Annotated in this window: 49 protein-coding genes and 2 pseudogenes (1 of these 51 running past the window's edge); 22 read left to right on the top strand and 29 right to left on the bottom strand. The window is 59.8% G+C overall.

The features are described from left to right. Positions 1-68: 68 nt before the first annotated feature. The 7 genes from AC0V6M_RS09210 to AC0V6M_RS09180 form a co-directional block, all read right to left on the bottom strand. Entirely contained in the window at positions 69-353 is a 285-nt protein-coding gene (locus AC0V6M_RS09210; RefSeq protein WP_486138519.1) for a hypothetical protein, read from the bottom strand. Next, the gene (locus AC0V6M_RS09205; RefSeq protein ID WP_486138518.1) at positions 346-828 is read right to left on the bottom strand and encodes a TspO/MBR family protein; all 483 of its coding nucleotides are present in this window, start codon (positions 826-828) and stop codon (positions 346-348) included. Before AC0V6M_RS09205 ends, AC0V6M_RS09210 begins: the two co-directional genes overlap by 8 nt. After that, positions 828-2,021: a geranylgeranyl diphosphate reductase gene (locus AC0V6M_RS09200; RefSeq protein WP_486138517.1), complete on the bottom strand. Its 1,194-nt coding sequence runs from the start codon at positions 2,019-2,021 to the stop codon at positions 828-830. The genes AC0V6M_RS09205 and AC0V6M_RS09200 overlap by 1 nt, the downstream gene beginning before the upstream one ends. After that, positions 2,018-3,361, bottom strand: a complete 1,344-nt coding sequence (locus AC0V6M_RS09195) for a BCD family MFS transporter (RefSeq protein WP_486138516.1) — start codon at positions 3,359-3,361, stop codon at positions 2,018-2,020. Before AC0V6M_RS09195 ends, AC0V6M_RS09200 begins: the two co-directional genes overlap by 4 nt. Then, on the bottom strand, positions 3,361-4,263 hold the full coding sequence (chlG, locus tag AC0V6M_RS09190) for a chlorophyll synthase ChlG (protein WP_486138515.1): 903 nt from the start codon (positions 4,261-4,263) through the stop codon (positions 3,361-3,363). The genes AC0V6M_RS09195 and chlG overlap by 1 nt, the downstream gene beginning before the upstream one ends. Before the next feature lie 80 nt (positions 4,264-4,343). Continuing rightward, a complete protein-coding gene (gene ppsR / locus AC0V6M_RS09185) occupies positions 4,344-5,768 on the bottom strand; it encodes a transcriptional regulator PpsR (RefSeq protein WP_486138514.1) in 1,425 nt (474 codons plus the stop codon). A 67-nt stretch (positions 5,769-5,835) separates the two neighbouring features. Beyond that, a complete protein-coding gene (locus AC0V6M_RS09180) occupies positions 5,836-6,678 on the bottom strand; it encodes a cobalamin B12-binding domain-containing protein (RefSeq protein WP_486138513.1) in 843 nt (280 codons plus the stop codon). Positions 6,679-6,893: 215 nt separating this feature from the next. On the opposite strand from AC0V6M_RS09180, the gene bchF reads away from it, so the two are divergent. The 14 genes and pseudogenes from bchF (at position 6,894) to hemA (ending at position 22,305) form a co-directional block, all read left to right on the top strand. Beyond that, on the top strand, positions 6,894-7,466 hold the full coding sequence (bchF, locus tag AC0V6M_RS09175; protein WP_486138511.1) for a 2-vinyl bacteriochlorophyllide hydratase: 573 nt from the start codon (positions 6,894-6,896) through the stop codon (positions 7,464-7,466). Continuing rightward, positions 7,463-8,758, top strand: coding sequence for a ferredoxin:protochlorophyllide reductase (ATP-dependent) subunit N (locus AC0V6M_RS09170; protein ID WP_486138510.1), 1,296 nt, complete (start codon positions 7,463-7,465; stop codon positions 8,756-8,758). Before bchF ends, AC0V6M_RS09170 begins: the two co-directional genes overlap by 4 nt. A 3-nt stretch (positions 8,759-8,761) precedes the next feature. Next, positions 8,762-10,342: a ferredoxin:protochlorophyllide reductase (ATP-dependent) subunit B gene (gene bchB / locus AC0V6M_RS09165; protein ID WP_486138509.1), complete on the top strand. Its 1,581-nt coding sequence runs from the start codon at positions 8,762-8,764 to the stop codon at positions 10,340-10,342. Beyond that, complete coding sequence (locus AC0V6M_RS09160; protein ID WP_486138508.1) at positions 10,332-13,946, top strand: magnesium chelatase subunit H; 3,615 nt, start codon at positions 10,332-10,334, stop codon at positions 13,944-13,946. The genes bchB and AC0V6M_RS09160 overlap by 11 nt, the downstream gene beginning before the upstream one ends. A 16-nt stretch (positions 13,947-13,962) precedes the next feature. Beyond that, positions 13,963-14,859, top strand: a complete 897-nt coding sequence (gene bchL / locus AC0V6M_RS09155) for a ferredoxin:protochlorophyllide reductase (ATP-dependent) iron-sulfur ATP-binding protein (protein ID WP_486139600.1) — start codon at positions 13,963-13,965, stop codon at positions 14,857-14,859. Further along, a complete protein-coding gene (gene bchM, locus AC0V6M_RS09150) occupies positions 14,859-15,560 on the top strand; it encodes a magnesium protoporphyrin IX methyltransferase (protein ID WP_486139599.1) in 702 nt (233 codons plus the stop codon). Before bchL ends, bchM begins: the two co-directional genes overlap by 1 nt. After that, entirely contained in the window at positions 15,560-16,987 is a 1,428-nt protein-coding gene (locus AC0V6M_RS09145; protein WP_486138507.1) for a BCD family MFS transporter, read from the top strand. Before bchM ends, AC0V6M_RS09145 begins: the two co-directional genes overlap by 1 nt. A gap of 22 nt (positions 16,988-17,009) precedes the next feature. Continuing rightward, positions 17,010-17,798, top strand: a complete 789-nt coding sequence (gene puhA, locus AC0V6M_RS09140) for a photosynthetic reaction center subunit H (RefSeq protein ID WP_486138506.1) — start codon at positions 17,010-17,012, stop codon at positions 17,796-17,798. After that, positions 17,795-18,439 (top strand): photosynthetic complex putative assembly protein PuhB, encoded by a 645-nt coding sequence (gene puhB / locus AC0V6M_RS09135; protein WP_486138505.1) that lies wholly within the window; start codon positions 17,795-17,797, stop codon positions 18,437-18,439. The genes puhA and puhB overlap by 4 nt, the downstream gene beginning before the upstream one ends. After that, on the top strand, positions 18,436-18,921 hold the full coding sequence (gene puhC, locus AC0V6M_RS09130; protein ID WP_486138504.1) for a photosynthetic complex assembly protein PuhC: 486 nt from the start codon (positions 18,436-18,438) through the stop codon (positions 18,919-18,921). The genes puhB and puhC overlap by 4 nt, the downstream gene beginning before the upstream one ends. Beyond that, positions 18,921-19,208: a hypothetical protein gene (locus AC0V6M_RS09125; protein WP_486138503.1), complete on the top strand. Its 288-nt coding sequence runs from the start codon at positions 18,921-18,923 to the stop codon at positions 19,206-19,208. The genes puhC and AC0V6M_RS09125 overlap by 1 nt, the downstream gene beginning before the upstream one ends. After that, positions 19,205-20,266 carry a magnesium-protoporphyrin IX monomethyl ester (oxidative) cyclase gene (acsF, locus tag AC0V6M_RS09120; protein WP_486138502.1) on the top strand — a complete coding sequence of 354 codons (1,062 nt, stop codon included), beginning with the start codon at positions 19,205-19,207 and terminating at the stop codon, positions 20,264-20,266. Before AC0V6M_RS09125 ends, acsF begins: the two co-directional genes overlap by 4 nt. Continuing rightward, positions 20,260-21,012 (top strand): annotated as a pseudogene (gene puhE, locus AC0V6M_RS09115) (putative photosynthetic complex assembly protein PuhE); the annotation flags it as partial. The gene acsF and the pseudogene puhE, both read left to right, overlap by 7 nt. A gap of 72 nt (positions 21,013-21,084) precedes the next feature. Beyond that, positions 21,085-22,305 (top strand): 5-aminolevulinate synthase, encoded by a 1,221-nt coding sequence (gene hemA, locus AC0V6M_RS09110; protein WP_486139598.1) that lies wholly within the window; start codon positions 21,085-21,087, stop codon positions 22,303-22,305. Positions 22,306-22,526: 221 nt separating this feature from the next. On the opposite strand, the gene AC0V6M_RS09105 is transcribed toward hemA, so the two are convergent. Further along, on the bottom strand, positions 22,527-23,021 hold the full coding sequence (locus AC0V6M_RS09105) for a c-type cytochrome (protein ID WP_486138501.1): 495 nt from the start codon (positions 23,019-23,021) through the stop codon (positions 22,527-22,529). A 303-nt stretch (positions 23,022-23,324) separates the two neighbouring features. Here AC0V6M_RS09105 and AC0V6M_RS09100 point away from each other — a divergent pair. The 6 genes and pseudogenes from AC0V6M_RS09100 (at position 23,325) to AC0V6M_RS09075 (ending at position 29,149) form a co-directional block, all read left to right on the top strand. After that, positions 23,325-24,515 (top strand): annotated as a pseudogene (locus AC0V6M_RS09100) (tryptophan halogenase family protein). Positions 24,516-24,642: 127 nt separating this feature from the next. After that, positions 24,643-25,140, top strand: coding sequence for a (2Fe-2S)-binding protein (locus AC0V6M_RS09095; protein WP_486138500.1), 498 nt, complete (start codon positions 24,643-24,645; stop codon positions 25,138-25,140). Then, positions 25,137-27,425, top strand: a complete 2,289-nt coding sequence (locus AC0V6M_RS09090) for a xanthine dehydrogenase family protein molybdopterin-binding subunit (RefSeq protein WP_486138499.1) — start codon at positions 25,137-25,139, stop codon at positions 27,423-27,425. Before AC0V6M_RS09095 ends, AC0V6M_RS09090 begins: the two co-directional genes overlap by 4 nt. 22 nt (positions 27,426-27,447) lie before the next feature. Further along, positions 27,448-27,624, top strand: a complete 177-nt coding sequence (locus tag AC0V6M_RS09085; RefSeq protein WP_486138498.1) for a hypothetical protein — start codon at positions 27,448-27,450, stop codon at positions 27,622-27,624. Positions 27,625-27,633: 9 nt separating this feature from the next. Further along, the gene (locus tag AC0V6M_RS09080; RefSeq protein WP_486138497.1) at positions 27,634-28,578 is read left to right on the top strand and encodes an XdhC family protein; all 945 of its coding nucleotides are present in this window, start codon (positions 27,634-27,636) and stop codon (positions 28,576-28,578) included. Further along, a complete protein-coding gene (locus tag AC0V6M_RS09075) occupies positions 28,568-29,149 on the top strand; it encodes a nucleotidyltransferase family protein (protein WP_486138496.1) in 582 nt (193 codons plus the stop codon). The genes AC0V6M_RS09080 and AC0V6M_RS09075 overlap by 11 nt, the downstream gene beginning before the upstream one ends. Before the next feature lie 7 nt (positions 29,150-29,156). Here the strand turns inward: AC0V6M_RS09075 and AC0V6M_RS09070 are convergent, their stop codons facing one another. The 4 genes from AC0V6M_RS09070 to AC0V6M_RS09055 all read right to left on the bottom strand — a co-directional run bounded on the left by AC0V6M_RS09070 (position 29,157) and on the right by AC0V6M_RS09055 (position 36,054). Then, positions 29,157-30,386, bottom strand: coding sequence for an Nramp family divalent metal transporter (locus AC0V6M_RS09070; RefSeq protein ID WP_486138495.1), 1,230 nt, complete (start codon positions 30,384-30,386; stop codon positions 29,157-29,159). Then, on the bottom strand, positions 30,383-34,021 hold the full coding sequence (locus AC0V6M_RS09065) for a hydantoinase B/oxoprolinase family protein (RefSeq protein WP_486138494.1): 3,639 nt from the start codon (positions 34,019-34,021) through the stop codon (positions 30,383-30,385). Before AC0V6M_RS09065 ends, AC0V6M_RS09070 begins: the two co-directional genes overlap by 4 nt. A gap of 70 nt (positions 34,022-34,091) precedes the next feature. Then, complete coding sequence (gene eda / locus AC0V6M_RS09060) at positions 34,092-34,724, bottom strand: bifunctional 4-hydroxy-2-oxoglutarate aldolase/2-dehydro-3-deoxy-phosphogluconate aldolase (protein WP_486138493.1); 633 nt, start codon at positions 34,722-34,724, stop codon at positions 34,092-34,094. A gap of 139 nt (positions 34,725-34,863) precedes the next feature. After that, positions 34,864-36,054, bottom strand: coding sequence for an FAD-dependent monooxygenase (locus tag AC0V6M_RS09055; RefSeq protein WP_486138492.1), 1,191 nt, complete (start codon positions 36,052-36,054; stop codon positions 34,864-34,866). A 145-nt stretch (positions 36,055-36,199) separates the two neighbouring features. Here AC0V6M_RS09055 and AC0V6M_RS09050 point away from each other — a divergent pair, with 145 nt between their 5' ends. Then, entirely contained in the window at positions 36,200-36,997 is a 798-nt protein-coding gene (locus AC0V6M_RS09050; RefSeq protein ID WP_486138491.1) for a DUF1499 domain-containing protein, read from the top strand. Here AC0V6M_RS09050 and AC0V6M_RS09045 read toward each other — a convergent pair. The 13 genes from AC0V6M_RS09045 to AC0V6M_RS08985 are packed head-to-tail and all read right to left on the bottom strand — an operon-like array spanning position 36,987 to position 50,277. Beyond that, on the bottom strand, positions 36,987-37,592 hold the full coding sequence (locus tag AC0V6M_RS09045) for a CDP-alcohol phosphatidyltransferase family protein (protein ID WP_486138490.1): 606 nt from the start codon (positions 37,590-37,592) through the stop codon (positions 36,987-36,989). The two genes, AC0V6M_RS09050 and AC0V6M_RS09045, sit on opposite strands and share 11 nt — an antisense overlap. Positions 37,593-37,604: 12 nt before the next feature. Beyond that, entirely contained in the window at positions 37,605-38,906 is a 1,302-nt protein-coding gene (locus AC0V6M_RS09040; RefSeq protein WP_486138489.1) for a NupC/NupG family nucleoside CNT transporter, read from the bottom strand. Then, the gene (locus AC0V6M_RS09035) at positions 38,903-41,044 is read right to left on the bottom strand and encodes an FAD-dependent oxidoreductase (RefSeq protein WP_486138488.1); all 2,142 of its coding nucleotides are present in this window, start codon (positions 41,042-41,044) and stop codon (positions 38,903-38,905) included. The genes AC0V6M_RS09040 and AC0V6M_RS09035 overlap by 4 nt, the downstream gene beginning before the upstream one ends. A 45-nt stretch (positions 41,045-41,089) precedes the next feature. Continuing rightward, positions 41,090-42,211, bottom strand: a complete 1,122-nt coding sequence (locus AC0V6M_RS09030) for an FAD-dependent oxidoreductase (protein WP_486138487.1) — start codon at positions 42,209-42,211, stop codon at positions 41,090-41,092. Positions 42,212-42,256: 45 nt separating this feature from the next. Then, the gene (locus tag AC0V6M_RS09025; protein WP_486138486.1) at positions 42,257-42,535 is read right to left on the bottom strand and encodes a hypothetical protein; all 279 of its coding nucleotides are present in this window, start codon (positions 42,533-42,535) and stop codon (positions 42,257-42,259) included. After that, a complete protein-coding gene (locus AC0V6M_RS09020; RefSeq protein WP_472642949.1) occupies positions 42,532-42,972 on the bottom strand; it encodes a chemotaxis protein CheW in 441 nt (146 codons plus the stop codon). Before AC0V6M_RS09020 ends, AC0V6M_RS09025 begins: the two co-directional genes overlap by 4 nt. A gap of 21 nt (positions 42,973-42,993) precedes the next feature. Further along, positions 42,994-43,365, bottom strand: a complete 372-nt coding sequence (locus AC0V6M_RS09015) for a response regulator (RefSeq protein ID WP_472642950.1) — start codon at positions 43,363-43,365, stop codon at positions 42,994-42,996. 21 nt (positions 43,366-43,386) lie between these two features. After that, positions 43,387-43,956, bottom strand: a complete 570-nt coding sequence (locus tag AC0V6M_RS09010; RefSeq protein WP_486138485.1) for a chemotaxis protein CheD — start codon at positions 43,954-43,956, stop codon at positions 43,387-43,389. Continuing rightward, entirely contained in the window at positions 43,953-44,990 is a 1,038-nt protein-coding gene (locus tag AC0V6M_RS09005) for a protein-glutamate methylesterase/protein-glutamine glutaminase (RefSeq protein ID WP_486138484.1), read from the bottom strand. Before AC0V6M_RS09005 ends, AC0V6M_RS09010 begins: the two co-directional genes overlap by 4 nt. Beyond that, on the bottom strand, positions 44,987-45,871 hold the full coding sequence (locus AC0V6M_RS09000; protein ID WP_486138483.1) for a CheR family methyltransferase: 885 nt from the start codon (positions 45,869-45,871) through the stop codon (positions 44,987-44,989). Before AC0V6M_RS09000 ends, AC0V6M_RS09005 begins: the two co-directional genes overlap by 4 nt. Next, complete coding sequence (locus AC0V6M_RS08995; RefSeq protein WP_486138482.1) at positions 45,868-48,126, bottom strand: chemotaxis protein CheA; 2,259 nt, start codon at positions 48,124-48,126, stop codon at positions 45,868-45,870. Before AC0V6M_RS08995 ends, AC0V6M_RS09000 begins: the two co-directional genes overlap by 4 nt. Beyond that, the gene (locus AC0V6M_RS08990; protein ID WP_486138481.1) at positions 48,123-48,398 is read right to left on the bottom strand and encodes an STAS domain-containing protein; all 276 of its coding nucleotides are present in this window, start codon (positions 48,396-48,398) and stop codon (positions 48,123-48,125) included. The genes AC0V6M_RS08995 and AC0V6M_RS08990 overlap by 4 nt, the downstream gene beginning before the upstream one ends. 28 nt (positions 48,399-48,426) lie before the next feature. Next, positions 48,427-50,277: a methyl-accepting chemotaxis protein gene (locus tag AC0V6M_RS08985; RefSeq protein WP_486138480.1), complete on the bottom strand. Its 1,851-nt coding sequence runs from the start codon at positions 50,275-50,277 to the stop codon at positions 48,427-48,429. 225 nt (positions 50,278-50,502) lie between these two features. Between AC0V6M_RS08985 and AC0V6M_RS08980 the strand changes: the two genes are divergently transcribed. Beyond that, positions 50,503-51,561 carry a response regulator gene (locus AC0V6M_RS08980; protein WP_486138479.1) on the top strand — a complete coding sequence of 353 codons (1,059 nt, stop codon included), beginning with the start codon at positions 50,503-50,505 and terminating at the stop codon, positions 51,559-51,561. A gap of 1 nt (position 51,562) precedes the next feature. On the opposite strand, the gene AC0V6M_RS08975 is transcribed toward AC0V6M_RS08980, so the two are convergent. The 4 genes in view from AC0V6M_RS08975 to AC0V6M_RS08960 are tightly spaced (at most 32 nt apart) and all read right to left on the bottom strand, a layout consistent with a single transcriptional unit that may run on beyond the window. Then, entirely contained in the window at positions 51,563-53,686 is a 2,124-nt protein-coding gene (locus AC0V6M_RS08975) for a site-2 protease family protein (RefSeq protein WP_486138478.1), read from the bottom strand. A 32-nt stretch (positions 53,687-53,718) separates the two neighbouring features. Continuing rightward, on the bottom strand, positions 53,719-55,110 hold the full coding sequence (locus AC0V6M_RS08970) for an efflux RND transporter periplasmic adaptor subunit (protein ID WP_486138477.1): 1,392 nt from the start codon (positions 55,108-55,110) through the stop codon (positions 53,719-53,721). Further along, positions 55,091-56,092: an efflux RND transporter periplasmic adaptor subunit gene (locus AC0V6M_RS08965; RefSeq protein ID WP_486138476.1), complete on the bottom strand. Its 1,002-nt coding sequence runs from the start codon at positions 56,090-56,092 to the stop codon at positions 55,091-55,093. The genes AC0V6M_RS08970 and AC0V6M_RS08965 overlap by 20 nt, the downstream gene beginning before the upstream one ends. Positions 56,093-56,095: 3 nt before the next feature. After that, positions 56,096-57,528 carry the 3' portion of a TolC family protein gene (locus tag AC0V6M_RS08960; RefSeq protein ID WP_486138475.1) on the bottom strand. It continues 64 nt past the right edge of the window, so only the last 1,433 of its 1,497 coding nucleotides appear in the window; the start codon falls outside the window, past its right edge; its stop codon occupies positions 56,096-56,098.

Genomic DNA, 57,528 nt, shown 5'->3' with positions numbered 1-57,528 from the left:
AGGGGCCGGGTTTTTCTTTGCCTACAAAGAACGTGAATTGCGGCGGATTCGCGCATTTGGGGGAGGTGCTAGTCTCGGCCAGAACGCGCGGCGAACCTCGCGCGCAAATCAATCAGATGCAGCGGCAGCGAAAGCGCCAGCGGCAGCGCCACCCAATACCACGCGGCTTCCACCAGAGCGGCCCTCACCCCAAGCACCAAAAACACCGCCGGTCCCAGTAGGGCGAGGAACTCGCCCCATGTCCAGCCGCGTGACTTTAGCCACAACGCCTCACATGCAAGCACCGCCAGCACCAAATCGGCAGCGTGCCCAGACTGGAAAAAGCCGCTCATCATGGATGGAAGGTCAGCCAAATGGCCCGTTGAGCTCAATCACTTGCCAATTGAGCGCCCCGGCAATCGTTACCCAGATCAGATAGGGCACCAGCAACAGGCTGGCTGCCTTCGAATATCGGTAAGAATACACAATGAGCGCGAGGATCGACAGCCACAGCAGCAACAGCTCGATGAAAGCCAAGTCTGGTCGCTGGATCCTGAAGAAGATCAGACTCCAGGTGATGTTGAGGAACGCATTGAGCGAGAACAAACAAATCAGCACGTCCGATACCCGGCGGGTCGGTGCGGCGAGCCAAGCAGAAACGGCCGAAGCGGTCACAAAGGCGAAGATGATCGTCCAGGCGATTGGGAACAGCTGATCGGGCGGGTTCCAGCTCGGCTTTTCAAGCGACTGATACCACGGGCCAAGATCGGTGATCGTCGCGCCCAGCATTGCCACCGCAATCGCAGCGATGCTGGCGATGACGACCGGTAGAACCCAGACTTTACCCATTAAGCGGCCGCCTTCAGCCCCAGCAGATGCGCGCAGTCTTTAAGGAATATTCGGACATGCGCCATCGGCTTGGAGCGAACCAGCCGCTTATTCATATAGGCCTGCCAAGTCAACTGCTGCACGTCTTTGTCGGCGCACATAGTCACAAATCGCTCACGCCGCTTGTCGCTAGAATACCAGAAATATTGCATAATCCCGAGGACCCAGAACACTTTGCCATGTTCTTTCATAAAGTGCTTACGCGCCTGGCGCAGGGCCTTGACCTCGCCGGTCGCCAGAAACGCATGCGCGGCCTCCGCCACATAGCGTCCGCCGATCATGGCATAATAAATGCCCTCACCCGATGCTGGGGCAACAATGCCTGCCGCATCGCCCGCGACGATGACATCGCGGCCATTGTCCCAGCGTTTGAGCGGTTTGAGCGGGATCGGCGCGCCCTCACGGCGAACTGTCTCGCACTTAGCCAGATCGAGCTCGTCGCGCATGGTTGTCACCGCGCCGCGCAGGGAAAAGCCCTTGTTTGCGCTGCCCACGCCAATGCTGGCAGTTTTACCATGCGGAAACACCCAGGCGTAGAAATCGGGCGAGAGTTTGCCTTGATAGAAAACGTCGCAGCGTGCCGGATCATAGGCGTCATTCGCATGCTCCGGGGATTGAATGATCTCGTGATAGGCGAACACGCAAGGGACCTTTTCAGCGCCCGGAATGCTCTGTTTGGCAACCGCGGAGCGGGCACCATCCGCGCCAATCACGAGCCGCGCACGCACTTGCTCTATCTTTCCGCCGCGTTCCCTACGAAAGCGCACGATTGTGCCTTCCTCCTCATCGCGCTCAATCCGCTCAAAGGTCGCTTGCAGCCGCTCTGCGCCGCTTTTAACCGCGCGCTCGCGCAGCCATTCGTCAAACTCTTCGCGGTCGACCATACCGACATAGCCAATCTCGCCAACTGGCATATCTACGGCGCGGTTCGAAGGCGCAATCATGCGCGCTGAGCGTGCGCGCGCAACCAGCAGACTTTGCGGAATTTCGAAATCTTCCATTAAGCGTGGCGGCACGGCACCGCCGCATGGCTTGATCCGCCCGCCCCGCTCCATCAGCAAGACAGAATGACCGGCCCGCGCCAGATCATCAGCCGCCGTCGCCCCTGATGGGCCGCCACCAACAATGACAGCATCATAGATCGTCTCAGTCATGCGAACACCTGTTTTTGCGAGGGATGAACACGGCGGGTGGCGCGCAGCGCCAGCCCAGCAGCGATGATGAAGAGCCCGGCTTCGAGCGCGAAAATCAATTGGAAGGCATCGCCGTCACCCTGATTGGCGCGGCGAGCGAAATCGACACCGAGCGCACCGAGGAGGCCGCCCAGACCAAAGGCGATCGCTTGGCTTGCACCCCACACGCCCATGCGCACACCTTCGCGGGTTTTCTCGCCCGATCCCGCGAGGCCCATCATTGCGCCGATAGCAGCAACCGCGAACACGCCGTTGCAAAACCCGAGCGCAAAGACATTGGCAGCGAGCGGCCATCCCGGACCGTAAACAGCGGCCATGGCGAGGCCAGAAAGAGCAATCGCCGATCCTACACAGCCGGTGACGATCCAGATTTTGAGGTCGACTGGCATGCGCCCAGCAAAGGCGCTGCCGCCAATTCCAGCGAGGATCATGCCGAGCAGAATACCACCATGCTGCATGCTGGAAAGCTGGGTCGAAGCGCCGGGTGACATATCAAACACGAGGCCAGCAAACGGCTCCAGGATCAGATCCTGCATGCTGTAGGCCAGCATTGAGACGAAGATGAAAACAGTGAAACGGCGCGCGGCGGGTTCCGCATAAATCTCCGCCAGTGCGGCGCGGAAATCCGGAGTCGGTTCGTCCTTGGCTGTCTCAGCGAAGATCTGCCGCGCAGGCTCCAGCCGGATGACTGCCAGCGCAGTGGCGATCACCGCTGCGATCGCGACACCGCTCGCGACACTGACCAAGCCATCAGGCGAAAACGGCTCATCAGGAAAAGCGGGCTTGAGCAATGTGCCAGCGGTGGCGGCGGAAATGACAATCCCGGCCACCATCATGATCCATGTGGTCGCCGCCGCAGCCGCTCGCCGTCCCGGAGCAACGCCGGAGGCCAGGAGCGCCAGCGCCGAGGTTCCGCTTGCGCCCACGCCTGCTCCAATCAGAGTAAAGCCCAGAATCGCGAGTCCAATCGCTAAGCTACGGTTGCTGTCCATCATAACAGTCGCATTGATCGCCAACATAGCCCCAGCAGCGAGCACTATGATGCCGCCCAAGATCCAAGGCGTGCGCTTGCGCCCCTTGTCCGATCCATGGCCAAACAATGGGCGCCCTAATTGCACAGCGTAGTGCCAAGCAACGAGCCCGGCGGGGATCGCCGCCGCGAGCGAATATTCTACCACCATCACGCGGTTGAGCAGCGAGGTCGCCAGCATCACAATCGCCCCAATGCTGGCTTGAACCACGCCGATCCGGGCAATCGCAAACCAGCCGAGGCCGCGTGCGGATGATGCGCCGCTCACCATCAGATATATCCCCCCAGCCCCAACGCGGCAGCCAACATGCCGAGCACATAGAGCAGCACCCCTATGGCGTTGTACCAAGGCGCGTATTTCGCAGGATTACTGAGTAGGCGCGGCATCGCCGCCAACTGCGCGAGCAGCAGGACAGAAACAGCAATGGCCGAAGCCGTCAGGCCCCAATACGCAAGCAGTGCGATAACAATCGCTTGCGCCGCCGCCATTACAACGCAGGCCAATCGCGCGGCGTTCTTAACCCCGAGAGTAACAGGCAGAGACTTGAGTCCCGTCTGGCGATCGCCCTCCACCGCTTTAAAGTCGTTGAGCGTCATAATGCCGTGCGCGCCCACGCTGTAGAGCGCCAGTACGATGAGCACCTGCGCGGACGGCAAGGCGCCGGTCATTACGCTCGCCCCGGTGAACCAGCCGAGCCCTTCATAGGTCAGGCCAACCACGGCAGGCCCAGCCCAGCCGCTGGATTTGAGACGGAATGGCGGCGCGCTGTATGCCCAGGCAAGGCCTAGGCCAACCAGTCCGGCAACCAAAACCCACGGGCCGAGCAGCCCTGCAACTATCGCCGATAAAACGGTGCCAGCTATCGCCACGTACAAACCCCAGCGGCCCGCAATGCGCCCCGATGGAATGGGCCGGTCTGGTTCGTTGATGGCATCAACATGGCGATCAAACCAATCGTTCACCGCCTGGCTGGTCCCGCACACCAATGGTCCTGCGAGGATGATACCAGCGGCCACGAACAGCCAGCGGTCGTCCATGCTCGCGCCGGAAGACACCGCACCGCACATGAAAGCCCACATCGGTGGAAACCAGGTAATCGGCTTTAGAAGCTGAACAACATCAGGAAGCGCCGGAATCGGTGCATGGTGAATCGAGGTCGCAGATCGCTGCATAAGCGCAGGCTATGCCTGACACTTCAATGCGTCAAATTATTTTGACACTTTTGCCAGTCGCTTGCAAACTTTGCAAAGAACTAGTCGTTTTCAGCCGCTAAATTGCCCAATCCATGCCGGTGCAGCTTGGAGTAGAGGCTTTGGCGCGAAAGGCCGAGGATCTCGGCGGCGGATGCGCGATTGTCCGAGGTGTAAGACAGCGCTGCCTCGATGCACAATCGCTCGATCAGATCGGTGCTTTCACGCACAATGTCTTTGAGCGGCATTCGGCCAACCAGATCAGTGAGTTGATCAACGGAACGCGGCAAATCTTCAGAGCCCGGTGGCAGATCGCGCAGTCGGCGACCAATCGGGCGGATTACGAAGCCAAAATGCGCTTCATCATCGCCGCTGACGACGGCCGATAGCTCCACCGGCTCGCCAGCATCTTCGCTGCTCGCGCGCAGAACGGTGCTGACATTGCGGGCCGATCCGTGCTGGTCGATCTGTCCCGTGATCAGCTCAAGATCGATACCTGGACGGCCAATCCATTCGGACAGATGCCGACCGCGCAGCCGATCAACGCTCGCCGCCTGCACCAGCTCAACAAAGGCGAGATTGGCGCTGACAAGTTGCATATCGCGGTCAGCCACGACGAACGCATCAGGCATTTGGTCGACAATGTTCTGTACTGGCGAGGCCTCAGCAGCCACCTCATCTTGCGCGACTGGATTCAGGCGCAGCAGCAGATATTGGACGCGGTCCTGAGTAAAGCCCGAGGCCGCCAAAACCGTCGGCGTGCTGCCTTTTGACAGGACAACCTCCACCGGGGAGACACTGTCGGAGACCAACGCAGAACCGGTGAGTGCCAAGACATCGTCACGCGAATTGCGATCAAATAGGGAAAGCAGCTTCTTGCCAACCAAAGAGCCTGCGCGCGCGCCAAGCAGATCATGCGCGGCCGGATTGGCCTCTCGCACGCGCTGCGAGGAGACATCGACGATCACAACCGGCTCGCCAGAGATATCGAACAGCATGCGGTAACGCGTCTCAACCTGACGCATCCGCAGGTAATCACGCTCTAGCGATTGTTGAACTTGAAGGAGGCGCTGCTGGAGTTTTGCCGCCTCACGCAGGTCGCGGCCAAAGGCTATGCGGTGCTCGCCGCCATTTACGCTGACCACGACATAGCGAATCGGCACATCGCCATCGCGGACCGTGTGGTTTACTTGACGCCAATGCTGAACCTCGCCACGGCGCGCCGCCGCCAGCATTTCCATGATCTTCGGACGGCTTTCAACCGTTACCGTATCAATCCAATTGCTCCCGGTGAGGTTTTCCAGCCCTGGATAATGTTCAGGATCGTAGGCAGCATCCAAAATCGTGCCAGTATCATCAAGAACGAGCGTGATATCCCCCGCCACCATGGCCAATTTCATGGCGGCATCGGCATCCAGCGAATCGAACAACTCCGCTGCATCACCGAAAGGGCTCTTGCCCTCGATACTATGTTTGCGCGTTAACATGCGCAATCTAGTCTATTGCGTTTGATGCACACTCGTAATCGCTTCCCGAACCATTTGTTCAGCTATTTCAACAGACTGCTCGGGCATCAAGCGCTGTGCCATCGGCTCCGACCTCTGCGACCAGATCAGGGTTTTCATTGACCACACGCCCCCCAATAAGCACTCGCATTTGAGGGTTCGCGGCAACGCTTCGCAGGGCGTTGATCATGTGGGTGATCGCGGCGCTAGGGCAATCACGAGATATGGTCAATCCCACCACATCAAACGGTTTTTGCCCGGCGCGGCTGAGCAATTCGCGGCGCCCCGGTTCGACCAAAACTTCGCTTTTCCAGCCGGCCCGCACGAACACATCGTCGAGCATAATCGCCCCAAAACTGTGCTGATCGCCGGGAAGCGGGGCAAGCAGTATTGAGCGCGGCGCAGAAAGCGCTTTCACAACCGGCGGCGAGCGCACGGCAATCTCGCGCATGACTTCTTGCAAGCGCCATAGCCCCATTGTCACGTCAACAAAGTCGCACTCGTCGGCTTCCCAAAGACTGCCGAGTTTGCGCGCAGCGGGCGCAAGCAGGTCAATATAGATCGCCTCAACGCTAACGCCCTCTGCTAGATAGGCGTCGACCTCTTCCAGCAATTCAGCGGCTTCGGAATGAAGCGGCATCGAGGCAAATCGGCTTGCATCCAATGCATCAATCTCATGCGCGCTTGCACGCCCCGGCGCTGCACCGTTTGATGAATGCGCCATCAGCAGGCGCGGCAATATTTCACTTTCGATAATCGCGTCGATCGAGTCGCTTGCGAGCGAGGCTTGCTCACCATCGCTCAAAACGTGCGCTTTGCGCTTCCGTCTTGCCAAGGGTTCGCTGATCACTTTGCGTAAGGCGGCTGAGCCAGCCCCAATCACTGATGCCATTACAGACTCTCCCAGTCTGCCAAACCAGCCAAGGTCTGGATGCGGCGCGGATCGCGTCAATGCCAATGGGGCGAGCGGACAAAACGAATCCAATCCCACCAACACATTGGACTGTACGCCTTTTTTGACAGGCTGGCAAATCAGCCCCGCGAGACACTGTCCATTTAAATTGTCGTCAAGCTCGATTGACACACGTGTGAAAGAGGGCGTAAGCCATGGATCGAAAGCGGAGGTATTTCGCATACATGGGATGGGATAACCCAAGACTCGATGGCACGGCCCCACTGGCCCGCGAAGGCGGCGCAAGAAGGTCAAGCACGGGGGCGCTCTACACCGCAGAAGAGCGCCGCAGACGCGACGAGTCGGTATGGACCACCATCCAAGGCGTGCTCGCCCCGCTCCAGTTTTTCGTCTTCCTCATCAGCCTGATTTTGGTGATTCGTTTCTTAATGAGCGGCGAAGGCGCGGGCGCGGCGGATATCTCCGTCGTCATCAAAACGCTCACTCTTTACACGATCATGATCACCGGCTCTATTTGGGAGAAGGTTGTGTTTGATCGCTGGCTGTTTGCGCCGGCGTTCTTCTGGGAAGACGTCTTCTCAATGCTCGTTCTGGCATTGCACACGCTTTATCTCGTGATGCTGTTCGGCGGTTTTGGCTCGGTTGAGGCACGCATGATGGTCGCGCTGGCGGCCTATGCGGTCTATGTCATCAACGCCGGGCAATTCCTCTTAAAACTGCGCGCCGCGCGGCTCCAAGCGGCTCCTAACAATACGGTGGCGGCATGAACGCGCTTCCACCTGCGTCAGGCTGCGCGCCAGAGCTTGCGACGCTGGAACGCGCGCCGATCCTGCGCGAACGCGGCCAACGCGAGGTGTTCTGCGGTCTGACCGGCATCATCTGGCTGCACCGCAAAATGCAGGATGCCTTCTTCCTGGTGGTTGGCTCGCGCACCTGCGCCCATCTACTGCAATCCGCCGCTGGCGTGATGATTTTTGCTGAGCCGCGCTTTGCCACCGCAATTATGGAAGAGCGCGATCTGGCCGGCATGGTCGATGCGCAGGATGAGCTTGACCGCGTCGTCACCAAATTACTGGCGCGCCGCCCCGATATCAAAACTCTGTTTCTGGTCGGCTCTTGCCCATCGGAGGTGATCAAACTCGACCTAGCAAAAGCGGCCGAGCGTCTGGGCACGAAATACAACCCCAGCGTGCGCATTCTGAACTATTCCGGCAGCGGCATCGAAACGACCTTCACTCAAGGCGAAGACGCCTGCCTCGCATCGCTTGTGCCAGAGATGCCGGCGGGCGATCCAAACGGCGAAAAAGAGCTCCTGATCGTCGGCTCGCTGCCCGATATTGTCGAAGATCAATTCATGCGCCTGTTTGCTCAGATCGGGATCAAACGCGTTGGCGCTTTGCCTGCGCGTCAGGCGAGCAATCTGCCTAACCTTGGCCCACAAACGCGCTATCTTTTGGCTCAACCATTTCTGGCTGAAACCGCCATGGCCTTAGAGGGCCGCGGGGCGCAGCGTCTCGATGCTCTGTTCCCATTTGGCGCGGAAGGGACGACCGCTTGGTTGCAAGCCGCTGCGCGCGAATTTGGCATTGATGAAATGCACTTCAACAGCGTGATCGCTGGCCCGCGCGCGCGCGCCAAACGGGCGATTGAGCATAACGCTGCGCAATTGAGCGGCAAACGTATCAGCTTCCTGCCCGACTCTCAGCTAGAGGTGCCACTGGCGCGCTTCCTCAATCAAGAGCTTGGGATGGAGCCGGTTGAGATTGGCACGCCCTATCTGCACCGCACGCATCTCGCGCAGGAGCTGGAATTGCTGCCGCAATCGGCTCGCCTTAGTGAAGGCCAGCACGTTGATCACCAGCTGGACCGCGTGCGCGAAGACAAGCCTGATCTGACCGTGTGCGGCCTCGGCCTCGCCAATCCTTTGGAAGCCGAGGGCTTTGCCACCAAATGGGCGATTGAGCTCGTCTTCTCACCCATTCACGGGTTTGAGCAGGCTGGCGATCTTGCTGAACTCTTTGCCCGGCCGCTTCGGCGCCGCGATGTGTTGAGAGTTTAGGCGATGCAGCTATCCGTCTGGACCTATGAAGGACCGCCCCATGTTGGGGCCATGCGGGTCGCCACCGCGATGGAGGGCATGCATTATTTGCTGCACGCCCCGCAAGGCGACACCTACGCCGACCTGCTGTTCACGATGATCGAGCGGCGCGGAAAGCGTCCGCCGGTCACATACACCACATTCGAAGCGCGCGATCTGGGCAAAGACACAGCGCAGCTGTTTCAAGACGCTGCGCGCGATGCCGCCGCCCGGTTCCAGCCGCAGGCGATGATGGTCGGGGCCTCTTGCACCGCGGAACTGATCCAGGATGATCCCGCCGGCCTGTCAGAGGCGATGGACCTGCCGTGCCCGGTCATTCCACTGGAGCTGCCAAGCTATCAGCGCAAGGAAAACTGGGGCGCTGCAGAAAGCTTCTACCAAATCGTCCGCACTCTGGCCGACCGCAAGGTGGAGCGCGCACCGCGCGATGGCCGCCGCCCGTTGGTCAATCTGCTCGGCCCAACCGCGCTCGGCTTTCGTCACCGCGACGATCTGGTTGAAATCCGCAAAATCCTGGATGCGCTGGGCGTATACATCCACCTAGAGGCGCCATTAGGCGCCAGTCCGCAGGACATCACACAAATCGGCGCAGCCGATTTCAACATCGTTCTCTATCCCGAAATTGGAGATGAAGCGGCACGTTGGCTCGAACGAGAGTTTAACCAACCAGCCGTTCGCACGGTCCCGATAGGCGTCAGCGCTACGCGCGCGTTTATCGCGGAAGTCGCCGAGTTAGCAGAGGTTGATCCCACTTCTGCGCTCGGCGACGATTCCGCCCGGATGCCGTGGTGGAGCCGCTCGGTCGATTCCAATTATCTCACCGGCAAGCGGGTGTTTATCTTCGGCGATGCGACCCATGCGGTTGCCGCTGCGAAAATCGCTCATGAAGAGCTCGGCTTTAAGGTCTGCGGCCTCGGCTGTTACAACCGCGAATTTGCCCGCGACATTCGCGCAGCGGCCAAGCTCTACGATGTCGAACCGCTGATCACCGATGATCACATGGCAGTCGAAGACGCGATCATGGCGGCCCAGCCGGAGCTCGTTCTGGGCACGCAGATGGAGCGGCACATTGCCAAGCGGCTCGGCATGCCCTGCGCGGTGATTTCCTCACCGGTTCACGTTCAGGATTTCCCGGCGCGCCATTCCCCGCAAATGGGTTTTGAAGGCGCAAATGTCATTTTCGACACCTGGGTCCATCCGCTGGTGATGGGATTGGAGGAGCATTTGCTCACCATGTTCCGCGATGATTTTGAATTTTCGGACGAGGCTGGGCCATCGCACCATGCAGCCCATGCCCCCAAAATGCCGCAAGCAAGCACTTCGGCCCAATCGGCAGAACCAGAAGCGCCTGCGCCTACCGTAGCCCCGGTCGAAGCGGCCAATGATACGATCTGGACCGCAGAGGCAGAGCGCGAGCTTAAAAAAATCCCGTTCTTCGTGCGCGGCAAAGCCCGCCGCAACACGGAGAATTTCGCCGCTGATCAAGGTCGGTCCGAGATCGACCTCGACACTTTGTATGATGCGAAGGCGCATTATGCACGGTAGCGCCCCCGCCTCTCCCGCCACTGAGCGCCCGCACGTGCGGGTCGTGATTGTCACGCTCGACAATCACCTCAAAGGCGCAGCCGAGCGCGCCAATGCCGAGCTACGCCGAGAGAACATCTCGCTGAGCCTGCACGCAGCCGCAGATTGGGATCGCAATGGCGACGCGCTGGAGCTGACCAAAGCCGCCATCGCTGAGGCCGATATTGTCATCGCGACAATGCTGTTCCTTGATGATCACGTCCGCGCGATCCTGCCCAGCCTAGAGGCACGGCGCGAAGAATGTGACGCAATGCTCGGCCTGATGTCCGCTGGCGATATCGTGAAGCTCACCCGGCTTGGCGGATACCGCATGGATGCGCCAGCGAAGGGCCCGCTGGCTCTCCTTAAGAAGCTGCGCGGATCGCCCAAGAAAAACGCCAGCTCTGGCGCAGGCCAGATGAAAATGCTGCGCCGTCTGCCTAAGATTTTGCGCTTCATTCCCGGTACGGCGCAGGATGTGCGGGCCTATTTCCTCACGTTGCAATATTGGCTCGCGGGTTCGGAAGAGAACGTGGTCGCAATGGTTCGGGGCCTCATTGACCGTTATGCTGATGGCGAGCGGATTGCTCTGCGCGGTGAGACCGCAGCTGAGCCGCCGCTCGACTATCCAGAGGTCGGGGTTTACCACCCGCGCACCAAACAGCGCATTTCAGAAGGTGCCCGTCTGCTGCCTGCAAAGGCTGGCAAAAACGGAACCGTCGGCCTGCTGTTGCTGCGCTCTTATCTGCTTGGCCGCGACACTGGCCATTACGATGCCGCGATCGCCTCATTTGAGGCCGCTGGCCTTAAGGTTATCCCAGCTTTCGCCAGCGGGCTCGATGCGCGTCCAGCGATTGAGAAATTCTTCATGGAACGCGGCAAGCCCACGGTTGATGCCATCGTCAACCTCACCGGCTTTTCGCTGGTTGGCGGCCCTGCCTATAATGACGCAGAGGCTGCGGCGGAAACGCTGGCCGATCTCGATATTCCCTACCTCGCAGCCCACGCGATTGAGTTCCAAACTCTCGAAGAATGGCGCGCGCACGATCAAGGTCTGCTGCCGCTAGAGACGACCATGATGGTCGCCCTGCCAGAGCTCGACGGATCAATCTGCCCCAGCGTTTTTGGCGGCCGGTCTGGCCCGGGCGAAGTCTGCAATGGCTGCGAGCGCAAGTGCGAACAACCCAAGACGGAGAATGTGCGGGCGATGATAGGCTGCCCAGAGCGCGCCGAAGCCTTGGCCGACAAGACGCTAAAACTGATCGAATTGCGCCGCGCACAGCGCGCCGAGCGCAATCTTGCCGTCGTGCTGTTCAACTTCCCGCCAAACGCAGGCGCGACAGGAACCGCCGCCTTCCTCTCCGTCTTCGCCTCGCTCCATGCGACGCTCCAGCGGCTGTCCGATGAGGGCTATCAAGTCGAGGTTCCAGAGACGGTCGATGCCCTGCGCGAGGCCATCATCAACGGCAATTCAGAGCGTTTCGGCAGCGATGCCAATGTCGCCGCGCGCATCCCCGCCGATGAGCATGTACGGCGCGAGCCTCACCTTGCCGAGATTGAGGCGCAATGGGGCCCAGCCCCAGGCAAAGCACAAAGCGATGGCGCAAACATTCAAGTGCTCGGCGCGCATTTCGGCAATGTCTTTGTCGGGGTTCAGCCAGCCTTTGGATATGAAGGCGATCCGATGCGCCTGCTGTTTGACGGCAATTTTGCGCCAACCCATGCTTTCAGTGCGTTCTACCGTTGGATTCGCGAAGATTTTGGCGCGCACAGCGTCCTGCATTTTGGCACCCACGGCGCGCTAGAATTCATGCCAGGCAAGCAAGCAGGCATGACCGGCGATTGCTGGCCGGAACGATTGATTGGCGATCTGCCGAATTACTATCTCTATGCCGCCAACAATCCATCCGAAGGCATCCTTGCAAAGCGCCGCTCAGCCGCAACCTTGATCAGCTATCTGACCCCGCCGCTGGCGCAGGCTGGTCTCTATAAGGGCTTTGCTGAGCTGAAGCAGAGCGTTGAGCGCTGGCGCAGCAGCGCCGATGGGGATGAGCGCACTGATCTTGAAACGCTGATCCATGATCAATGCGATGCGCTGGATATCGAATGCAGCGACATCACTCAGCTCGCCAGCCAGCTTTATGAGCTGGAACGCACTCTGATCCCACACGGTCTCCACGTGCTGGGCCAGCCGCCCGTCGGCAGCGCCCGCGAGGAAATGCTCGATGCGATGGAAGAAGCCGGCGCAGGCAGCGATGCTGAGATGGATCGCGAAGCACTGGGCGAGAAACTCGATGCCTGCGACGAGCTGACATCACTCATCCATGCGCTCGATGGCGGTTATGTGAAGCCTGCCCCCGGCGGCGATGTGGTCGCCAACCCGGATGTGCTGCCCACGGGGCGCAACATCCACGGCTTTGACCCATTCCGCATTCCCAGCGCCTTTGCCTGTGAGCAAGGCCGCGTGCAGGCAGAGGAACTGATTGCGCGCCATGTGAACGGCGGCGAGCCCTTCCCAGAAAGCCTCGCCATGGTGCTTTGGGGCACCGACAATATGAAGAGCGAAGGCGTCCAGATTGCGCAGGCAATGACGTTGATCGGAGCAAAGCCTCGGCGTGATGGCTATGGCCGTCTGTGCGGCGCGGAGCTCATTTCACTGGAAGAATTGGGCCGTCCGCGGATCGATGTGGTCGCCACACTATCAGGCATTTTTCGCGATCTCTTGCCTCTGCAAACGCGGATGCTGGCCGAGGCCGCCCTGCTTGCCTCTCAGGCTGACGAGCCAATTGAGGCAAACTTCGTGCGCAAGCATAGCCTGGCGCATCAAGAGGCGCATGGATGCGATCTGGAAACAGCTGCCCTGCGCGTATTCTCCAATGCCGAGGGCGCATATGGCGCCAACGTCAATCAGATGATCGAAGGCGGCGTTTGGGCCGATCCGGATGAGCTCGCCAATGCGTTTGAGACGCACAAGGGCTATGCTTACGGTGTCAATGGCGCGCCGGTTCAGCAGCGCGAATTGCTGCAAAGCGCGCTCGCCAAGGTCGAATTTACCTATCAAAATCTCGAAAGCGTCGAAGTGGGCGTGACCGACCTCGACCAATATGTCGACGGGCTCGGCGGGGTCAGCCGTTCGGTTGCCAAGGCCAAAGGCGCGGACGCTCCGGTCTATATCCTTGATGCGACGCGCGGCAATGCGAAGGTCCGCACTCTGTCCGAACAGATTGACCTTGAAACGCGCAGCCGGACGCTCAACCCCAAATGGTATGAGGGCATGCTCGACCACGGGTATGAGGGCGTGCGCCATATCGAAGGCCATGTGACCAACACGATGGGCTGGTCCGCCACGACCGGACAGGTTGCCCCGTGGGTCTACCAGAAAATCAGCGAAACATTCGTGCTCGATGAAGAGATGCGCAGGCGTCTTTCCGAGCTCAATCCCAAAAGCTCCGCGCGCGTTGCGGGCCGCTTGCTTGAAGCGTGCGACCGCGAGCTTTGGACACCCGATGATGCAACCCTCGCCGCTCTGCGCGAGGCCAGTGATGAACTCGAAGACCGTCTCGAAGGCGTTTTCGCGGCGGAATGATGAGGAAGAGAACGCTATGAACCTGATGGATCCAAAGACCCGTTTTAGCGCACCCGATGGCGAAGGCTCTGTGCAGGTGGCGCTCGACCCGCAAGATCAGATCAAGGGTGCGAAGGTTTTTGCGGTTTATGGCAAGGGAGGGATCGGCAAATCGACGACCTCCTCCAACCTCTCCGCGGCCTTTTCAAAGCTCGGGCACCGGGTACTGCAAATCGGCTGTGACCCCAAGCATGATAGCACGTTTACGCTGACCAAGAAGCTGATGCCGACAGTGATCGACGTGCTGGAGACAGTCGAATTTCACTCCGAAGAATTGCGGCCCGAAGACTATATGTTTGAAGGCTACAATGGCGTGATGTGCGTTGAAGCGGGCGGACCGCCAGCTGGCACAGGCTGCGGCGGATATGTCGTTGGCCAGACCGTCAAATTGCTCAAACAGCACCATCTGCTCGAAGACACTGACGTGGTGATCTTTGATGTGCTGGGCGATGTGGTATGCGGCGGGTTTGCCGCGCCGTTGCAACATGCCGAGCGCGCTGTGGTGGTCGCCGCGAATGATTTCGACAGCATCTTTGCGATGAACCGCATTGTCGCCGCCATCGCCGCCAAATCAAAGAATTACGACGTACGGCTCGCCGGCGTGATCGCCAACCGCAGCCGCGAGACCGACGAGATTGACCGGTTCTGCGACCAAATCGGCATGGAGCGGCTTGCCCACTTCCGCGATGTCGATGCGATCCGCCGCTCGCGCCTCAAGAAATGCACTCTGTTTGAGATGGAGGACAGCCCTGAGGTTCAGCAGGCTCAAGACGAATATATGCGCCTTGCCGCAATGCTATGGGCCGGGGTTGAGCCATCAACGGCTCAACCGATGAAAGACCGCGATATCTTTGACTTCTTGGGGTTTGAATGATGGCAACACGCTCACCCTCTTCCTACGATGCGCAGCGCGACCAACTCGCGACTTACTTCGACAGCACCGCGCGTAAGGCGTGGATCGACCTCACCTCCGACGCCAAAGTCAGCGGCATTCGCGCCACCGTGCGAGCAGGACGCGATGAAATGCGCGCCACTTTGCTCAGCTGGCTGCCAGCCGATTTGCGCCGCACCGCCGTTTTGGACGCAGGCTGCGGCACGGGTGCGCTCAGCATTGATGCCGCCTGCCGCGGAGCAGAAGTGACCGGAATTGATGTCGCCGCAGGCCTAGTTGAGGTCGCACGCGAGCGCACCCCATCCTTCATCGGCCACGGCCGCATCCGCTGGCGCTCTGGCGATATGCTCGACCCGGCGCTGGGCGAATTTGCCCATGTCGTCGCGATGGATTCCCTGATCCATTATCCGTTGGACGATCTACTCTCGGCGCTGGAGCAGCTGGGCGAGCAATGCGGCACCTCGCTGCTCTTCACCTTTGCCCCGCACACGCCGCTGCTCGGCGCGATGCACAAGGCGGGCAAGTTCTTCCCAAAAAGCGACCGCTCACCGGCGATTGTCCCGATCAATGAAGAGGAACTGCGCGCCAGCTTGAGCCGCCTTGATGGCTGGCATGTCGGGCGCACGCACAGAGTTTCCTCTGGCTTCTACACCTCGCAAGCAATGGAGCTCGTCAAGGCATAATGGCCAGCAATTCCGCCTCTTCTGTCAAATGGATCCAAGCCGCCGCTGGATGGCTTCCGTTCGCAGATGCGGCGAGCGCAGACCTGCCTCTACCCCGCCTGCTGCGCCTCGCGCTGTTCCAGGTGAGCGTCGGCATGGCGATGGTCTTGCTTAACGGCACGCTCAACCGGGTGCTGATCGTGGAGCTGAATGCGCCCGCATGGCTGATCGCAGTGCTGATCGCGGTGCCATTGCTGATCGCGCCATTCCGCGCGCTCATCGGTCACCGTTCTGACACTCACCGCTCGGTCCTTGGCTGGCGCCGCGTGCCCTACATCTGGTTTGGCACGATGATGCAGTTCGGCGGTCTGGCGATAATGCCATTTGCGTTGCTGCTGCTCGGACGGGAAGACACCTTTACGCTAGGCATCATAAGTTCAGCGGCCGCATTCCTGCTGACCGGCGGCGGCATTCATACGACGCAAACTGCTGGTCTCGCTTTGGCAACCGATCTTGCACCGGAGGACAAACGTCCGCGCGCGGTTGCTCTGCTTTATGTCATGCTGCTGATCGGCATGATGTTCTCCGCCTTTGCAATCGGCGGCTTCTTGATCGATTTTACCGCGACCCGGCTTGTCCAGGTCATCCAAGGCGCGGCGGTACTGACCCTCGTGCTTAATGTCATCGCACTTTGGAAGCAGGAAGCGCGCAACAAAGAGCTGACAGCGCCGAGCCGCGAGACGCCCGCTTTTGGAACTTTGTGGCGCGCCTTCGTAAATGATGGTCGCAACGCCCGGCTCCTCACCGCAATCGGCATCGGCGCGGCTGGCTTTGCGATGCAAGACGCTCTGCTGGAGCCATATGGCGGCGAAATTCTCGGCCTCTCTGTGGGCGCGACCACGGGCCTCACCGGAGCATGGGCAGCGGGCGCATTGCTTGGCTTCCTGCTCTCCGGCCGCTCGCTTACCAAAGGCGGCGATCCTTTGCGCATTGCCGGCATGGGTTTGGTCGCCGGGGTCACCGCATTCCTGCTGATCCTGTTTGCAGCGCCGTTTGGTTCGGTCGCCATGCTGTTTGGCGGCGCGACAGCAATCGGGCTTGGACTAGGCCTGTTTTCGGTCGGCACGTTAATCGAGGCAATGAGCATCGCCAAGCGCGAAACCGCTGGGTTGGCGCTCGGCGTATGGGGCGCGGTTCAGGCAAGCTGTGCAGGCCTTGCCATTGCGCTGGGCGGCGTCATTCGTGACGGCGTGTCTAGCGTTGCCATGGCCGGTGATCTGGCCCCAGGTCTGGCCACCAGAGCCAGCGGATACACCACAGTTTACTGCATCGAGATTGTACTTTTGCTGGCGGGCTTGATCGCCCTCGGCCCACTGGTGGGCCGTCACCGCAAATCTGGGAGCGACGATGCACCAGTCCCCTTTGGACTGCGCGAGTTCCCAACCTGAGTGTGAATGAGAGGAGTGTGAGATGAACGCAACATACATAGTGGGCACGCTTGACGTGGCGGAATTGGTCTTCCTGCTCTTCGTGCTCTTTTTCATCGGTCTGGTCATTTATCTGAACCGCGAAAGCCGCCGCGAAGGCTATCCACTCGAAGATGAGTGGACGGGTAAAGTGCTAGGCGCGCCGCTCACTGATGGTGACAAGAAGGTCTTCAAACTCCCGCACGGTCAAGGCGAATACATCCCAGAAGACGTGCCGCGCGATCCCGTTGATATGCCAGCAAAACGCACCTTTGGCGCTGCTGGCGCGCCCTATGTGCCCGAAGGCGATGCCATGAAATCCGGCATGGGTCCGGGCGCATATGCAAAACGCTCGACCAATCCAGACCTGACGATGGATGGCCGCCCGCGCATCGTTCCGATTGGCGACAGCCACGAGATCGAAATCGCGCCGAACGACACCGATCCCGTGGGTCTGCCGGTCTATGACGCGAACAAGAAACTGGCGGGCAAGATCAGTGACGTCTGGGTTGACCAGTCAGAGCACATCATCCGCTATCTCGAGGTGACGACGAATTCCGGCAAAAAGGTGCTGGCGCCAATATTCGTCGCCAAAGTGCAAGGGACAGGTCTGCTCTTCGGCGATAAGACCCCGCTGATCGATATCGACGCGATCACGGCCGAGCAGTTTGAGGACGTGCCTCAAATTGCAACACCGGGCCAAATCACCCGCGATGAAGAAGAACGCGTGATGGCTTACTATGGCGGTGGCTATCTCTACGCCACGCCAGAGCGTCAGGAACCGATCCTATGACACTGGAAGACACTCCGCACTTTCGTGATGCGCAAGGCGATCCGCTTGGTACGCCTGCGGATGATGAAACGGTGTTGTGGCAAGGACGGCCCAATACGGCTGTGCTCGCCCGCACCGCGTTTCACACCTACTCTATGGCAATCTATTTTGCCGCTTTGGCAGCGCTCGCAGTGGCTCTGGGCCGTTATGATGCAGCGACATTTGTGGCTGTGTTTGGCGCGGGCGTCATCGCGCTCTTCTATGCCGCAGCATGGCTGACAGTACGCAACACGCTCTACATCCTCACCGATGCGCGCCTGATCATGCGGGTCGGCATGGCCGTGGACAAGCGGATCAACGTCCCGCTCAAGAAAGTGACGGCGGCGCATTTCGCGGATCGCGGCAAAGGCTACGGCGACATTGCCTTGGAACTCGGCGATAAGACTGTGCTTGGTTACCTGCTGCTGTGGCCGCATGCGCGCCCATGGCACATCTCTCATCCCCAACCGATGCTGCGCGCCCTGCCAGATGCGCAAGCCGTGGCACAGCATCTCGCCAGTGCCAGCGCCCAGTTCAACGCGATTGAACGCGGTGACTTTGAGACCGGGACAGCAGGCGCACAAACAGCATCAAGCGCTGGGCTTGCTGGAGCCAGCGCATGAGCGCTCACTACGAATATGATCATGAGCACGGGGAAGTGCACAAGGCTCCGGTGATCGCGATGGCAGTGGTCGCTCTGGTCACTGTCGCACTTGCCGCCTCGGTCAGCCTTGGCTTTGTCGACAAGCTGTCCGTGCCAAGCGAAGCGCGCGCAGCGCAAGGTACCGCCGCGGTGTCAGAGCGCGCGCTGAGGTTCTTTGACGAAGAGAGCGGCGCCGTACGAATCGAAGACGCCGCCACTGGCGAGGCGATTGCTCGTTTTGAGCCGGGCACTGGCGGCTTTGTCCGCTCCACCGTTCGCAGCCTCGCTCATTCACGCCGCATTCGCGGGATCGGAGCAGAGGCACCGTTTGCGCTCACCCTGTGGGAGAATAACTCGCTATCACTGCGCGATGACACCACCGGTAAGAGCGTGGAACTCGGTTCATTTGGCGCGACCAACCGCGCTGTCTTCGCAGCATTGCTAAAGAGGGATCAAAGCTAATGCCAACACGTACGTTCGAGACGTCGTGCCGAATATCGGTCGAACAAAGCTCCGATCATTTTCACGCCCATGTCGAGCTGGAGGGCAATCTTGCGATTGAACCCGGAGACAAAGTGCGCGTGCATGGCGACCCGATCCAGATCCCCTTTGGCCACAGCGCCGTTTACGAACGCGCCGCAACCGTGACGCGCGCCGGCTCATTCGACCGCGCAATCACCCGCCTCGCCGCCTATTTCGATCTCAAGGAACTCTACGAAGTCAGCTTCAATCCAGGGAGGATCAAATGAACGCGCACGCCCCGATAACCAGCGAAGACGCGATGGAGATCGCCACTCAGGACACTATTCTGACCCCTCGGTTTTACACCACGGATTTTGACGCATTGGACGCGATCGACGTGTCGCTGGTGCGCGAGGAGTGGGACCAGCTGATCGCCGATATGGTGGGAGATCCCAACAAGACGCACTTTAAACACAACGACAGTTTCACTGGCGTGATCGAAAACCTGGAGCCGGAACTGCGCGCCGAGTTCACCGATTTTCTGGTCAGCTCTATGACATCTGAGTTTTCCGGCTGCATCCTCTATGCTGAGATCGCGCGGCGCACGAAGAACCCCGATGTGAAGCAGTTGTTCAAGCTGCTCGCCCGCGATGAGAGCCGCCATGCAGGCTTCATCAACGAAAGCCTCAAAGATGCAGGGATCGGGGTTGATCTCAGCTTTCTGACCAAGACGAAGAAGTACACCTACTTCAAACCGAAGTTCATTTGGTACGCCGTCTATCTGTCCGAAAAGATCGGCTATGCGCGTTACATCACGATTTACCGGCATCTCGCCGCCAATCCTGAGAAGAAATTTCATCCGATTTTCGATTGGTTCGAGGAATGGTGCAATGATGAGTTTCGCCACGGCGAAGCCTTCGCAATGCTGATGCATGCCGATCCGAAGCTGCTGAAGGGTTATAACAAGCTGTGGATCCGCTTCTTCCTGCTGTCCGTCTATGCGACCATGTATGTGCGCGACCATGCGCGTCCTGTATTCCACAAGGCGCTGGGTGTTGACCCGACCGAATATGATTACGAGGTCTTCAAGGTCTGCAATCAGATCAGCCGCCAGGTTTTCCCGGTTGAGCTCGACATTGATGATCCGAAATTCCGCGCCAATATGGAGGCGCTGCGGCAGGCGGCCTTGCGGATCGAAGATGGCAAAGCGCAAGGCGGCATTGGCGGTCTGGCCAAGCGGATCAGCGGCGCCGCGGGTGCTGGCTGGAATTTTGCCAAGATGTATTTCCGGCGCACCAAATCGAACGAGCTACCACAGACCATCCGGCTACAACCTGCGTGGTAAGTTGGAGCGGCCATATTGTCCCCTTCGCGGTGACGATTGCGATCTGGTTTTTCGCAACCGGGCTGATTGCCTGGGCGGATAATCGCGGGCGTGAGACCTTTTTTGCCAGCCTGATGATCGCAGGCGCAGTGGGGATTGCGGGATTGATCGCGATCCTGATTTCCGCGCAAACCGCCAGTGTTAGCGGGGTCTATCTCGCCTTTGCCGGTGCGCTAATGGTGTGGGCTTGGCACGAGGTTGGCTTTCTCACCGGCGCGGTTGCAGGCCCGCGGCGGAAGGTCTGCCCCAAGGATGCGCGCGGGTTCGCCCGCTTTACTCAAGCGAGCGCCACTGTTCTGCACCACGAGATTGCGCTGGCGCTGACCGCGCTGATGCTGATTTCGCTCGGCTGGAACGCCGCCAATCAAATTGGCGCGACCGTGTTTGCTTTGCTCTTCTTCATGCGACTGTCGACCAAGCTCAACATGTATGTCGGCGTGCCCAACACCAGCCTCGAAATCCTGCCGCCGCACCTCGACTATCTTAAAAGCTATTTCGGCCCGAACCGCCTCAACGCCATGCTGATCCTATCGACAATCGCGATTGTTGCGGTGGCCGCCTGGTTCGGCGCCTTGGCCGCCGCCGCGCCCGTCGGCAGCGCCGAAATGGTCGGCGCGAGCCTGCTGTTCGCGCTGTGCCTGCTCGGCGCGCTTGAGCACGTTTTTCTGGCACTGCCATTCCGCGATGGCGCCCTGTGGGGCTGGGCCTTACCCGCCGCAGCGCCGCCGTTGCCACAACCATTCACGATCAAAGCACAATCAAGACAGAGGGATCAGCCCATGGATCATGAAGCCTATTTCAAGGACGAGCTGGACAGCGTTCGCGAAGAGGGCCGCTATCGGGTTTTTACCGATATCAAGCGGCATCGCGGCTCATTCCCCCATGCAACCCGTTTTGTCGGCGAAGAGACGCAGCCCGTGACCGTATGGTGCTCCAACGATTACCTCGGCATGGGCCAGCACCCGACTGTCATTGACGCCATGCATGACACTCTGGAAGAATGCGGCGCGGGCGCGGGCGGCACGCGCAATATCTCTGGCACCAATCACCACCATGTGTTGCTGGAGCAAGAGCTGGCCGACCTCCACGGCAAGCAAGCCGCGCTGCTGTTCACCAGCGGATACGTCTCCAACTGGGCAGGCCTTGGCACCTTGGCAAGCCGCATTCCCGGATGCGTCGTGTTCTCCGATGCGCTCAACCATGCGAGCATGATCGAGGGCATTCGCCACAGCCGCGCGCCCTACAAAATCTGGCAGCATAATGATCCGGAAGACCTCGACCGGTTGCTGAGCGATTATGGCCCCGATGTGCCTAAGTTGGTCGCGTTTGAAAGCGTCTATTCGATGGACGGCGACATCGCCCCAATCGCCGAGATCCTCGACGTGTGCGAGAAGCACGGGGCCATGACCTATATCGACGAGGTTCACGCAGTTGGCCTCTACGGTCCGCGCGGCGGCGGCATTGCTGAGCGCGAAGGCCTGATGGAGCGGATCGATGTGATCGAGGGCACACTCGGCAAAGCATATGGCGTCATGGGCGGATATATCGCGGCCAGCCGCAATCTCGTTGACTATGTGCGCAGCTTTGCCAGCGGTTTCATCTTCAGCACCGCCTTGCCCCCAGCAGTCGCAGCAGGCGCGGCGGCCAGCATTCGCCATCTTAAAGAAAGCAGTGAAGAGCGCGAGGCACAGCGCGACCGCGTTGCCAAAGTGCGCCGCAGGTTGGATGGCATGGGCATTCCGCATCTGGCTAATCCCAGCCACATCATCCCGGTGATGGTTGGCGATGCGAAGAAGTGCAAAATGATCAGCGATTGGCTGATGGATAATCACGGCATCTACGTGCAGCCGATCAATTATCCCACAGTACCGGTCGGGACGGAGCGCCTACGCATCACCCCATCACCCGTGCATAACGATGATGATATCGACCGCTTGGTCGAGGCGCTGAGCGAAATTTGGTCGCAATGCGAACTGGCTCGGATGGCAACCGCCGCTTGAGCGCATAGCCGAGCAACCCAGCTTTTTGGGACTAGAGACGTGCCCCGCCATTTGCAGGTGTGCATTTTAAGATGCGTGCCTGAAGCATAGCCTTAGCGCCTCAGAGCACGCGCGCCTCAGCAGCCCCAAATCAAACTGATCGCAGACACAAAAAAGGCGGCGTGGAAAACCACACCGCCTTTTTTGCCATCGGCAGGCGAAACGCCCGCCGCTATTAGCGATTATTCGCCGTTGGTTTGCAGATACGCGATCAAGTCAGCGCGATCTTGCGGGTCTTTGATACCTGGGAACGCCATGCGTGTGCCAGGAATAACGCCCTGTGGATCTTCGAGATAGGTGAAGAGCTCTTCAGGGGTCCAAGTGATGCCGCTGTTCGCGTTTGCTTCGGTGTAGTTGAAGCCTTCAACCGAGCCGGACACGCGGCCAACAATGTTGTGCAGCGATGGGCCTACGCGGTTCACGCCTTCTTCAAGCACATGGCACGAACGGCAAAGCGCGAAGACTTTTTCACCAGCCGCAGCGTCGGCTGTCAGGTCAGCAAAGGCTGCGCCTGCCGCGGCTTCAACTGCTTCTGCTGGCGCCTCAACGGCGGCCTCTACTGCTGCGGTTTCCGCTTCTGCAGGAGGCGCGCTGGCTTCATCGGTGCGGCCACCACAGGCCGAAACAGAGACAAGGCTTACCAGGGCCAATGTGCCCAGCAATGCATTACGCTTCATATTCGAACATCCTCTACAATTCAGATTGCTTCGATCCCAGTGAGTATGGGCTTAGACGAGAATCGCCACATTGCCTAGCTATCCCAGCCATTTAGGTGGTTTTTCCCGGTTTATCGCGGGTTTCGCTGGGATCACTTGCATTTGCCTCAACCAAACCGCCAGCGGTTGGTCCAAATTCGCACCCTTACAACCCCCTGAGTCGCGGCGCGTTTACTTGCTGACAGGAACGAAACGGATCGCGGCGCCACAGAGGAAGCGAGGCGAAGTGATAGCGTCTCTCCGCCTGTCACATTGCGGCTCTCAATGAGGATATCATATGGGTTCATGTCCCAATCCGGCGCTGATGCCAAAGACCTGTGGCATTATTCCTTGCATCAGCTGGCTGCTACAAAAGGGCGTTTTTCCAAGCTTGACCGGGTCGGCAATACGGCGATGACCGGCCTCGCCTATGCCGATCATTTCGACGCCAGCCTTTATGCCCAATATCTGCGCAAATATTCAGAGGCGCGCGGCGTAACCCGGCATGAAAGGATCGTCAGCGCCGTTCAGCGGGACGGCGAAAGCGGCGATATCACCTCGATCACACTGGAGACCGGAACGGAAATCCAAGGCGATTTCTTCATCGATTGCACCGGCTTTCGTGCGGTGCTGATGGGCCAAGAATTGGGCGTTGGCTATCAGGAATGATCATAATGGCTTCTGTGTGATCGCGCTCAGGCGGTGTCTAGCAAGAAACTAGACAGCCTGCCGCCCTATACCCGCGCGACCGCTAAAGACGCGGGCTGGCAATGGCGCATCCCGCTGCAACATCGCACGGGCAATGGTCATGTCTATTCCAGCGGCTTTACCGCTGACGGAGCGGCGCATGATGTGCTGATGGCGGCGCTGGAGACAAAGGCACTGGCTGATCCGCGTCCAATCCGTTTTACCACCGGGCGGCGCGAGCAGTTCTGGTTCCACAATTGCGCGGCCATTGGCCTGTCGAGCAGATTTCTGGAGCCGCTGGAATCGACCAGCATCCATCTGACCCAATCGCATGTCAGCCGCCTGATCCAGCTCTTTCCGCAAAGCGCGAATGCCGATGCGGAGCGCGCCGAATACAATCGCCGCTGCGCCGCAGAATTTGAGCAGATCAGGGATTTTCTGATCCTGCATTATCATCAGACGGACCGCGAAGATTCCGAATTCTGGCGCTATTGCAAGAATATGGAGGTGCCAGATAGCCTGACCCACAAACGCGAATTGTTTGCCTCTAGTGGCCGCCTGGGCCGCGATGTCGATAATCTTTTTCGCGAGGCGAGCTGGGTCCAAGTGATGCTGGGCCAGGGGATCACGCCATACGGCCACGATCCGATGGCCGATGCGATCAGCGATGCCCGGCTGAGCGAATTTTTGGGCAATCTCAGGACCATTACCGAGCGCGCCGTCGGCGGTCTTTCCACGCATCGGGACTATATCACCAATCATTGCGCCGCGCCGCCAATGGCGTCTTAGTTTCGGCCTACAGTTCAACTTTATTACCACATGCGCTGAGCGACTTTCGCTGGCGCGCAAGATTTGGTAGTATTTTGAAACGTACCGCGTAGCGCGCGCAAGCCCCGCCTCCAATGGAGCCAAACGAATGATCGAGTTCACCATCAACGGCCAAGCCACCAGCCTGGATGCCGATCCCAATATGCCGATCCTGTGGGTCGTGCGAGAGAAGCTGGGCATGACCGGGACAAAGTTTGGCTGCGGGATTGCAGCTTGTGGGGCCTGCACTGTGCATCTCGACGGGGAGCCTGTTCGCAGTTGCTCCACTCCGCTGTCGGCCGCTGAAGGCCGCGCGATCACTACGATTGAGGGCGTCTCAGGCGAAGACGGCGAGCTGAGCGCCGTTCAGCAAGCCTGGATCAGCGAGCAAGTGCCGCAATGCGGATATTGCCAATCGGGCCAGATCATGTCGGCGACCGCGCTGCTGCGTGACAATCCTGCGCCGAGCGATGACGACATTGACGCCGCGATGAGCGGCAACATCTGCCGCTGCGGAACCTACAAACGCATTCGCCAAGCCATTAAGGTTGCCGCCGGTCTTGAGACCGCGCAATCCGAAGACGAAGCGCAGGAGAGCGCAGCATGAGCGAGCAAGAGACAGGCACAGCCGCTGCGAAAAAAGAGCGCAGCACAGCGGCCAAGTGGAGCCGCCGCGGATTTATCGGCGCTGGTGTACTCGCTGGCGGCGCGTTGCTGATCGGGGTCGGCGTGCGGCCCGGCAATCCAGTTGGCAAGCTGAAGGCGACTGTCGCCGGCGGAGCTGGCGAGGAACTGGTCAACGGCTGGGTGAAAATCGGGGCTGATAACATCGTGACCGCGATCATCCCGCACTGCGAAATGGGCCAAGGCGCGCATTCCGTGCTCGCGCAAATGCTGGCTGATGAACTCGATGCCGACTGGTCCAAGGTCGAAGTGATGCAGGCGCCCGCGGACGGCAGCTATATCGTCAGCGACACCGCGCGCATGTTCGTAGCACCCTTCACCATGAACGCAGCCGATTGGATTGAGCCAACATGGGACGGCCTGTTCACGCAGATCGGGCGATTGGCCGATGCGATGATCACCGGTGGCAGCTCCTCCATCCGCACTACGGGCCAATATCAGATGCGGATCGCAGGCGCGGCGGCGCGGAAGATGCTGATCGGGGCGGCAGCGGATGAATGGGGCGTGCCCGCCAGCGAGATCACGACGCGTGACAGCACGCTGATCCACAGCGGCAGCGGCAAGTCTGCTCCCTATTCTGATTTCGCAGCGGCAGCGGCTGAGCAGCCCATGGACAGCTCCCCAGCGCTCAAAGATCCCAAAGATTACCGCTTGATGGGCAAGAGCAAGCGCCGGACCGACATTCCCGCAAAGGTAATGGGCAAGGCAGATTTTGGGATCGACGCCAATATTCCCGGCGTCGAGCTTGCCGATCTGTCCTATGCCGCGGTCCGCCGTCCTCCGGTGCCTGGCACTAAGGTGACGAGCATGGACGCGGAGGCGGCCAAAGCCATGCCAGGCGTGCAGCAGATCCTCAACATGGGCAGTTTCATCACGGTGGTGGCCGATGGATATTGGCACGCGCAGCAGGCGCTGAACACGATCACGGCGGAATACAGCGCCTCGGAAAGTCCGATCAAAACAACCGCCGATCAATTTGCAGCGTTTAGAGACGCGATTGATGCAGCAGGCGATGATGGCGGGGAGCAAGCTGCCTCCAAGGGCGATGCGGCCGGTGCGTTTGCTGATGCGGCGACCAAGCTGGAGGCGGAATACAGCGCCCCGTATCTTGCCCATGCTCCGATGGAGCCGGTCAATTGCACCGCATGGGTGCGCGATACCGACGACGGTGCAAAGTGCGACATCTGGACCAGCACTCAGGTACCGCTGATGGCGCGTAGCGCCGCCGCAGGCGCGCTCGGCATGGATGATGATGACATCACCGTGCACCACCCGTTCCTGGGCGGCGCATTCGGACGGCGGCTAGAGAATGACTATGTGACAATGGCCGTGCGAGTGGCGAAGGCCACCGGCTATCCGGTCAAGATGATTTGGTCACGCGAGGAAGACACGCAAAAGGCGCTCTACCGCCCGGCGGATGTGAGCCGCTTTAAAGGCGGGCTCGATGCGGGCGGCAGGCTGGTCGCTTACAACAACATTTTCACCCAGCGGCATGACCCGGCAGAGGCCAGCGTTCCGGGCATTTACGACATTGCGAACACCTCCGTGCGCGTCGCAGAGGCACCTTTGCATCTGCCATTCTCCGCATGGCGTTCGGTCGACCACTCACAGCAGGGCTTCTTCATTGAGAGCTTTATTGATGAGGCCGCCATTGTCGCTGGCGCAGATCCGCTCGAATACCGCCTTAACATGCTCGGCGCGAACACCGCGCGGCATAAGGGCGTACTCGAAAAAGTCGCTGAGATGAGCAATTGGAGCGCTCCGCGAGGCGAAGGCATTGGTCTGGGCGTCGCCATCGTCGAAAGCTTCGGCACCGTCGGCGCAGAGGTGATCGAAGTCGATATGACCTCAGGCCGCCCCAAAATGCTCAATGTCTGGGCCGCGATGGACGCGGGCTATGTCATGAACCCGGACGGCTTCCGCAACCAAATCGAGGGCGGGATCGTGTTCGGCCTGACCGCGGCGATGTATGGCGAAATTGAGCTGGAGGACGGCGCCGTCAAGCAGAGCAATTTCCACGATTATCAAATGCTGCGGGTGGATGAGACTCCGGCGATCGGGGTCGCAATCATCAACAGCGGCACCGTGCCAGTTGGCGGTGCGGGGGAGCCAGGCACACCGCCCGCAGCGCCCGCTTTGGCCAATGCAATCTTTGCCGCCAGCGGCAAGCGCCTGCGCGACATGCCGTTCGCAAAGCAATTTGCGTAAGCGCGGGGCAAGGAGGCACAATATGCGCAAATTCACCGCAAGTATGGCCGCTCTTGGCATGCTCTCACTCACCGCGTGCGGCGGGTCAGAAGTGCAAGAACCGGTTGAGCAAATTATCGTCGCTGAACCAGGTGAAGCGGCCAGCGCGGCCGCACCTGAACAAGCGGCTCCCGCCGAACCCAAACAGCCTGCTGAATAGAAACGCTGAATGGACCGCGGCCGGGTCTTTGCCTTTCTGAGCGATCGGCAGCGCGAGGGCCGCGCCTGCGCGCTTGTGACAGTCATGGCGGTAGAGGGCTCCTCCATCCGCAATCCCGGCACGCATATGGTGGTTTGCGAAGACGGCGAGTTTGCCGGATCGCTTTCAGGCGGATGCATCGAAAACGCCGTTGTCACCGAGGCGCAAGAAGCCCTGCGCGAGGGAAAGCCGCGCGTTGTCCGCTTTGGCGCAGGCTCCCGCTACATCGATATCACCCTCCCCTGCGGCGGCGGCATTGATGTGCATTTCCAGCCATTGGCGAACCAAGAATTTGCCAGCCAGTGCAAAGCTGCAATCGCCGTGCGAAAACCCTTTACGGTGCAAATCGGCGGTGGCGAGGTCGCTTGCATCGATGGCTGGCAAGAACCCAAGGCTGATATCCGATCCGGCACCGGCACATTCGGCCATTGGCCTCAGCCGCTCCTCTGTATTATCGGGCACGGAGCGAGCGTTGAGGCGTTGGCCAAGCTCGCAAACGCGATGGACATTGGCAGCGGCGTTTTGTCACCCGATCCAGACATCTGCGAGCGCCTCTCTGCCCTCGGCACCCCGGCCCAGTTGCTCACCCGCACCAGCGACACTCACCTGCTCAGCAGCGATCCCTGGACAGCCTTCGTCTTCCTGTTCCACGATCACGATTGGGAAGTGAAACTGCTCGCCCGCGCGCTGGAACTGCCGCATTTCTATTGCGGAGCTATGGGCAGCCGCAAAGCGCATGCCGTGCGCAGCGAAGCGCTGATCGCCAGCGGTGTGACCGCCGATGCAGTCGCTTCGATCAACGCCCCGCTTGGACTGTTTCACTCCTCGCGCGATCCTGAAACGCTGGCGCTATCCGCCTTGAGCGAAATCGTACGCGCCTATCAATCGTCGGATTTTGCGGGCCATGACGCATAGCCACGGCGGCCTTATGATCGCGCTGCTCGCGGCGGGACAGTCTCAGCGCTTTGGCAGGGCGGACAAGCTTGCTGCGGACTTGAACGGCACAATGCTGGGCCTCCACGCGAGCGAGACGCTCGCCGCCCTGCCCGCCGATCACCGCATCGTCATTGCCTCCAGCGGTGAGCATCCGTGCGCGGGTGGCTGGCGCGCAAGGGGTTTTGAAATCGTTCTCAACCCAAATGCCGATCAGGGCATGGGCACATCGGTCACGCTCGCCGCAAAACTGGCCGTTGAAGCAAAGGCAAAGACGCTGCTTATCGCGCTCGCTGACATGCCCTTTGTGCCGCTTGCCCATTTCCGCGCGCTAGCGTTGCAAGCCACCGCCAGCACCATAGCCGCCTCGCATAATGGCGCTGCCCCCACCCCGCCTGCAGTGTTTGGCAAAGAGCACTTTGCGTCCTTGATGCAGGCTACGGGGCACCACGGCGCAGGCGCTTTGCTATCTGAGGCAAAGATCATTTCCTGTCCGCCCAAGCAACTGGCAGACATAGACACTCTGGACGATTTGGAGCGGCTAACGCGTTAGACCTCGCCTACATCAGGCCCACTGCGCGCAGCACCAGCCTCAGGCCCAGTCCCGCTGCAATAAACACCACGCCAAAGCCCAGCACATTTGCAAGCGTGCCATTGGCATAGCGCCCCAGCACCGCCTTCTGGTTCATCACATAAAGCAGGAACGCGGCGACTATCGGCAGCAGCAGACCATTGGCAAATTGCGCGGTGACGATCACCTCAATCGGCCGGATGCCCGCGAGCGATATGCCCGCGCCAATCACAATCACGCTGAGCGCGATCCCCTTAAAGGCGAGCGATTTCTGGCCACCTTTGAGCCGCAAGACCTCCGTCATCGCAAACGCAGTGGCGAGCGGTGCAGTGATCGAGCTCGTCAGCCCGGCTGCAAACAAACCGATACCAAGCAGATATTTAGAATTGGAACCAAACAAGGGTTCGAACTGGCTCGCCATTTCTGCGGCGCTGGTGACATTGATCCCGGCGGCGAACAGGCTCGCCGCGGCGGTCGATGCGATCAGGATCGCGATCAGGCCGCCAATGCCAATGGCTATGCTGGTGTCGGCGCGCGCTTCGCTCAAATTGGCATCGGTATTTTCGGTGTTGCTCCAGCGCGCCTTGGCCGCCGAGGCGTGCAAAAACAGATTGTAAGGAACAACGGTGGTGCCGATCAGAGCGATGACGGTCAGCAGCGCTTCTGGCGGAATGCTGGGCACAAACATGCCCGCAAACATCGCGCCGAAATCAGGGCGAACGATGGCGAATGTCGCCGCAAAGGCGAACGCCATAATCGCCACCAAACCAAGCAGGACACGCTCAATCTGCTTGTACGATCCGGCGAGCAGCAGCGCGGCGGCCAGAACCGCTATCGCCAACACTGCGATCTTGAAAGCTGCATCCCCCTCCCCCGCAATCGCCGCAATTCCGAGAGCCGCACCGGACAGATTGCCCGCCTCATAGGCAGCATTGCCGAGATAGAGCGCGAGGCCCACGAGCAGGATCAGCGGCCATTTGAAGACGGAAGCTTGCAGCAGGTCTGCCAAAGTCTCGCCCAGCCCGCGCTGTGTCACAACGCCCAGCCGGGCCGACATTTCCTGCAAGATAATCGTGGCCAGCGTCGCAAAAACCAAGGCCCACAGCAGCGCGTAGCCAAAGCTCGCACCCGCGATGGTGCAGGCGGTGACGGTTCCCGGACCAATGAACGCGGCGGTGACGAGCGCGCCTGGGCCGATACTGCGAATGCGGCTGATCATGTGTCGTTGCTCTCTGCTTCCCTATCGGCAAGTGGACCGAAGCCGCCGCCAGTGGGTGTTTCAATCACAATCCGGTCGCCCGCCGCCATATGGGTTTGCGCGCAGCCGCCAAGGTCGTCGCTCGCACCGCCCGCACGCTCAGCCAGATTGCGGCCCACGCGGCCATTCTCGCCGCCCATTATGCCGGGGGCTGGCACGCGCCGCCGCTCTGACAGGATGGAGCATTCCATCTCCTCTCGAAAGCGGATCACTCGACGCACCCCGTCGCCCGCGTTCCATTGGCCCTTGCCTCCCGATCCGCGCTCTATGCGAAACTCGTCTAGCACCACGGGATAGCGCTGCTCCAGCACTTCGGGATCAGTCATGCGGGTGTTGGTCATATGGGTATGGACGCCGGAGGCTCCGTCAAAGCCCGGGCCAGCGGGCGCACCAGAGCAGATCGTCTCGTAATATTGGACGCGGGCATTGCCAAAGGTGAGGTTGTTCATCGTCCCTTGGCCCGTGCCAAGCCGCCCAAGCGCCGCGAACAGAGCATCGGTGACCGCTTGGCTAGTCTCGACATTGCCTGCGACCACCGCCGCTGGAAACGCGGGATTGAGCAGGCAACCTTCTGGGATGATCACGTCGAGCGGCTTCATACAACCAGCGTTGAGCGGAATGTCATCGCCGACGAGGCAGCGAAAGACATAGAGGATCGCGGCATGCGTGATCGCGCGCGGTGCATTGAATGCGTTGTCCATCTGCGCGGACGTACCAATGAAATCGACGACCGCGCGGCCCGCTTGTTTGTCCGCGCGGATGGCGACTTTGATCACCGCTCCGCTGTCGAGTTCAAGCGCAAATTCACCGTCGTCAAGCGTCTGGATTGCGCGTTTGACCGCCGCCTCCGCGCTGTCCTGGATAAAGCCCATATAGGCGCGCACTTGCCCCAGCCCATAGCTGCGCACCAGCTTACCGAGCTCATTCGCGCCTGCTTTATTGGCCGCGACTTGCGCCATCAGGTCAGCGACATTTTGAGCCGGATTGCGCGCCGGATAAGGCCCGCTGCTGAGCACATCTTCCAATCGCGCGGTTTGAATTTCGCCGCGCTCAACCAGCTTGATATTGTCGAGCAGCACGCCCTCTTCATGGATTGTGCGGCCCAGCGGCGACATGGATCCGGGCGCGATACCGCCAATATCCTCGTGGTGCGCGCGCGAGGCGGTGAAGAACATCAGCGCGCCATCCATCTTGTCGAACACCGGGGTAACTACAGTGACATCAGGGAGATGCGAGCCGCCCTTATGCGGATTGTTATGCACGAAGGCATCGCCTGGCTGGATCGTCTGACCGCTCTCGATGATTGTCTTTACGCTGGCATCCATCGATCCGAGATGCACCGGCACATGCGGGGCATTGGCGACCAGATTGCCGTCCGCATCAAAAATGGCGCAGGAAAAGTCGAGCCGTTCCTTCACGTTCACCGATTGCGATGTGTTGCGCAGGACAATACCCATTTGCTCGGCGATCGACATGAAGAGATTGTTGAATATCTCCAACGTAACGGGATCGCTTTGCTGAGCTACTTGAGTGTCAGCCGCAGTAACGCTTTCGGTCTCTGCTGCCGTCAGGATAAGGTGCCCATAGCCGTTGAGATCAGCGCTCCAGCCCGGCTCAACAATGATCGTGCCAGTCTGCTCAGTGATGATGGCGGGGCCTTGGATGGCCGCTCCCGGCACTAGTGACGCGATGTCATAAATCGGCACCTTGTGGTGTGCGCCCTTGGTGAACATGCGAACCTCGTCGATGGGTAGTGGCTCGACACCGCTGCGCCCCTCCAGCACCGCTTCAATGGGTGCCTTGTTCACTGAGCGGGTTTCGACCACCAAAGTGTCCAACAGTACAGCCTTACCCGGCACGAGAAAGCCGAATTGCCGCGCATGATCCGCTTCAAACGCCGCCCGCATGTCCGCTGCGCTGCCCATGGCCACGCAGATCACCGTGTCCGTCCCGCGATAACGCAGCAGAGCGGAGGCACGATGTTTGAGGGTGTGCTCATCCGCGCCTTGCCCCTCCAATTCGCGGGTATTCTCCGCCTCAAGCTTAGCAATCACGGCATCAACCTGCGCCAGTACTGCTCCGCTGAGTTCTTGGTCCACGACGCGCTGCCGCTCGGTCTCTATCGCGGCCAATCCCATGCCATAGGCGGACAGCACCCCGGCAAAAGGGTGCAGCAAGATTGAGCGAATACCCAGTCGTTCCGCTACCAAGCAGGCGTGCTGTCCCCCCGCTCCGCCAAAGCAATTGAGCGCATAATTCTGCACATCATAGCCGCGCGCAATCGAGATTTTCTTGATCGCTTGAGCCATGTGCTCGACTGCAATCTCAAGGAAACCCTCCGCCACTTGCTCCGCGCTGCGGCCGTCGGCGATCCCGCTCGCGATCGCTTCAAAGCCCGCGCGCGCCGCCTCCACGCCCAGCGGTTCATTTTGACCAGCGCCAAAAATCTTCGGAAAATACTCCGGCTGCAATTTACCCAACACCACATTGATATCGGTGACCGTCAGCGGGCCGCCGCGCCGGTAGCTCGCCGGGCCGGGGTCTGCACCCGCTGAGCCCGGTCCAACCCGCAGCCGCCCGTCCTCATAGCGCAGCACCGATCCGCCCCCGGCGGCCACAGTGTGAATGTTGAGCATTGGCACGCGCATTTGTACGCCCGCTACCTTGGTCTCATAGACCTTCTCAAACTCGCCCGCATAATGCGACACATCGGTTGATGTCCCGCCCATGTCGAAGCCGATCACGCGGTCGAACGCAGCCAGCTTTGCAGTGTGAACACAACCCACAATCCCGCCTGCCGGACCAGAGAGGATCGCATCGCGCCCGCGAAACTGAGCTGCATCCACCAGTCCGCCAGAACTTTGCATAAACAGCAGCTGTCCCGGCTCATGCAACTCGCCAAAGGCGCCCGCCACCCGGTCGACATAGCGCCTCAGAATAGGCGTCAAATAGGCATCGACAATCGTCGTCTCGCCGCGCGGCACAATCTTGCTGAGCGGGCTTACATCATGGCTCACCGAGATTTGCGTAAAGCCAATTTCCCGCGCCATCTCAGCTACTTGCCGCTCGTGTTTCGGAAATTTGTAAGCATGCATCAAAGCCGCAGCGAGGCAGCGAATGCCCGCATCATAGGCCGCTTGCAAAACTTCGCGTACCTGCGCCTGATCCAGCGACAACTCCACCGTTCCATCCGCCAGCACACGCTCATCAATTTCGGCCACCTCGCGGTAGAGCAAATGCGCCTTTTCAATGTTGAGCGCAAAGGTATCTGGCCGCGATTGATAGCCAATCTCGATCACATCCCCGAGCCCGCGCGTGGTCAGGAACAGAGTGTCCTCGCCCTCCCGCTCCAGCAGAGCATTGGTGGCAATCGTCGTACCCATTTTGATCGCGGAAATCTGATCCAGCGGGATTGGCGCATCGCCATCCAGCCCCAAGATCAGGCGAATGCCATGCAGCGCGGCATCCTCATAATGTTCAGGATTTTCGGAAAGAAATTTGTGTGTGGTCAGCGCGCCAGCGGTATCGCGGGCGACGATATCGGTAAAGGTACCGCCGCGATCAATCCAAAACTGCCAGCCGGTATCCCCGTCCATCTCGCCTCAACACGCACCCAAAGAGCTCATCACATTCCAAGCTGTGGTCGAGCCGGGCGGTTATGGCAAGTTAGCCCTTGGCAATCGCCACAGCTTCGCTCGCTAGCTGAGTGACGCGCGCAAAGTCGCCGCTTTCCACTGCATCGCGCGGGGTCAGCCGGCTGCCGCCGCAGGCAAGCACGTGATCAAGCGCCAGAAACTCTGCCAGATTGCCCGCGGAAACGCCGCCCGTGGGCATGAAGCGCATCTCGCGGAACACAGAACCCAACGCCTTGAGCATCGGCACGCCGCCCGCGAGGCTAGCGGGAAAGAACTTCACATCGCGCAGACCCAGTGCATAGGCGCGCTGAACTTCGCCAGCGGTCATGGTGCCCGGGAAGAAGGGGATGCCTTCATCGAGACAATAGACGGCGATCTCGTCGACCAGGCCGGGGGACACGATGAACTCCGCGCCGCTCGCGCGGACAGATTTGGCTTGGTCGAGTGTCAGGACGGTACCCGCACCAACGATCAGCCCTTCGGTTTCGGCGATGATCGCCTCCATCCCAGCTTGGGCGGCATCGCTGCGCATCACAACTTCGATGACCGACAGGCCGCCAGCGTTTAGGGCATTGGCGGTCTTCACGGCGAGCGCCGCGTCATTCTCGCCAATCAGGGGAACCACGGGCGCTGCGCTGAGCCGGGAAGAAAGATCGCTGGTCATGTGGGTATGCCTCCGTGCCCCATTGCGCCGCTTGCCGGGCGCCTTTGAAAGAGGCTCGTCTCTAACCCTTATTACGCCTGATGCACCAGTGAAAACGCTGTGCAGCGAAGGAGCAAACGTATGCGCGGCGCACCGTGATTTAGGCAGTGTGCGCGGTCACATCATGGCCATAGATCCAGTCGAATTGCGCATCCAATGCTCTGGGGACAAGGCGGCTGGCGAGCCAAATCGGTCCATAAGTCGCGAGCTTCGCAGGCGCGCTGCGGCGGTGGAATATGCCCATATTGCCGGTGGCACGGCGCTGAACGCGCGCGGTGCGCGGCTGACGCTGCGCCTCGTAATGGACTAGCGCGTCTGGCACATTGGCGGCCTCGGACAAAGCGCGCGCTAGCACCCAGCCATCCTCAATCGCCATCACCGCCCCCTGCGCCATAAATGGCAGCATCGGGTGGCAGGCATCGCCGAGCAGGGTGACGCGCCCGTCGCTCCATTGATCGATTGGCGCGCGGTCAAACAAGGCCCAGCGATAATGCGCATCGGCTTGCTCGATCATGCGAGTGATCACCGGGTGCCAACCTGCGAAATCGGCCGAGGCCTGTTCCCTAGTTCCGCGCTCGCTCCAGCTTTCGACCTGCCAATCATCGCGTTCCACCACGCCGACAAAATTGACCAGTGTTCCTCCGCGCAGCCGGTAAGTGACGGCATGCTTACCCTCCCCCATCCAAATACAGGCGGCGGGCGGCGGGGCATGCTCACCCAGCTGATCCATAGGCACGACCGCACGCCATGCGACATTGCCGGTGAAGCGCGATTTGGACCGCCCGAGCATCTGCTGACGAATGACGGATTTGATGCCGTCTGCGCCGATCACGATGTCCCCTTGCACTCGCGATCCGTCGGCGAGATTGACCCAGGCAGAGCGCGCGTCCTGACCATAGCCGGTAACCACCGAGCCAGTTCGCAATGCGCCCGCGCTGCGTGTTTCCAATGCGTCTGCAAGCACTACGGCCAGGTCCGCACGGTGCACATGCCAGTATGGCGCGCCGTGGCGTTGTTCCATCGCTGCGCCCCAGCGGGTGCGCCCGATTAGCTGGCCCGAGGTGCCGATGCGGAACTGCGCTTCCTCTGGGGCGAAGGCGGATTCCTCAAAGGCCGTTTCCACGCCAAGTGCGCGCAGCACCTTCACGCCGTTGGGGCTGACCTGAATGCCGGCGCCGACTTCGCTCAGTGTTTCGGCCTGCTCCAAAACCTCAACCTGCCAGCCAAAGTGATCGAGGCACAGCGCAGCACAAAGCCCGCCAATTCCGCCGCCGACAATGATCGCTTTCATGGAAACCTGTGCCTATCCGCTTGCGCCGCCGGGCGACTTATGGAGCGCCCCCTATCGCGGGCGCAGCGCATTCTATCAACACCCGCTGGCACATGGGTGATGATGGGGCTTTGCAGCTTTGGGCTGCCTCGCTAGAGATGCGGACATGCAAAAAACCCCTTGGCACAGCCGCTTCGTTTTCGTCCTCGCCTTGCTTTTGCCGGTCTATTTCGCCGGTTCAGCGCTTGGGACCAAGTTTGGATTGTGGAGCTGGCAAACAGGCCTTGGCACTCTGATCGCCAAGGTTGGCCCGCTGCTGCTTGGCGGCGTGGCGCTGGCGGCATTGGCTTCCTTTGTGGTCTGCATATTTAGAAAACCGCGCAAGGGCTGGCTGTTGGCTTTGCTCGCCATCGCGATCCCGGCGACCGCGTTTGGCGCACTAGCGATGGTCCGCGCGCAGGCTGGCGCGATCCCGCCGATCCACGATATTGCTACCGACACCGCGAACCCTCCCGGCCTTTCTGCCGCCGCGCTGGGCGCGCGCGATGAAAGCGGCGCGAACCCAATCAATGATTATCAGACCCCGCTCGGCCAGATTGAAATGTGGAAGGAAAGCGATCCAGAGATCGCCGGCAAATCCCACGCGCAACTGATCACGTCGGCCTATGCAGGTCTCGCGCCTTTGCCGCTCGGCAGCACCAGCCAAGCAGACGCAGTGGCCGCAGTTGCGGCGGCGATGGAAGACATGGGTTTTGACAATGTCGTGGCCGATACCGAAGCTGGCAGAGTTGACGGCCTGGCCGAGACTTTCTGGTTTGGCTTCAAGGATGATGTGACCGCTCGCGTCGCAGAAAATCAGATCGATTTCCGTTCGATCAGCCGGGTCGGGGTGAGCGATCTGGGTGCCAATGCCGCGCGGATCGAAGAGCTACGCGCCAATGTCGAAAAGCGGCTCAATCCTTAAACTGAATTGCGGCCAGAGCGCTGCGCTGAAAGACGGTTACGACGCACAGACCTGCATACGCATATGCGATGAAAGCGAACCATGCTGGAAACACGCACATTGCGATGAAAACTGCAATGGTCTCAGCGCCTTCTGCAAGGCCTGTGGAGTAAAAGAAGCTCTTTTTCCCATGCGCATCGGTCTGTTCGCCGCGCTTGCCTGCGATCACCGCAAAGGCGAGGAAACTGGTGCCGGTTAAAACGAACGCGGCGACCAGCACCAAAGCAGGCAAAGCGTTCGCCGGATCAAACAAGCCAAAGCCGAGCGGGATCGACACGTAAAAGGCAAAGTCGGCAACAATGTCGAAATAGCCGCCCAGATCGCTCGGCTGCGTCGCGCGCGCCACCGCTCCGTCCAATCCGTCTGCCAAGCGATTGGCGATAATCAGCGCGAGGCCCAGCCACAATTCGCCCAAGGCAATCGCCGCCGCCCCGGCCAATCCCAAGGCCAAGCCGCCAAAAGTCAGCATATTAGCGCTCACCCCGATACGCGCCAGTGCGGCCCCCATCCGGTTGAGCGGCGGATCAATCAGCGGGCGGAGTTTAGCGTCGAGCATTGTGTCTGGGCTTTACGTCCCAAACGTCACAAGGCCAATCCACGCGCCTGTCATAGCGGTGGCGATATTGCCTGCGATCCAGCTCTTGATGCCCAGCCCAGCGGCCTCTGCCCGGCGCTCCGGGCATAGAGTGCCAATGGTCGATACGAGCAAACCAATGCTCGCTAGGTTCGCAAAGCCGCACAAAGCATAGGTCACGATCAGCAGGCTGCGCCGCTCAAATGTGCCCTCTGGCAGGGCCGATAGCTCCAAAAAGGCGACATATTCGTTGAGGATCGCCTTGGTCCCCATCAATCCGCCTGCATCCTGCGCCTGATCCCACGGCACGCCGATCACCCACATCAGCGGGGAGAACAGCCAGCCGAAAATGCGCCCCAGTGTAAGCGCCTCTCCGCCGACCAAGGGTAGCAGGGACAGCGCCTGATCAGTCAGTGAAACCAGCGCAAAGACGACGATGATCACCGCCACCACGGCCAGGAACAGCTGCATCCCGTCCATCGTGCCTTTGACGATGGCATCGATGCTGCCTGCGTATTTGAGGCCCGGATCTTCGCGGTCGATCTCTGTCGCGATTTCTTCGCCGCCACCCGCGCCCGCCTTGCCCGGCACCATCAACTTCGCGATCAGCAAGGCCGCCGGCAGCGACACCAGCGAGGCGGAGATCATATGGCCCACCGCATTGGGCACCGTCTTTGACAGGCTGGAGGCGTACAGCACCAACACCGCGCCGCTGATGGTCGACATGGCCAGCACCATCACCTGAAACAGCTCTGCCCGGCTCATTTTCGCAAAATAGGCCCGGATCACCAGCGGGCTTTCCACCACGCCGAGAAACATGTTCGAGCCGCCCGCGAGCCCGACGACGCCGCTGACCTTCAGCGTGCGGCGCAGCATGTAGGACAGGCCGGCAACCAGCCAGCGCAGCACGCCCCAATGCCACAGCAGAGCGGCAATGGCGGAAAGCACAATCACCAGCGGCAAGATCTGAAACGCCACGATCAGCGGCGCATCCGCGCCTTCTTTGAGCTCAAAGGGCAGCGGCGCGCCGCCGAGATAGCCGAACATGTAGGATGAGCCATCGAGTGTCGCCCGCTCAATCGCGGCCACACCAGCATTGGCATATTCCATCACGGACCAGACAAATGGCACCCGCACGATGATCAGCGCGAGCGCGCCCTGCATCACCAGCGCCCCGGCGATCCATGCCCAACTGGGCCGCCCGCTGCGATTTTCGGACAGGCCCCATGCGATCAGCACCAGCAGCGCAAGGCCGATGATCCCGCGAAACTGATCGAAGAGTTCCAAACCGCTCAACCGCGCCGCCAGGTGTGATATTTCTCCACAAAGGCGAGCAGTTTTTCCGGCTTGTGCGCCTTCTTCCAATTGCCGGCGGCAAATTTGTTCGCCTCAGCCATGGTTGGGTAGGGATGCACGGTGCCCAGGATCTTGTTGAGGCCCAGCTTGTGCTTCATCGCCAGCGTGTATTCGGCCAGCAATTCGCCCGCATTCGCGCCGACAATGGTCGCGCCCAGGATCGTGTCTTTGCCGCCCGGCGGGGTAAGCACTTTGACGAAGCCCTTGGTTTCGCTTTCGGCGATTGCGCGGTCGAGATCGTCGAGATCATAGCGGGTTACCTCGTAGGCTACGCCCTGCTCTTTCGCCTCAGTCTCGTTGAGGCCAACGCGGGCAACCTCTGGATCCAGGAAGGTCACCGCCGGGATCACGCGGTAATCCGCCTTGAACCGTTTGAACTGGCCAAACAGCGCATTGACGCTGGCGAACCAGGCCTGATGGCTGGCGGTGTGGGTGAATTGATAAGGGCCTGCGACATCGCCCGCCGCGTAAATGTTTGGGAATTTGGTGGCGAGGAATTCGTCGGTCACAACCGTGCGGCTGGTGTCGACGCCAATATCCTCCAGACCATATCCGGTCAGGCGCGCTTTGCGCCCAACCGCAATGATCAGCGCGTCATAGGGAACTGCGCTCTCGCTACCCTTATGCTCGACGACAATCGCGCCACCTTCTGCGCGTACCGCTTTGTGATCAGTCAGGACGGTAACGCCCGCTTCCTCCAGCGATTGCTGCGCCAGTTCAGAAACCTCTTCATCCTCGCGGCCCAGCACACGGTCCGCCATTTCGATCTGCGTGACGTTAGAGCCGAGGCGCGCAAGGGCTTGGCTGATTTCGCAGCCAATGGGTCCGCCGCCCAGCACCGCGACGCGCGCGGGCGCTTTATCCATTTCGGCAAAGGCATCCCACATCGTATCTGAGGTCAGGTAGCCGCTATCTTCCACACCATCGAGTGGCGGAACAAACGGCTCTGCGCCCGCTGCGATCACGATGCTGCGCGTGGTCAACCGATCTGTGCTGCCATCATTGCGAGCGATCTCCACCGTCCATGGGTCGATGACCTTTGCATAGCCTTCAATCACATCGACGCCGAGGCCGGTGTAGCGCTTCACACTGTCATGCGGCTCAATCGCTTTCACCGCACCCATGACCCGGGCAATGGTCTGTTTGAACGGCACCTCCGGCTCGGCAGCGGTAAGGCCATATTTGTCAGCATTGCGGATCATGGCAGCGACCTTGCCGCTTTTGATCAGCGCCTTTGACGGCACGCAGCCCGTATTGAGGCAATCGCCGCCCATCTTGTTTGCCTCGACGAGGGTCACCTTAGCCTTCACCGTAGAGGCGATGAGCGCAGAGACCAGCCCGGCAGAGCCTGCGCCGATCACGACCATGTTGCGGTCGAAGGATTTGGGCTTGGTGAAGCCAGCATAGACTTTACGCCGCTTGATCCAGCCGATAATCAACTTGGCCAGCCACGGGACGATTGCCAGCAGCACGAAAGAGCCGATCAGCGCGGGCGACAAAATGCCCTCAAGACTATCGATCTGAGCGAGCTGGGTGCCCGCATTCACGAACACAGCCGTGGCGAGCAGCATGCCGATTTGGCTGACCCAGGCGAAAGTGAACGTTTTGATCCGGGTGAGACCCATGACCAGATTGACGACGAAGAACGGGATCGCCGGGATCATGCGGATGGTGAAGAGGTAGAACGCGCCGTCGCGCTCCAGCCCCTTGTTCACCGCCTTTAACCGGTCGCCAAAGCGCACCTCTATGCTGTCGCGCAGGACATAGCGCGAGGCGAGGAATGCCAGCGTTGCGCCAATGGTTGAGGCAAATGAGACGACAATCGTGCCGACCACCAGGCCAAAGAATGCGCCGGCCGCAACCGTCATAATTGCCGCACCGGGCAGCGAGGCGGCGGTAACCGCGACATAGACCAAGAAGAATATGCCGATCACCAAAACCGGGTTCTCTTGATAGAACCCATCAATGCTGGCGGCTTGTTCTTTCACGCTGGCAATCGAGAGATATTGGCCCAGATCAAAGATGAAATAAGCAGCGACGAGCGCAATCAGCGCGATTATAATGACGATCTTCTTCATGGGTTTCCTATGCTTACCCCTACTTCGCACTGCTTGGCTAAGCGGTTACAGTTCACCCGCCAACTTCGCGTAGGTGGCAAGCCAGCGTTTGTCGATCCAGCGTTTGAGTTTTGCTGCCCAGCGCCCGCTTGCCGCAAGTCCCCCATAGACCGCGATGGCCGAGCCATTGCCGGTGGAGATCAGGTAAAGGCTGGCCGGGCGCGGAGGGTAGGTGCGGCTGGGTTCCCCGCCGCCCACAGCGGCGCGAATGTTCGCGGCGAGCACAGGTCCGGTGTGGACCGCATGGACGCCGGATCGCGGGACATGCCGGTCCTGACGGCTGGCAACGTCTCCGGCGGCAAAGATGTGTGGGTGAGAAAGGCTGCGTTGGTGGGCATCGACCGCGATGAAGCCTTGCGTGTCGGTCGCAAGCCCTCCCGCTGCGGGCCAATCAGGTGCGCCGCTGCCTATGGCGGCAACGATCAGATCTACGGCCTCTAGGGAATGCGAACCAGCGAGCAAATGGCCGTTTTCGATGCGGGCGTTTTCTGCGGCGATTGTGATACCTTGGGCGGCGAGTTCGGATTGGACGAGGCTGCGCGCTCTTGCCGCGAAGCCCGGAAGCAAGCCGTCTGATCCGGTGATCAGTGTGACATCGGGTTTTGAGTTTCCGCCGCGCATATTGCGCAGGCCAAAGGCAAGCTCGGTCCCTCCTGCCCCGCCGCCAATTACCGCAACGCGCCGAGCGTCTGCTGTTTCACTCCATTCGCGCACCCGCTCAGCAAAGGCATCAATCGGGCGGACATTGGCAATGCGCGGATCATCGCCAAGGACGCGCGCGGCTCTGCCAACCCCGCCGGTGTCGATCGAGCATCTCTTGAAGGCGATCAGCCCGCTGCTCAGCGTCATGACAGAGCGTGCCTCTGGGTCGATAGCTATGCAGCGGTCGGTTATGAATTCAGCGCCCGCGCGCCTCGCCAAAGCCTCGACATCGACCAGGCCGTCCTCCGGCGCATATTCGCCAGCGATCCAGCCGGGTACAGTGCCGGAATATCGCAAGAACCGCGAAGGGGTGAGCACCGCCGCACGCGCAGTTGGCAAGCCATCACGGATCCAGTCCGCCAGCACCGCGAGATGCGCATGTCCGCCGCCGATCAGCAGAATCTCAAAGGGCGCGCGCGCAGTCATCCCTGCCCATTTGCGCGCCCGCCCGCCGATGTCAAAGAATGCGCGCTATCTCAGGCACTCAAGTCCTTTCGATAAACGGTCCTGCAGGTCCTGTAGGCTGACCTTTTCGATATCGGCAACGGCATTGTCCGACGCCAGCAGGCCCGCCTGACAGCGCAGTGACTGCGACACCAGATCGACGGATTGCAATTGCGACAAATGCTTGGAGAGCACCTGTTCGTCGCCGCACAATGCCTCGCCGAGGCCTTCGACAATCTCGGCCAGCTGAATGAGCTCGCCTGATATATTACCGAGCAGCTCTGAGGGGATCACTTGTTTTGTCATGCCGCTAGCGAGAGCTCTTCATCGTTCATGAGTTTCGCGAGATTGAGGATCATCACCATATTGTCGCCAATCGGCGCGAGCCCTTCGATGAAACCAGCAACCTTGTCATTGGCGATCGCGTCTGGCTTTTGCAGGCTGTCCGCATCGAAGGAGACAATGTCATTCACGCTGTCGACGATCAGGCCGCGCGCCTGTCCGTCCCAATCGCTGACGATGATCGGATTGCGAGAGGTCGCCTCGGTCGCCTCCCAGCCGAGCCGCACCGAAAGGTCCAGCACCGGCACAACTGTCCCGCGCAAGTTCACCACGCCAGAGACATAGTCCGGCACCTGCGGCAGCAGCGTAACCGGCGACCACGCGCGGATTTCCAGGATCGCCATAATGTCGAGACCAAACAACTGGCCTGCGACTTCAAATGTTATGAGTTCGCGTTGCATCGTTTCTCTCTTTTCCTTCGCTCAATGGATCACACGGCGCACGGCAACAGCCAGTTTTTCAGCGTCGAATGGTTTTACGATCCAACCGGTCGCCCCGGCATTGCGAGCACGCTGCTTCTTTTCTGCCGAGCTTTCGGTGCTGAGCACCAGAATGGGCCGCTCCGCATGGCGAGCGCTGGCGCGCAGTTCCTCAATCAGACCAAATCCATCGAGGTTCGGCATGTTGATATCGGTGATCACCAGATCGACCTCGTTCGATGCCAGCCACGACAGCGCAATCTCGCCATCTTCGGCCTGTTCCACCTCAAACCCTTGTTCGGTCAGAGAATGGCGCAACAAGGCACGCATGCTGGGGCTATCATCGACTGTAAGTATGCGAATGTTTCGGCTCATGGCCGGCTCCTTTCCAACCTTTTAAAAGAGTTCGACATCGCCGCGCGTTTCGCGAGACTGTGCCTGAGTGACGGGAGCAACTGGCGGAGCGGCTGCGGCTTGTGTGGTGGTGCAACGGACCTGGCCCGAGGCGGGCTTAAAATTGATCCGCCGCGCGTTTTGGCCCTCAAGATCTTCGTGGACCAAGGCGATCCCTTCGCGTGCCAGAAATGCGCGGGCAAAGGCCGCATTGTCCGAACCGATCCGTTTCAGCTGAACATGCATGTTCGCGCCGCCATAAAGGCGCGCCTTCAAACGCGATTTCTTCGCGCCCAGAGCCAGCATTTCATTGATCAAGAGCTCCATCAAATAGACGCCGAAATGCTCATCCACCTCGGTTTTGTTTTGGCCAACCGCAGGCTCAGCTAGCAGAAAGTGATTGAGCCCGCCGATCTTTGCGACCGGATCATACAATGCCGTCGCAACGCAGCCGCCCAGAATGGTGGTGTATTCGACCGCTGGATCTGCGCTGGCGCAGGCATCGCCCTGCATGACCGTGATCTTTCGGTTGGGACGGCTGATATCAGCTAGTTTGGAGAGCGATGCGCTCATGCGTATTGCCTCCAACTCGTGAGGCGTTTTGCGATGTCTTTGATGGGCAGCACCGAATTCGCAGCTCCCAGCGCAATCGCCGCGCGCGGCATGCCAAACACCACGCAGGACGCTTCATCTTGGGCAATCGTATCCGCACCTGCCTCAACCATTTTGAGCAGGCCCTTGGCGCCGTCTTCGCCCATGCCGGTTAGCAAGACGCCGAGCGCATTGGGTCCGCCGACCTTGGCGGCTGAGGTAAACAACTTATCGACGCTGGGGATATGCCCGGAAACAAGATCGCCGGCGCGCAGGACGGAACGCAAATTGTCCGGATTGCTGCCCGCAACAGTCATATGCCTGTCGCCGCCTGGCGCGAAGTAGACATGCCCTTCCTTCAATGGGGTTTCATTTTCTGCGATCACGACCCTCGCCTCGCATACGGCATCTAAAGTTTGCGCAATTGCCGGCGCAAAACGGGCATTGACGTGCTGTACAATCATGGTCGGCGGGCAGGTTTTGGTAAAACCAGCAAGCACAGTTCGCAGCGCTTCAATACCGCCCGTTGATGAGCCGATCGTGATCAGTTTTGGCTTTGCCCCGCTTGCGCTCACTTCGGCTGTCGGGAGCACTGGATCCTTGGCGGCAATTTTTACGAATTTTACCTGCGAGGCTTCATGCACCAAGGTACACAAACGGCCCCCATCATCCAATGGAAGACCGCCGTGCCTATCAGTTTTCGCATAACAACTGACTGCGCCCAGAGCCATCGCCTGCGCCGTGGTAGAATTGCCTTCTTGCGTCGATCCAGACACGATGATGACGGGCGTCGGGCGCAACTCCATTATCTTTTGCAAGAATGACAGACCGTCCATGCCGGGCATTTCGATATCAAGCGTCACGACATCTGGATTGAGCGATTTCATTAACGCCCGCGCTTGGCTCGCGTCGCAGGCATTGCCGACAACCTCAATGCTAGGGTCACGCGACAGGCGTTCTTGCAACAGTTTACGCATCGTCATAGAATCGTCGACGATAAGAACACGAATAGTCATGCGCCTCTCCTTCGATAAATTGTGGGACCAACCGGCTCAAGCAAATCGGCAGCTTGCCCAGAAACACGCTCGGAATGGCCAATGTAGAGGTATCCACCAGGGCGAACTTGGTTAGCTAAACGCCACACCAGACGCTCCTTTGTCGGGTGGTCAAAATAGATCATCACATTGCGGCAAAAGACCACATCAAAGGTGTTCTTGATCGGCCAATCGCCTAGCAGATTGAGCTGGCGAAAGCGCACTAAGCCATGCGCCTCTGGTCCAATTTTCAAAGTGTCGCCATAGGCCTTGCACCAATTGTCTAGCAAGGCCTGCGGTATCTCTTTCATGGCCTCTTTTTGGTAAGTCGCAGCCTCGGCCGCGCTTACCGCATGCTCCGCCAGATCGCTCGCCAAGGCGACCAGCTTGCTCTTGGCAATCTGCTTTCCTTCGATCCGATCCGGACCAAGCAAGGTTAGCATCAGGGTCCAGATTTCTTCACCGCTGGAACAGCCCGCTGACCAGATGCGCACGGGCTGTTTTGACAACGCCTTCGCCACCAGATCCCCGCGCACATGCTTTGAGAAATGCTCAAAATGATGCTCTTCGCGGTTGAAATAGGTGTGATTGGTGGTCAGCGCCGCGACGGTTGCGGTGGCCTGATCCTGATCCTCTTCAATTAGCGCAAGATATTCGGCAAAGGTCGTGCAGTTGCAGCGCCGCAGCAGCGGGGCGAGCCGCGAATAGACGAGCATCATCTTGCCTTCCGACAACACAATGCCAGATTTACGATGCGTGAAATCAGCAACTTTGGCAAAATCCGCACGGCTGAACACCTGCGGACTAACGCCCGGCACAATGCTGTCGTCCATTTTGCTAGCAGGGGTCAGCATCAGGCTCATGCTGCCACTGCCTCGGCCGGAGTGTTTGGCAAAGAAGTGGGCGATGCGGCCTCTTGAACCAGACGGTCGACATCGACGATCAGCGCGACCTGGCCGTTGCCGAGAATGGTCGCGCCCGCCACGCCTTTGATCGAGCGATAATGGGTATCGAGGCTCTTGATCACAAATTGGCGTTGATCAGTAATTTCATCGACCAGCAGCGCAGCTTGCCCGCAATTCTCAGTCTCGACGATCACCAAAACGCCATCGGTCGGCTCAGCCGGACCAGTGCCCGAGCCAACAAATCCCGCAAGCGGCATGATCGGCACGAAGGTTTCGCGCACATTCAGCATTTGCCGATCTGTGCCCATGCCTTTGATCTGATCCGCCGTCGGGCGCAGGCTTTCAACCACATGCGCCAGCGGGATCACCAGCGATTGGCCAGCCACCTGGACAATCATGCCATCGGAAATCGCCAGGGTCAGCGGCAGGGCCAGGATAAAGGCTGTACCTTTGCCTGGTTGCGATTCAATCGTAATCCGTCCGCCCAGCTCTTTCACATGCTGGCGCACTACATCCATTCCGACGCCGCGGCCTGAAATGTTGGAAACCTGCTGAGCGGTTGAGAAACCCGGCGCAAAGATCAGGTTGTCGATTTCCTCGTCCGACAATTGCTGATCTTCGGTCACAACGCCTTTTTCCAGCGCCTTGGCGAACACAACCTCGCGGTTGATACCGCGCCCATCGTCTTCGATGCGAATGACAATCCGCCCGCCGCGGTGCTCCGCCTGAAGCAGCAACGTTCCATCGGCAGATTTGCCAGCTGCAAGCCGCTCTTCGGCTGGCTCAATTCCGTGATCCACCGCATTGCGGATCAGGTGCGTCATCGGCTCGCTGAGCATTTCGATAACGGTCTTATCGAGTTCTGTGGACTCGCCTACCAGCTCCAATTTGACGTGTTTGCCAGTGGAGTTTGCAAGCTCGCGCAAGACGCGCGGTATGCGGTTGAAAACTGTGCCGATCGGCTGCGCGCGAATGGCCATGGCGCGTTCCTGCATATCGCGGATCAAGCCATCGAGCATAGTCAGCTCTTCGCAATGCGACATGTCATCCGCGCTGAGGCGCTGGGCCAGCATCGCTTGTGCGATCACCAGCTCGCTGACGCCGTCAATCAACCGGTCGAGCTTAGCCAAATCAATGCGGATCGATTGCCCCTCGCGCGATTGCCGCGCAGCCTGATTGGCAGAGGCCGCTGCCGCAGGTTTTTCTGCTGGCGTGGGTGCGGCTTTGGCCGGGGTATCGACTTTGTCTGTGTCCGCTTTCTCCACCGCGCTTTCGCTTGGCTTTGCGGCTTTGCCACTCGCTTCAGCCTGCTTGGCATCGGTCTTCTTCGGTCCAGCCGCACTACTTTGCGTTTTGCCAAGCTGCGGCTCAGGAATGGCAGCGCCTTCGCCAATGGTCAGCGAGCAGCCATCGCCGGCAAAGTCGAAAATGTCATTGACCGCGTCTTCACCGGCCTCCTCAGGCACCTCGAAGCTCCAGCCCAAATAGCCGATTGCAGGGTCAAAGTCGTCGAGCTGAGGCACGAACGATATGTCACATTCTCTCACCTTGCCGCCCAGCAGCTCAAGCTCGCGCAGCCACAGCAGCGGATCGCCGCCATTGGTCATGGCCGGGGCATGTGGGCGGAAATGGACGCGGATCGGCGTTGTCGCACGTACTTGCTTGGTCGTTACCTCTGCGGTGGTGTCTGCTACTGCCGGTTCTGTTTCAAGGTCGTCGAGCAGCGCATCGAGATCAAGGTCATCATCAGCGCCAGCAGGCGCTTCCTCAGGAGTTTGCTCAGTCGCTGCTTCTGCCGCCGCGCTTTCAACGCCCGCAGCATCGGCGGCGCCCGCATTCGCAGCCTGCGCATCAGTCAATTGCTTGATCAAGGCGGTGTCGTCAGGCGGATCCTGCCCTTCACGCGCCGCATCGACATGATCACGCAAACAATCGAGCGCATGCAGGAACAGATCGACCAGCTCTTGAGTCAGCTCGACCGCATCTTCCCGGACGTCGGCCAGCAATGTCTCAAAGCAATGGGTAAAGGCCTGCAGCGGAGCGTGGCCAAATGCGCCTGCGCCGCCCTTAATGGAGTGCACACCGCGAAAGATCGCATTGATCGTTTCGGTGTCGTACTCTCCAGCCTTGCAGGTCTCTAACCCGGCCTCTGCTGCCTCGAGCGATTCTTCGCATTCGACGAAGAAGACATTTTGGATATCATCTAAATTCATGTCTCACTCGCCTCCCAAAATACATGCCCCAGCCCAGCCAGATTGACAGCGTTACGAAACGCGTCGGAGGCCGGATCAATTTGCACACCAGCACCAGTTTTGGCGGCCGAGACAAACAGTTGGAGCGCCGCATGGCTCATCTGCTCGACCTCACCCGCATCCACAGGATAAGGTCCATCAATCGCTTCAGAACCGACCGCTTCGACCAGATCGTCGCGCAGGATTTCGGTCGCGGCGCGATTGCACACCGCAGGCAATTTCAGCTTTGTCATGGCAGTTCTCCACTGGCCCCGATCGCGATCAGAACTCGCTCCAGTCGTCGGCACTGACATCAGCCGCGAGCGCGAGATTGCCGGATACGGGCGGAGCCTTTTGAGCCGGTGCAGCTCTCTTGGTGTCCTGCCGCACAGCGACGACAGTCTTGGGCGATTGCGCAGCTTGAGAGGCATCACCACCAACTCTGAACTGACCAACCAAACTGCCAAGCTCACGCGCTTCATCGGCTAGGCTGCGGGCTGCCGCCGTAGATTCCTCCACCATGGCTGCGTTCTGCTGTGTCATGCGGTCCATTTCGCCGACCGACACATTGACCTGCTCCAGGTTCTCCGCCTGTGATTGCGAGGCATCGGCGATGTCGCTCACCTGCTCGTTCACCGTAGCAATGCGTTCCACGATGTTCTCCAGCAGATTGCCGGTTTCACCGACCAGCTCCACACCTTCGCCAACCTGTTCGGTTGAGGTCGTGATCAGCTCTTTGATGTCACGCGCGGCATCGGCGCTACGCTGAGCAAGGGCGCGAACTTCATTCGCAACCACTGCAAAGCCTTTGCCTGCATCGCCAGCACGGGCTGCCTCTACACCGGCGTTGAGGGCCAACAGGTTGGTCTGGAACGCAATGCCGTCAATAACATCGATGATTTGCGTGATTTCATTGGCTGATTTCTCGATCGAAGCCATCGCATCCACGGCGCGTTTAACCACCGCTCCGCCATCATGCGCAACCGAATGGGTGCCCGAGATAGACTGCTGCGATTCGGCCGCTTTCTTCGCCGATGTGCGAACCAGATCGGTGACCTGACTCATCGCTGCGGCGGTTTCTTCTAGGCGAGCAGCCTGCATTTCATTGCGCGATGCCAGATCATCAGACGCGGCCCGGATTTCCGATGCGCCAGTGTTAACGCTCGTCACCGTTTCGCTGACCTGCTGCATCAGTGTGCCCAAGCGATCGACTGAGTTGTTGTAACTGGTGCGCAGCGCCTCATACTCAGGATCGAGTTTCGTCTCGATCCGATAAGCAAGATCACCATCAGCCAGCTTGTCGAGAGCGGTGGTGAGTTGCTCTACCACCTCGCGCTGTTGATCGGCACTATTGGCTTGCGCTTTTGATGCAGTACGGAAAACCTCAATCGCCTTGGTCATCTCGCCAATTTCGTCAGGCCGATGTTCAGAGGTCTTGCCAGCATCGAGGTTGCCCTGAGCCATTGCAGTCATGGTCGCTGACGTGGTCGTCAAAGCGTTGAGAACTCGTCGATTCAACAGGGTTAATCCGACCAGAACCGACATCAATAGCAACAGCCCCATCGCGGCTATCGATACAGAGGTCCAGAAAACCGTCGTTTCCGTGCTCGCCGTAGTCCGTTCCTTTAGCGCAAAGGAACTTTCAACAATCGCATCGATTTTGGTCTGATGAGATTGAAATATTGGAAGAAGCCGCCCCATCGACGCATCTGCCGCCTCTGTATCGCCGCGACGAACAGCCGGAACTAGGCTCGAATTGATTTCTGACCAGAAAGCCTCGCCGTCCGCTACCGCAGTGTCTTCAATTGCTGCCTTGAGATGCTCAGGCAAAGGAGAACCGGCCCAATATTCGCGCCGTTCGCCCCACTCTTTTTCAAGCTGTGCCAAATAGGAGCTGTATTTTTCGAAATCCTCTGGTTTGTCGTTCAGTATGTTCGCTTCCATGAATGCCTCAACCAAATATTGCGGCGGCGGCAGGATGTCCGCGATCAACTCATCCGTAAGCTGGTTTTGCGCATAAAGATCACTGCCAATGCGGATCTTGTTTAGCGAATATGTCATCACAAGTAGTGACACGACGATAATGCCAAGAATGGCCGCCCCACCTATACGGGTCAGCTTCTGAATTGTCATGGATAGCCCCTATCTCTGGCTGCTCTGCGTTGATTGATGAAGCTGGGTTTAGTCAGCGTGGATCAAGGGAGAATTGCCGGGGGTCTAGGGACGAATACGGAAGGGCTATCGCCGACCTCTTTAGCATCCATTCATTAGACCTACTTCGCACAGCAGAGATGCTTTGCGTGAGGCTTTGCCGCGCGCGCCTTTGGTCAAACACTACGCATGGGAACACCTCTTCCAATGAAAGAAGCTCGAGTTTTAGTCGTCGATGATTCAGCCGCGATGCGCGCCCTGTTTTGCGATATTCTTGAACAATCCCGCAATGTTGAAGTAATCGGCACCGCCCGAAACGCCGACGACGCGCGCGATCAGATCGAAGAGCTTAAACCCAATATCATCACACTGGACGTTGAGATGCCGGGCATGAGCGGGATCGATTTTTTGCAAGAGATTATGGAGGAAAACCCGCTGCCGGTAGTGATGCTGTCGAGCATTACGCAGAGCGGCACGGGCACAGCTCAGCGCGCACTCGATCTGGGCGCGGTAGCGTGCTTTCCAAAGCCGGTGAACACCTCGCAAGAGAACTTTAAAGCCGCCGTCGCAGAACTGGGCAAGATTGTGCTCGATGCCGTGAACGGTGAGCTTAAGAGCGGCGGTGAGACTGCTGGCGGCAGCGCGGATGAGGCAGCCTCAGCCTATGATTGGGACGGCAAAGTGCTCGCCCTATCTGGCGGCAACACCAGCCTTGGCACGCTAAGGCAGATTTTGGCAGCCCTGCCCGCCAATTGCCCACCGACGCTGATCACGCTCGATTGCGATGAAGGCGATGCGCAAGACTTTATGACGAAGCTGTCCTCCTCGGTCGCCTGCACCTTGGCAAAGGCCAGCAATGGCGCGGTGATGGAGCAAGGTTCGGTCTATATCGCCTATGATAGCGATTATCACGCAATGATCGAGGCGGGGTCGCAGCCAGTTTTGCGCTTGGTTGACCGCGATCCGGTCGGCGGCGTGCGTCCTTCGGCAGACCTGTTGTTTGGCGCATTGTCGCGTGCCGGAATTGATTGTGTCGGCGGCCTATTGGAAGGGCCCGGCAGCGATGGGGCCAAAGGCCTGGCGATGCTGCGCGATGCGGGCAAAGAAACTCTGCTGCAAAAGGCCACGGTCGCCGGGAACGGCGAACGGATTGATGCCGCGCGCAGAGCCAGTGCAGGCACGCATTATCTTGGCGTTGAAGAATTGGCAGCAAAGGCGCTCGAACTCACCAGCAAAGCCACCGGTGCAGACCAGCTCGCGGCCTAGGTCAGAAGATACGGCGGAACATGCGCGCGAGCTCAGTCGCCGCCCATTCAGCAAAAGAGCGCCCTTCGGTGCGGATTTGAACCGATCCCGGCACCAGCCGGATCTGATAGTCTTCGCCGCTGAGCACGCCTTTTTCCGCGATCATCCGAATACGGTACAGCGCCTCTCTCGGGGCCAGCTCCTCACCGTCTTTGTCGACCGCAATCGGTCCGCCATTGGTCGAAGCCAAGATGGGCTGTTCTAGCCGCGCAATCGCGCTCGAAGACATTTCAACCAGCTTGGCGGAGCGGGACGGCCCGCCCGCATCGGAGGCTACAAATGTGCCCAGCGCGCCATCGCTTAGGCGCCAAATCTCGTCCTCTGGCACATAGGCCTGAACATCGTAATCGCTCGGCGTTACGACATGGGCGATCACTTCTTCGCCGCCGATCCAGCGGCCGGGATGCATATCTGGCATCAGGCCCGAGACCGTGCCCGGCCCCGGCGCGCGCAGGATCAGCTTGTCGGCGCGTCGTTCGAGCCCAGCCAGCTTGCCGCGCTCCCTCGCCAGTTCTCGTTCCAGAACCGCGCGATTGGAGCGGTCCCGGCTGTCCGCCATGGAGCGGCCCATTTGCAGCTCAAGCTGAGCGATCCGAACTTTGGTAGAGGCGGCGTCTGCTGCGAGCTCCGGCGCGTCGAGCTCTATGATCGGATCACCTGCAGCGACTGTCTGGCCGTTTTGCGCAATCACTTTGACCACGCGCGCGGGCTCTCCTGAAACAATCGGCGCAGCGCCAACCGGGGTCAGGACCGCATAGCCGGTCACATGCCGGTCGAGCGGCAAGAACGCAGCCAGCAGCAAACCGCCAACTATCCCGAACCACGCCTTGCCCCGCCTGGTGCTGGTGATCGATTTGCGAAGGCCCGCCCATTCGCGCATTTCGGCAAACACCGGACGGCCAATAAACACCCCAAGCTCTACAATCGCTAGGATCAGACCGAGCGGTTGGAAAAACAGATTGTAGACCAGGATCGCGATCCCGGTGAACAGGAATAGGCGGTAAATCCATGTCGCATAGGCATAGATGATCATCCCGCGCCGCAGCTTGTGCGGTACTTCTTCCGGGGCATCGACGCCTAGTCCGAAGAGGATTTCGCGCATCTTCCACTTGCCCAGAGCAAAGGCGCGCGGCTGTAAATTGGGCACGTTGAGGAAATCCGACAGCACGTAATAGCCATCGAAGCGCATGAACGGATTGAGATTGATCGCGAGGCTCATGATCCAGCTGGTCGTCGCCAGAATAAAGGCGACGCTGCGCGCGGTGCCATCGGGCAGGATCACCCACAGCATCGTCGCAATGCTGGCCACCATCAGCTCTGCGGCTACCCCTGCGCAGTCAATCGCCAGGCGTTTCTTGCGTGATGTCAGCCGCCAGGCCGCCGTCGTATCGGTGTAGAGCACCGGCATCATCACCAGAAAGCTGACCCCCATCGTCGGCACGCGGCAGCCATAGCGGGTCGCGGTGTAAGCGTGGCCTAGCTCGTGCAGGATCTTCACAAAGAACAAGCCTGCGCCGTAAGCGATCAGGCCCTGCCAGCTGAAGAAATAGAGAAACGACGCCATGAAGGCATCCCATTGGCGCGAAACCAGAAACAGACTGGTGAGCGCGAGCACGGCGAAGAACACCAGGCTGTAGAGCGACCACAGCGGGCGGACATGCTCAATCGTGCGCTCCAGAAAACGCGCGGGCTTAACCAGCGGAATGCGGATGAAGAGATAATTGTCGAGCAACCACTTCCACGCCGCTTTTTTGTTGCGGGCGCGCTGCTCCATAAAGGCAGAGACACTGTCCCGCCCGACGGGGCCGACGGTAAGACCATTGGTCGTAGCGAATTCTACCACGGCATTGAAAGCTTCATTGGATTCGTCGCTGGTAAGGCCGCGCTGCTCCAGATCATCACCGATCCGGGCCAAATTGCCGCTCGCCCAATGCGAGAAGATCACAAATTCGATCTGGCCCAGTTGAAAGAACGCATGGCGGACCGGGTCGAACAGGTTCCAGCTCGGCGCTCCATTGACCAGCGGCGCGCCCGGTTCGATCCGCAATTCCTGCCGCAAGGCGGGAAGCGGAGGCGGCTTTGGCATCTCCGGCAAATCAATGGGGATCGCCGCTGAACTCATAGTCCGACAAATTGGCGCAGGGCAGCAATCGGCCGGCGCAGCAGCGAGTAAACAAACGGCACCCAGCGGCCATAGACCTGAGCCGTGCCGCGCGAGCCAATCCGGGGGTTATCGCCATCCAGCCGCGCGGTGAGCGCAAAGGCGAGCGTTCCATCGGGCGTCTGGCGAGCCTGATAACTCGCCGTCTCCAGCAGACCGTCGATGGCCCACAAAGGCTGGGAATCGAGCCACATCTTGATCTTCGCGCCCTTTTCCAGCGACATCTGCTCTGCTGCTGGCAAATCGATGCGGATCATCACCTCATCTGGATTGACGACCTGCATGATCGGATCGCCGACATTGACTGCGCGTCCCTCCCAATCGCGGCGGTCGCTAAACAAAGCCATGCCGTCGCGCTGAGCGGTGATCGCGGATTGTCCAGCGAGCTCTTTCGCATAGTCATACTCTGCCTGCGCGACCTCAACCTCGGCCAGCATGATCGCGATATCCGAGGTCTCGTCCTCGTCACTAAAGGCAGAGCTGGTGGAGCGTTCGAGGCGCGAGCGAGCAACAGCCAACCTTTCCTCGGCCAGCTCCAGCTCATTATCGAGCCGCACATCGTCAAAGCGCAGCAACACTTGGCCCGCCTTCACCGGAGCATTGGGCGTGACCTCAATCGAGGCAATCCGGCCTGAAAATGGTGCAGCGACAATGTAGGGCCGCTCAGCAACGATCTCAGCCGGGGCCAGAGCCGTCAGGCGCACTGGGAACAGCAGGATAACCGCGATGGCGACCGCGATCCATTTCTTCTTCTTGCTATCGATCACAGGCAGGCGGCGAACAGGCTTTCCGCCGCTCAGCGCGAGCCAGGAATGCGCCGCTGTTTCGGCGATGCGGGCTGCGCGAAATTTCTCGCCCTCCCGCAATGGTTCATCGCGGGCAAACAGCAGACCGCCGAACACTTCGCCGTCTTTGCCGAGCAGAGGCTGCCAATGCGGCTGGGAATAGGGATATTGGTCAAAGGCCTCGTCCGCGCGCAGGCTGGCGGCGTCAAAAGCGTTCGGCTGCTCCAGCCCGTGATCCTGCGCGAGGCGCTCAATCGCCTTTTCCAGCGCATGGATCAGCGGCGCATTGCGGTCGACGGTCGCCAAGGAGGAGGCGCATTGCACCTCAAAACCCTGCCCGATCCGCGCCTGGCGCAGCACAAACATCTGGCCGTAAGGCAAGACCTGCCGCGCTTCATTGGCGACAAGGTATTGCAGTTCTTCGACGGTTTCCTGGCGGCGGATTTCCGCCTCGAATTGCAGCAGCGCGGCGAGCTTTGCCGCACCCGGCGCTGCGCCTTTGGGGGCCAGAGAGCTGACCTTGGGCGCAGCGGACTCAATCGGATCAGGTTGGCTGGCTGCCATCGGCTTCAGCCCCTTCCGTGGCCGCTCCGCTCATTTCGCCTTCAGCCGCGCCTTCGCCCTCACCCGCTGCCTCTGCTTCGGTAGGTGCCTCGCTAGGCTCTTCGAAGCTTGCGGTGCCGCTCATTCCAGGCAGGACCAGAGCATCGCCGCGATCAATATTGGCACCAATGCGGATCGTCTTGCTGACCGGGTCAACCGATGCGCCCAGCCGGGTGACGACGCCGGTGATCGTGGCGCCCGTCTCATCAATCACGAAGTCAAACTTCGCCCCCGGCTCAAGCCAAGTTAGCCAATTGCTGGGAACAATCAGGTCGGCTTCGAGGTCGCCGCCGCTTTGAATGCGCAGCAGCGGCTGACCGCTGGCGGCCACTTCGCCGCGGCTTGCGATCTCTTCGACCACAGTGCCGGCGAATGGCGCGTAAACCGCGCAATCGCGCAGCCGAGCCGAGACCGCATTGGCCTCTGCCTGAGCGCGGCCAAGATTGGCGCGCGAGACCGCTACCTCGTTTTTGCCGACCGCCTCATAGCTGTCGAGCTCAACATTGGTCTCATAGGTCTTTTGATAGGCGGCGGTTGCGGCGCGGGCCGCGTTCAATTCCGCCTGAATGGTTGAACAGTCAAACCGGGCAAGCAAGGCCCCTTTGCCAAAGCTGCGCCCTTCCCGGTACGGCATAGAGGTAATCCGCGCGGTCATGCGCGAGGCCACTGTGCTCTCGTTCTTGGCCGCGATCACGCCGCGCGCCTCTAGCACCGGCTCTGGCTCAGGCTCTGCGGCGACTTCACCGCCCTCACCCGCTGCCAGTTCCGCCTGCTCTGCTGAGGCCACAGCGGTGTTATCCGACCACTGCGTGTCGCCGCTGCCCGCATAGACAACGCCTGCGATGACCGCAGCCACAGCAAGCATGCCGCCGCCAATCCACAGCTTGCGGTTGCCATCTTCTGCGGGCGGTGATCCCTCGTCCACCTGCTCAATGTCACTCATGTTTTAATTTCCAGACAGCTTTACCGCAGCTTCGCGGTCCTGCCACATTTGCTCCAGTGATGCGCGCAGAGTAGCGACATCTTCGCGTCCGGTCACGTTTGGACTAAACTCGTCGATGCCCATTGAGGCGAACAGGCCAGCATAGGCGTTTTGCGCCTCGGCATAAGCGATGTCATATTTCACCTCTGCGGCGAGCGTGTTCATCTCCTCACGCAGCAGTGTCTGACGGCTCATTGCGCCGGCCCTATGGCCGGAACGGATTTGATCCAGGATCTTGTCCTGCACCTTCATCTGGCGTGATGCCGTATCGAGCTCTTCGCTGAGATGGCTAAAGCGTGCGCGTGAGACGTGAACCTGTGTCATCACCGCCATGGTCAGCGCCAATTCGCGCTGCTCCAGCAGATCTTCCTGAGCGCGCACGGCCTTCTTATGCGCTGGCAAGCGGAACAGGTTGAGGACGTTCCAACTGGCTCGGGCGCCGTAGTTCATCCAGTCATTGTTAAACAGGAAGTCATTGGAATCGACATTGACGCCAAGGACACCGCGGAAGCTAGGCAGAGCGGAAAGCAGTGCCGCATCCAATTCGCGCGAATTGATCCGTTGGCGATAGCTAACCTCGCGCAGCTCTGGACGATTGAGCAGCGCCGTCATCATCATGTCTTCGCCTTGGTAATTGACCGCAGGCAAAGTGTTGGTGCGATCTGGCAAAGCGAGCGAGAACTCAGTGCCGGGGCGCAGGTTCATCAGCGCGGCCAATTGCGCCTTCGCAACCACCAGCTCGCGCTGAAGCTTGCGAATTTGCGCCTGAATTTCCAGCAATTCACGCTGGTATGTCAGCGCGGTCAGAGGAGCAGACAGACGTCGCTCAGCCAAACGCTCTGAATTTTGCAGCGTAGTGGTGACCGAGTCTTCCAACTCTTGCAGCTTGGTCAGCAGGCGTTCGGCGCTGACCGCCCGCCAATAGGAAGAGCGCACATCTTCGATAACACGGTTGGCAACCTTGCGGCGGCGCTCCTGCGCGATCAGAACTTCATCCGCGCCCTGCTTGGCCCGTACATAAGAGAGGCCGAAATCGAGCACGTCCCAGCCGAGCGAAAGGTCAGCGGTGAACAGGTCGCGTTCCTGCGAAGTTGAAGGCTCCAGCGATTGCCGCCGGGTAATCAGCGAGAGCGAGCTGGCACCAGAGAAGTTGTTACGTCCGGCATAGCCAGCGCTGGCAACCAATTGCGGCAGCATGTCGTAACGCTGAAGATCAAGCTCGCGGTCGCGCAGCGCAATCTCCATCAACTCGACCTTGTAGTCGAGATTGTACTTCAGCGAACGGGCCATCGCCTCATAGAGATCAATCGGCGCCGTCACCGGCTCCTGATCCACATCAACCCGCTCAAAATTGCTGGCTGCTGTTTCGTTCAATTCCGCCGCCGTGAACGGCTCGG

Source organism: Erythrobacter sp. JB3-1, from assembly GCF_057364995.1.
The sequence above is the reverse complement of the archived record's forward strand: the minus strand, read 5'-3'. Positions and strand labels throughout refer to the sequence as shown.

Bases quoted from the DNA above. Each gene is read 5' to 3' on its own strand.
- AC0V6M_RS08970 (WP_486138477.1), bottom strand. From the start codon at position 55,110: ATGGCAGCCAGCCAACCTGATCCGATTGAGTCCGCTGCGCCCAAGGTC.
- AC0V6M_RS09055 (WP_486138492.1), bottom strand. From the start codon at position 36,054: ATGAAAGCGATCATTGTCGGCGGCGGAATTGGCGGGCTTTGTGCTGCG.
- bchB (WP_486138509.1), top strand. From the start codon at position 8,762: ATGCAGCTATCCGTCTGGACCTATGAAGGACCGCCCCATGTTGGGGCC.
- AC0V6M_RS09070 (WP_486138495.1), bottom strand. From the start codon at position 30,386: ATGATCAGCCGCATTCGCAGTATCGGCCCAGGCGCGCTCGTCACCGCC.
- AC0V6M_RS09020 (WP_472642949.1), bottom strand. From the start codon at position 42,972: ATGCAACGCGAACTCATAACATTTGAAGTCGCAGGCCAGTTGTTTGGT.
- AC0V6M_RS09125 (WP_486138503.1), top strand. From the start codon at position 18,921: ATGCCAACACGTACGTTCGAGACGTCGTGCCGAATATCGGTCGAACAA.
- bchF (WP_486138511.1), top strand. From the start codon at position 6,894: ATGGATCGAAAGCGGAGGTATTTCGCATACATGGGATGGGATAACCCA.
- AC0V6M_RS09090 (WP_486138499.1), top strand. From the start codon at position 25,137: ATGAGCGAGCAAGAGACAGGCACAGCCGCTGCGAAAAAAGAGCGCAGC.
- ppsR (WP_486138514.1), bottom strand. From the start codon at position 5,768: ATGTTAACGCGCAAACATAGTATCGAGGGCAAGAGCCCTTTCGGTGAT.
- AC0V6M_RS09095 (WP_486138500.1), top strand. From the start codon at position 24,643: ATGATCGAGTTCACCATCAACGGCCAAGCCACCAGCCTGGATGCCGAT.
- AC0V6M_RS09200 (WP_486138517.1), bottom strand. From the start codon at position 2,021: ATGACTGAGACGATCTATGATGCTGTCATTGTTGGTGGCGGCCCATCA.
- AC0V6M_RS09205 (WP_486138518.1), bottom strand. From the start codon at position 828: ATGGGTAAAGTCTGGGTTCTACCGGTCGTCATCGCCAGCATCGCTGCG.
- puhB (WP_486138505.1), top strand. From the start codon at position 17,795: ATGACACTGGAAGACACTCCGCACTTTCGTGATGCGCAAGGCGATCCG.
- AC0V6M_RS09075 (WP_486138496.1), top strand. From the start codon at position 28,568: ATGACGCATAGCCACGGCGGCCTTATGATCGCGCTGCTCGCGGCGGGA.
- AC0V6M_RS08990 (WP_486138481.1), bottom strand. From the start codon at position 48,398: ATGACAAAGCTGAAATTGCCTGCGGTGTGCAATCGCGCCGCGACCGAA.
- puhA (WP_486138506.1), top strand. From the start codon at position 17,010: ATGAACGCAACATACATAGTGGGCACGCTTGACGTGGCGGAATTGGTC.
- AC0V6M_RS09080 (WP_486138497.1), top strand. From the start codon at position 27,634: ATGGACCGCGGCCGGGTCTTTGCCTTTCTGAGCGATCGGCAGCGCGAG.
- AC0V6M_RS09025 (WP_486138486.1), bottom strand. From the start codon at position 42,535: ATGACAAAACAAGTGATCCCCTCAGAGCTGCTCGGTAATATATCAGGC.
- acsF (WP_486138502.1), top strand. From the start codon at position 19,205: ATGAACGCGCACGCCCCGATAACCAGCGAAGACGCGATGGAGATCGCC.
- AC0V6M_RS08965 (WP_486138476.1), bottom strand. From the start codon at position 56,092: ATGAGTGACATTGAGCAGGTGGACGAGGGATCACCGCCCGCAGAAGAT.
- AC0V6M_RS09030 (WP_486138487.1), bottom strand. From the start codon at position 42,211: ATGACTGCGCGCGCGCCCTTTGAGATTCTGCTGATCGGCGGCGGACAT.
- bchL (WP_486139600.1), top strand. From the start codon at position 13,963: ATGAACCTGATGGATCCAAAGACCCGTTTTAGCGCACCCGATGGCGAA.
- hemA (WP_486139598.1), top strand. From the start codon at position 21,085: ATGGATCATGAAGCCTATTTCAAGGACGAGCTGGACAGCGTTCGCGAA.
- AC0V6M_RS09145 (WP_486138507.1), top strand. From the start codon at position 15,560: ATGGCCAGCAATTCCGCCTCTTCTGTCAAATGGATCCAAGCCGCCGCT.
- bchM (WP_486139599.1), top strand. From the start codon at position 14,859: ATGGCAACACGCTCACCCTCTTCCTACGATGCGCAGCGCGACCAACTC.
- AC0V6M_RS08975 (WP_486138478.1), bottom strand. From the start codon at position 53,686: ATGCCAAAGCCGCCTCCGCTTCCCGCCTTGCGGCAGGAATTGCGGATC.
- AC0V6M_RS09050 (WP_486138491.1), top strand. From the start codon at position 36,200: ATGCAAAAAACCCCTTGGCACAGCCGCTTCGTTTTCGTCCTCGCCTTG.
- AC0V6M_RS08985 (WP_486138480.1), bottom strand. From the start codon at position 50,277: ATGACAATTCAGAAGCTGACCCGTATAGGTGGGGCGGCCATTCTTGGC.
- AC0V6M_RS09170 (WP_486138510.1), top strand. From the start codon at position 7,463: ATGAACGCGCTTCCACCTGCGTCAGGCTGCGCGCCAGAGCTTGCGACG.
- AC0V6M_RS08995 (WP_486138482.1), bottom strand. From the start codon at position 48,126: ATGAATTTAGATGATATCCAAAATGTCTTCTTCGTCGAATGCGAAGAA.
- AC0V6M_RS09180 (WP_486138513.1), bottom strand. From the start codon at position 6,678: ATGGCATCAGTGATTGGGGCTGGCTCAGCCGCCTTACGCAAAGTGATC.
- AC0V6M_RS09105 (WP_486138501.1), bottom strand. From the start codon at position 23,021: ATGAAGCGTAATGCATTGCTGGGCACATTGGCCCTGGTAAGCCTTGTC.
- AC0V6M_RS09160 (WP_486138508.1), top strand. From the start codon at position 10,332: ATGCACGGTAGCGCCCCCGCCTCTCCCGCCACTGAGCGCCCGCACGTG.
- AC0V6M_RS09195 (WP_486138516.1), bottom strand. From the start codon at position 3,361: ATGGTGAGCGGCGCATCATCCGCACGCGGCCTCGGCTGGTTTGCGATT.
- AC0V6M_RS09015 (WP_472642950.1), bottom strand. From the start codon at position 43,365: ATGAGCCGAAACATTCGCATACTTACAGTCGATGATAGCCCCAGCATG.
- AC0V6M_RS09010 (WP_486138485.1), bottom strand. From the start codon at position 43,956: ATGAGCGCATCGCTCTCCAAACTAGCTGATATCAGCCGTCCCAACCGA.
- AC0V6M_RS09005 (WP_486138484.1), bottom strand. From the start codon at position 44,990: ATGACTATTCGTGTTCTTATCGTCGACGATTCTATGACGATGCGTAAA.
- puhC (WP_486138504.1), top strand. From the start codon at position 18,436: ATGAGCGCTCACTACGAATATGATCATGAGCACGGGGAAGTGCACAAG.
- chlG (WP_486138515.1), bottom strand. From the start codon at position 4,263: ATGCAGCGATCTGCGACCTCGATTCACCATGCACCGATTCCGGCGCTT.
- eda (WP_486138493.1), bottom strand. From the start codon at position 34,724: ATGACCAGCGATCTTTCTTCCCGGCTCAGCGCAGCGCCCGTGGTTCCC.
- AC0V6M_RS09085 (WP_486138498.1), top strand. From the start codon at position 27,448: ATGCGCAAATTCACCGCAAGTATGGCCGCTCTTGGCATGCTCTCACTC.
- AC0V6M_RS09035 (WP_486138488.1), bottom strand. From the start codon at position 41,044: ATGAAGAAGATCGTCATTATAATCGCGCTGATTGCGCTCGTCGCTGCT.
- AC0V6M_RS08980 (WP_486138479.1), top strand. From the start codon at position 50,503: ATGAAAGAAGCTCGAGTTTTAGTCGTCGATGATTCAGCCGCGATGCGC.
- AC0V6M_RS09065 (WP_486138494.1), bottom strand. From the start codon at position 34,021: ATGGACGGGGATACCGGCTGGCAGTTTTGGATTGATCGCGGCGGTACC.
- AC0V6M_RS09045 (WP_486138490.1), bottom strand. From the start codon at position 37,592: ATGCTCGACGCTAAACTCCGCCCGCTGATTGATCCGCCGCTCAACCGG.
- AC0V6M_RS09000 (WP_486138483.1), bottom strand. From the start codon at position 45,871: ATGAGCCTGATGCTGACCCCTGCTAGCAAAATGGACGACAGCATTGTG.